Here is a 55097-nt window from a genome sequence, read left to right on the forward strand (position 1 = left end):
CCTGATTTGGCAAGGGGGCAAGGACAAGCCCCACGTTCGCCTCTATTACACCGACTCGGGCACCATCAAGGCCAATGCCGATGGGGTGTTCGATTTCCCCTATATCAGCCTGACCGCGACCAGCCTGACTGCCGAGCAGCAGGCCAAATATCCGCACCTCAAGGATGCGGCCGCCTTTGCCCTGCCTGCCGGGAAAGATCTCAAGCCCCTGCTCAAGGGTGAGCTGGTGGCTATCGGCACCGATGCCGACGGTATCCTGCAAGGAGCCACCCTGGTGCAGAGCGCCGGCGCCCTCGATGCGCTCTATGCTCCCGAGGCGACCAAGCTGAGCTATGGCGCCGTGGTAGAGGGCAATCGGGTGACCTTCCGTCTCTGGGCGCCGACCGCCAAGTCGGTCAAGCTGGCCCTCTACAACGCCAGCCACCAGAAGAGTGGCGAGGTAGCGATGACCTTTGACAGCGCCAGCGGCAGCTGGAGTTATGAAGGGGGCAGCGAGCTGATCGGCCAGTTCTATCGCTACGATATGGAGGTCTACCATCCGCTGAGCCGCAAGGTTGAGCACTACGAGGTGACCGATCCCTACTCCCTGAGCCTCGCGATGAACTCCGAGTTCAGTCAGGTAGTGGATCTCGAGGACCCGGCCCTGAAACCGGAAGGGTGGGACAGCCTCAAGGCGCCCCACAGCCAGCAGAACCCCGCCGACATCACTATTTATGAGGCCCATGTTCGTGACCTGACCGGCAACGATGCCTCCACCGATGAAGAGAAGCGCGGCAAGTTTGTCGGTCTGACCCAGCCCGACTCTGTACCGGTCAACCATCTGAAAGCGCTGGCAAAGAGCGGCGTCAGCCACTTGCACCTGCTGCCGGTGTTCGATATCGCCACCGTCAACGAGGATCCGGCCAAGGTGGCCAATCTCGGCGATGACTTCAGCAAGCTCTGTCAGGTCAATCCGGATGTGAAAACATCCAAATTTGGTGGCTATTGCGGTGGCGGCCAGACCGTGGGAGATGTGCTGGCCGACCTGCAAGGGGGCGACAGCAAGGATAATCCGCAGGTGCAGGAGCTATCCGGTTACCTGCGCGGCGTCGACTCCTTCAACTGGGGTTATGATCCCTACCACTACACCACGCCGGAAGGCTCCTACGCCACCAACGCCGAGGGGACCAAACGTATTCTGGAGTTCCGCGAGATGGTCAAGGCCATCAAGCAGAACATCGGCATGAACGTGGTGATGGATGTGGTCTACAACCATACCAACGAATCCGGGCTCGGCCCCAAGTCGGTGCTCGACAAGATAGTGCCTTGGTACTATCAGCGCCTCAATCCGGAGACCGGCTCGGTGGAGAACTCCACTTGCTGCTCCAACACGGCGCCGGAACACGCCATGTTTGCCAAGCTGATGGATGACTCCCTGGTCACCTGGGCGCGCGACTACAAGATCGACGCCTTCCGCTTCGACCTGATGGGCCACCATCCGAAAGATCAGATGGTGCAGGCGCTGGCCGCGGTGAAGAAGGTCAATCCCGAGATGTACTTCTACGGCGAGGGGTGGAACTTCGGCGAAGTGCAGGATGACAAGCGCTTCGTGCAGGCTACCCAGAAGCATCTGGGCGGTACCGGTATCGGCTCCTTCTCCGATCGCTTGCGCGATGCGGTGCGCGGCGGCAGTCCGTTCGACGGTGGCGATACCATTCGCAAGACCCAGGGCTTTGGCAACGGTGCCTTCGTCGCTCCTAACGAAATGAGCAAGGTGGATCTGGCGACGGCCTTGCACCAGTCCGATCTGGTGCGGCTCGGCATGGCGGGCAACCTCAAGGAGTTCGTGCTGACCGACAAGGATGGCATGCCGAAGAAAGGCGCCGAGATCGACTACAACGGTCAGCCTGCCGGTTATGCCCAGGATCCGCTGGAAGTGCAGAACTATGTCGACAAGCACGACAACCAGACCCTGTTCGACAACCTGATCTACAAGGCGCCTGCCGGAGCCGATCTGGTGCGGATGCAGGGGGTCTCGCTAGCGACTGCCATGCTGGGTCAGGGCATTCCCTTCACCCACGCCGGTGTCGAGCTGCTGCGTTCCAAATCCATGGAGCGGGACAGCTATGACTCGGGCGACTGGTACAACAAGGTCGACTACACCCTGGGCGACAACAACTTCGACAAGGGATTGCCGCGCAAGGACAAGGATGGCGACAACTATCCACTGATCGAGCAGGTGCTCGGCAAGCATGCCAAGCCGGGCTCGGCCGAGATGGCGCAGATGGTGAGCTTCTATCAGGAGCTGGCGGAGCTGCGCAACTCATCCCGCCTGCTGCGTCTGGGCAGTGGCGCCGAGGTGATCAAGCGGGTCGACTTCCGCAATACCGGCCCGGATCAGGTGCCGGGCCTTATCGTCATGACTGTGGATGATGGCGTCAGTGCCGGAGCGGATCTGGATCCGGCCATCGACGGTCTGGTGGTGATGATCAACGCCAGCAACCAGAGCCAGAGCATCGGCGACTTCCGTGACGGTAACGATCAGCCGATCGATCTGAGCGGTATGGTGCTAAGCAGCAAGCATCGCGCAGTCGACAGCATCGCCAGCGGCGCCGCCTATGATAACGGCCAGCTGACGCTGGGGGCCTGGTCTGCCGCTGTGTTCGTCAAGCCGCAGTCTGGTGCACAGGGTGCGGGCCTGCCGGTCAGCAAGAAGACCGACCTGAGCACCCTGCCACCGTTTGGCAACACCGATGTTTATCTGAAGGGGTTCCTCGATGAGTGGGGCAACACCAACCAGATGACCTTCAGCGGCAACTTTATGTACGAGTTCACTACCGAGGTGAGCACCGACAAGCTGGGTACCACCAACGTCAAGATCGCTGACGCCAGCTGGGGGCCGGTCAACTACGGCAGCTGTAACGCCGGTGACAAGCTGGTGGTTGGCACTCCGCTGACCCTTTGCAAGGGGGGAAAAACCGGCAATATCGGTGTCGATCTGGCCAAGGCAGGCAGCTACAAGTTTGTCTTTACCGCCATGAACAAGGACAAACCGACCCTGAGCGTCAGCTTCACCGAGCCTGTGCAGAGCTGCAAGGTGCTGGATACGGTGGCGGGCAATCCGCTTGGCTACAACCTCTTCGTCAAGGGTGAGCTCTCCGGCTGGGGAGCCCAACCTCAGTACCAGCTGAGCTACAAGGGGATGGACGGCGATCTCGCCATCTATCAGGCGGCGTTCAACTACGCTGGCAGCACCGAGTTCAAGGTCGCCAACGAGGACTGGAGCAAGGAGTACCTGCTCAACGGTGGCGGCGCGGTGAACGCTGAAACCGGCTATTCGTTCGCCTTCTCCAAGGGGGGCAGTGCCAATAACAGCATCACCCTGCCGCAGGGGCTGTGGAGTGTGCTGGTGAAGGTTGACCCGGCTGGCGTCAAGGCGGGCACAGCCGTCATTCAGGAGTGCAGCGTCAAGTAAGCAAGCCATTGAGTCCGGGGGATGGCTCGGCGCCCCCGGGTTGAATTCCACCTTGCCAAGGGTGGGATAACTCCGAGAGAGTAAGCAAAGCGCGACTGCCGACCGGCAGGCGCGCTTTTTCTTTTACGGGGTGCCGTGAGAGAAATGAGAGGAAAAAGAAAAGCCGTCCCGGTTGGGGGACGGCTTTTGGCTGGGATGCTATCGGCTGGCTTAACGCTTGCGCAGCAGCCGCAAGGCGTTGGCGGTCACCAGCGCGGTGGCGCCGGTATCGGCCAGCACCGCAATCCACAGACCGGTGATGCCGAGCAGGCTGGTGACCAGGAAGATGGCCTTCAGCCCCAGCGCCAGCGCGATATTCTGGTGAATATTGGCCAGTGCCGCCCGCGACAGCCGGATCATCGCGGCAATACCGCCGAGCTGGTTGTGGGTCAGCGCCGCATCTGCCGTCTCCAGCGCCACATCGGTGCCGCCCCCCATGGCTATGCCGATACTGGCCCGCTTCATGGCGGGGGCATCGTTGATGCCATCGCCGATCATCGCGACTTTCTGCGAGCTGGCGAGCTTGGCAATTTCATTGACCTTGCCCTCCGGCAGCAGACCGGCGCGCCAGCCCATGCCCAGCTCGGTGGCGATCGCCTCGGCGGCACGGGGGTTATCCCCGGTTAACATGATGCTGTTGAGCCCGAGTCGGTTGAGCTCTTGCAGCGCGGCCGCTGCCTCCGGCCGGATCTGATCCCGCAGCGCCAGCAGGGCAATCGGCAGCGCTTGGTCGCCACTGCTCTGGCAGAGCACCACGACGGTCTTGCCCTGCCGCTCCAGCGAACCAATCCGTGTCTGCTGTTCCACATTCAGGGTCGCCACCCGGTTCGGTGCCAGCAGTTGCCACAGTTCACCGTTGATGCGTCCCTCAACGCCCATGCCCGGCAGGGCACGCAAGTCTCGGGCCTCCGCCAGCGTCAGCCCCTGTTCGGTCGCGTTGGCGACCACGGCGCGGGCCAGCGGGTGGTGAGAGCCCTGCTCGATGGCAGCCGCCAGCGCCAGCAACTCGGCCTCCGGCTGGCCATTGAGGCTGACCAGCTCGGTCAGCTGCGGCTTGCCCAGGGTCAGGGTACCGGTCTTGTCAAACGCCACGGTATCGATATGGGCCAGTCGCTCCAGCGCGGCCCCCCCTTTGATCAGCGCTCCCTGACGGGTGGCGGCGGCCAGCGCCGAGGTGACCGCTGCCGGGGTGGAGATGACCAGCGCGCAGGGGCAGCCGATCAGCAGCAGCGCCAGTCCGCGATAGATCCATTCGTCCCAGCTCTGGCTGAAGGCAAGGGGCGGCACCAGCACCACCAGCAGAGCAACCAGCATCATGGCCGGGGTATACCAGCGGCTGAAGCGGTCGATAAAGCGCTCGATGGGGGCGCGCTGGCTTTCGGCCTCCTCGATGAGGTGCAGAATGCGGTCGATGGCGTTGTTGCCGGGCTCGGAGACGACTTCAAGACGCAGTACCCGATCGGCCGCCAGACTACCGGCCGGCACCTTGTCACCCTGACGGCGTTCCACCGGAATAGACTCACCTGTCAGGGCGCTTTCGTCAAACGCACCGAGTTCATCGAGCAGGCGGGCGTCGGCAGGTAGACGGGCACCTGGGGCGATTTCGATGATATCGCCGGGACGCAGCTCATCGGCAGCTACCTCTTCCCGCACCTCGCCCTCGGCAGTGGTACGGATGCGCAGCGCCTTGTCGGGTACCAGCGCCATCAGGGCGGTCACTCCGGCCCGGGCGCGTCCGGCGGCGTAGGCCTCCAGATGTTCACCCAGTATAAAGAGCAGCAGCACCATGGCCGCTTCGGCGGTTTCGCCGAGAAACAGGGCGCCCAGGGCGGCGACCGTCATCAGGGTCTCGATGGCGAAGGGGGAGCCGCTTTTGGTCAGCGCCCACGCCTTGCGGGAGATGGGCCACAGCCCCCAGAGGGTCGCCAGGGTAAAGAGTGGCTGACCGAGATCTTTCGGCAGCAGGGCAGCGACCAGCATCAGACTGGCCAGTGACAGGGGCTGCCAATATTTGCCCAGGGTGTTCAGCAGCGGGCTTTGGCGTGTTGCTCCCTTTGTGATTGTGTGGGCTCTGGTGGCTTGAGCACCCTTGAGCTGGAAACCGGCAGCCAGCACAGCGGCGGTGACGGGATCCGGGGAGAGGCCTGGGGCCAGATCCACTACCAGCTTCTCGGTGGCAAACAGCACGCGTGCCTGCTGCACGCCGCTCACCCGGCAGACGGCTGTCTCGATCTTGCGGGCGCAGCTGGGGCAATCCATCCCCAACACCTGCCAGCTATGGCGACTGTTACCTTGCTCCGGCGCAACCAGCGGGTCGGCAGGGGGCATATCGTGCTCATGCTTATGATCGTGAGCTGGCGATAAGGGGGGGCTGCAGCACGCTTGATCGTGACAGCCCCCTCGGGGAGGCTCTTCATCCCCGGGGGATTCATTGCCGTCACGGGATGCGTGCTCATGAGGTGTCTGGGTTGAACAGCAACTGACGGGCGTGGTGTTGTCGCAGCAGTGGCTATCGTGGTGATGCTCACTCTGGCCGGAGGTCGCCTTGCTGACGGCCTTGATGGGGGCAGTGTGCTGATGATTGCAGCAGGATTTGCTCATGATGAGTCCCTCTTGATGGATCCCGCCCCTGCGAGATCCCTGATTACCGAGAAGGAGTCTAAACCTTGGTGTTAAGTCCAAGGTCAACCCCTTTATATCCCTTGTCTTCGCGGGTGTTTGTCTGGTCCCGCCGCCCCTATACTGATCACCCGGATTTTTACTACACCAATAAAGGACATAACACATGAGCAACTCAGTCACTCTGCAAGGCAACCCGGTCTCCGTCGCTGGTCACTTCCCGGTCGCCGGTGAGCAAGCCAAGCCCTTCTCCCTGGTGGCCAAGGATCTCTCCGACGTGACCCTGGCAAGCTTTGCCGGTCAGCGCAAAATCCTGAACATCTTCCCGAGCGTCGATACCCCGACCTGCGCGACCTCTGTGCGCAAGTTCAACGAGCAGGCCAGCGCGCTGGAGAACACTGTCGTGCTGTGCATCTCCGCCGATCTGCCGTTCGCCCAGTCCCGCTTCTGCGGCGCCGAAGGTCTGGACAAGGTAGTAACCCTCTCTACCCTGCGCGGTGCCGCCTTCATGGAAGATTACGGCGTGGCCTTCTCTTCCGGTCCGCTGGTCGGTCTGACCGCTCGCGCCATCGTGGTGCTGGATGGTGACAACAAGGTGCTGCACAGCGAGCTGGTCGCCGAAGTGGCCGACGAGCCGAACTACGCTGCGGCGCTGGCCGTGCTGTAAGGCCGCAAGCCATAAAAAATCCCGCTTCGGCGGGATTTTTTATGCGGGAATTGTCTGTTCAGGGGGTTGCGGGCGGGGTGGTCGCCGGTTCAGCCTTGGCGGGTGGGGAGGGTTGCCACTCCACATAGGGGCGGTGGATCTTCTCGTAGATCTCGGCCAGTTTGCCGGTGGCGGCGAGTTGCTCAATGGAACGACTTAAAAATTCGTCTATTTCATCCCCGCTCCCCCCTTTCTGGATGATGAAGACATCCTCGAAATCACCAAAGAATTCACGGCGAATATTGGTCAGCTTCAGATTTTTCAGCATCAGGTCCGCCTCTTCTTGTGCCCAGACAAAGGCGTCTATGCGACCCCGAGACAGTTTGCGCAGTGACTGCTCGATACTCATCGAGCGCTGTACCGAGAAGGGCATATAGTCGGGAACGGCTTCAATCAGCAGATCCCGTTTGGTGGGCACTATGCCATAGGCCATATCTGTGGTGACCGGATGGGCAGTATTGCTGTAAATCACATGGGCCACCTTGCCAAAGCTGCGGGTACTGAAACGGTAGGGGAGCATATCGACCTCCCTGAGATTGCGGATGGCGGGCAGACCGAGATCTGCCTTGCCAGCGATCACTCCGGCCATGGCCCGGGCGATGGGATAGATGGTGATCCTGATGGTCACATCGGGATGAAGATCGTCGATGGCGCGCACTAAATCAACGAAAGGTCCTGTCTTGTCGGCATTGATCAGTCCCGGCAGCTCACCGAGATGCGCGTTAAGAGTACGCACCGGTTTGGCCTGTTCGGCCGCACTGTCGCTCGCCGTGCTGCCGGACAGGCCGAGCGAGATGCTGCCAAGGAGCGCACTGGTCAGCAGCAGGGTGGGGATGTGTCTGGTCATGACAGTTTTCTCTGTGATGGGTCAGCTCAAGTGTAGTCAGCCCGTTGCAATCCCCCCCTTGGCCTTGCCATCATGGATAGGGTTTTACTTCTCGGCCCCCGCTCACTAGACTTCGCCTCCCACTTCTCTTTGTTAACGTAGCGCCATGACCTTTCGCGAACTTGCCCTCCATCCCGCTCTGCAGGCCTCTTTGCCCGCCACCTTGCAGACGCCGACCCGCATCCAGCAGCTGGCGATTCCGGCAGCGTTGGCGGGGCAGGATCTGCTGGCACTGGCCCAGACCGGCAGCGGCAAGACGCTGGCGTTTGGTTTGCCGCTGCTGCAACGGCTGGATCCTGCCTCCAGCCAGGTGCAGGGTCTGGTGCTGGTGCCAACCCGCGAGCTGGCGATTCAGGTATCTGCCGCGCTTAAAGAGGGAGCCGAGGCGCTGGGATTGTGCATCGTGACGTTGTGTGGGGGCGTTGCGCAGGAGCGGCAACAGGCCGAACTGGCGCAGGGGCCACAGCTGCTGGTGGCTACACCCGGGCGGTTGCGGGATCTGCTGACCCAACAGTTGCTGGGGCTGGATGGTCTGCAGCTGCTGGTGCTGGATGAGGCGGATCGCCTGCTGGAGATGGGCTTTGCTCCCGACATCAAGGCGCTGCTCGGCTTTATTCCGGCGGATCGCCAGACCCTGTTCTTCTCCGCCACTTTGCCTGCCGAGCTGGAGGCGCTGGCCAACGGCCTGCTGCGTGAGCCAACCCGTATCGAGGCCACACCCCTCAACAGCGTGGTGAACGAGATCGAAGAGCGACTCTATCTGGTCAACAAGAGCAGCAAGGTGCCGGCGCTCATCAGCCTGCTCAAGGAGCAGGCGTGGCCGCAGGTGCTGGTCTTTATCAGTGCGCGGGATGATGCCGACGGGGTCGCCAGAAAGCTGGCCAAGGCGGGCATTGCTGTGGCTGCTCTCCATGGCGAGAAGGAGCAGGCGGTGCGCGAGCAGGCGCTCAATGATTTCAAGGAGGGTCGGGTGCGGGTGCTGGTGGCCACTGACCTGATGGCGCGCGGCATCCATGTGGAGGCGCTGCCGCTGGTGATCAATCTGGACTTGCCCGCCAGTGCCCCTGTCTACGTTCACCGCATCGGGCGTACCGCCAGGGCTGGCCGCGAGGGATTGGCCATCTCGCTGGTCTGTCATGGCGAGAGTGACATGCTGCAAGCCATCCGCACCCTGACCGGCCGCGAGCTGCCGCTGGGAGATCTGGCGGGATTCCCGGTCACCGACCAGCCTGCCAGCGGGGAGGGCAAACGCCCCCCTCGTGACAAGCAGGCCAATCGCCGTACTCAGGCCAAACGCAGCGTCAAGCAGTTCAAGGGCAAGACGCCGCGCAGTTGACCGTCAGGCTCTGGCCAGCGGGTAGGTGAAGAGCACCAGATGGGCGAAGTTGAAGGCGAAGTGGATCAGGATGGCCACGGAGAGTCGCCCGCTGAGCTGGAATACCAAGCCGTAGCAGCAGCCTGCCAGGGTCGCAAACAGCGCCAGCAGTGGGCCACCGGGCAGGTGGATGGCTCCGAACAGTAGCGCGGCCACGATGATGCCAATCTAGGGGCGGTAACGCTCGGTCAGCCCCTGCTGAATAGCGCCTCGAAACAGCGCCTCTTCCGCCACGCAGGTGAACAGCAGGTTGTTGAGTGCAAACAGCCACCACCAGTGGGGCAGATCCACTTCCGGTTTCAGTGCCCCCAACTGCCAGGCGATGACCAGCAGGGCACCCAGCGGCAGCAGTAACAGAGCCAGCGGACGCCAGCGGATAGCGCCTCCCTTACCAAGCAGCGTCGGACAGGCCAGCAGCAGCCCAAAGAAGAGCAGTGGCTTGTCGAGGTTCAGATACATGTTGAATGGCACACTGGCGGGGCCTGCCAGTACCTGATCCAGCACCTTGAGATTGCTGAAACCGGGGATCAGGTGCAGGGTCAGTGCCACCGCCCATGCCAGCAGGGCTGACCATGCGAGGGGGCGGCTATGGCCGGAGAAGGTGGGCAGACGCCAGGCCAGCAGCAGGGCTGCCAGCGTCACCAGCAGTGCGGTCGTGGTGATGCGATCCAGCCAGAGCGCCAGCAGCAGAGCCACAGCAAGCAGCAGGAAACCTGGCAGGCGTTGGCGTGCCATACAGAGCAGGGTGGCCAGTGCCAGTGCTGCCCAGATCAGTATGTCAGGTAGGGGTAACATCGGAACTCCTCTGTAACAAAAGCGCAGCACCTTAGCAGGGGCGTTGGCGCAAAGGCAACCAGACCGGGTTATTTGGGTCAGCCTCCTATACTGAACTGGAGAGTAAAGAGAGGGATGGCGATGAAGCACTATGGCTGGTTGTTCTGTTGTTGGTGTGGATGGTTGTCATGCGCCCCCCTGTCGCTGGTAACCGGAGATTTTTCGCCCTATTCCGGGGCCGGGCTGCCTGATGGTGGGCAGAGCACCCGGCTGGTGACGACCCTGCTGCGCGAGGCTGGCTATGACGAGCTGAAGGTGGATTACCTGCCATGGAACCGGGGCTACGAGCTGGTTCGCAACGGCCTGGCATCCGCCACCTTCCCTTATGCCTGGACGCGTGAGCGAGCCAAGCTGTTCTATTACAGCGCCCCCATTCATATCGATCACCTCTCCTGGTTCACCTATCGTGGCAGTGATGCGGTACTCGATGGCAAGTGGCAGGGGTTGAGAGTCTGTATTCCTGCCAGCTGGAGCACCAGTCACGCAGATGAGGTGATTGCCCGTTTTTCATTGCGGCTCACTCGCCCCAAGAGTTTGGTGCAATGTCTGCAACTGCTTGAGCGGAAACGGGTTGATCTGATGCCGATGAATGATGCGGTGACGGCGGACGCCAGCATGCAGGTGTTCGGCGACCCGAACTATCTGCAACCGCTCCCCTATTTTCGCCAGCGGGATACCTTCTATTTGCTGGTGTCGCGCAAGATGCAAAATGGACGCGAACTGATAGAACGCTTCAACGAAGCCTTGGCTGCGGCACGTGCCAGTGGCCATTACGACCAACTGGTTCCCTGGGGACAGCCACGTCTGCTGCGCTGTGAGCAACCCTGAGTCAGAGCAGATTGGCACCAATTAAAAAGCCGGAGCAGTGGCTCCGGCTTTCTTTATGCCTTCAGGGGCGATTAGCGGCCTGATTCTGCGATCACGCGGGCGATGATATCGGCGCGCTTGCCGGCTTCCAGTTCGCCCAGGGCGATCAGGCCAGCCTTGAAGATGACGTTCTTCGGCAGGCTGACGTCGTCCAGCGTGGCGATCGCTTCAACGTGCATGCCGTTCAGACGGCTGGCATCGCGCGGGCTCAGGTTGACCTGAGTGTTCATCACCTGCTTGCCTTTCTTCTTGGCAGGTGCAGCCGCTTTCTTGGTGGATTCCTGTTCTTCGTCTTCCGGCAGTTCGTCATCAAAATCGTAAATAGACATAGTCAATCCTGTTGAGTTAGGCAAAAGGGCACATTTGCCCGACATTGGGTCAATCAGCCCATATCCTCGTTACGGATAAAGGCGCGCCAGGAGCCGAGCACCTGGGCAAAATCTTCCAGCCCGCACATGGCCAGCTGTTCATCATCGTAGTAGGCGAGATCGTCAAGATCCTCACCCAGCTCGATATTGAGGGCGTTGGCTTTCACCTCCGCCTCTTCATGGGTCAGCAGCAGGGAGTAGTCACCGCCGTTGAGCCGGTATTCGACTCGGGTGCGGTTGGAGAGCTGATCAATGATGGAGAAGAGCTCGTCGAGCTTCTCCTCATCCTTGCCAACCTCGTCGATCAGCCACTGACCGATGGCTTCATGGCCCATGGAGAACCGGGCGCGATAGCCACCAAACGGGTCGCGGCGAAATTCATAATCCATAGCACAGTCCAGATCGGAGGGATGGGCCAGCACGGGCAGGCGGGTGCAAGCACGCAATTCCTGCTCCATGGCGGGGCACACATCGGGTAAAGTGACCTATTCTAGCGATCCCCCTCTCGCTTGTCTTGATGATGTGGCATCTTTGCGCCCATGTGCCCTGAATCGCCTCGTGGTGACGTAGCCAGATCAGCCCCTTGTCCGGAGATGTTATGCAGCTAAACGATAACCTTGCCCGCCAGATCGTCGCGCGGGCGATGAAGATCCTCTCCTTTTCGGTCAACGTGATGGACGAACACGGCCTCATCATTGCGTCCGGCAATCCGGAGCGGATCCATCAGCGTCACGAAGGGGCCGTGCTGGCGCTCACTGAAAACCGGGTGGTGGAGATTAGCGAAGCGACAGCCCTGCAGCTCAAAGGGGTGCGACCAGGCATCAATTTGCCCATCTCCTATCAGGGGGAGCTGATCGGGGTGATCGGCATCTCCGGCGATCCGGAGGAAGTGCGTGCTTACGCTGAGCTGGTGCGAATGACCGCCGAGCTGATCCTGGAGCAGGCGGCGCTCACCGAGCAGCTGCAGTGGGACAAGCGCCACAAGGAGGAGCTGGTGTTGCAGCTCATTCGTGGTGAGGGGCGAGTCGATCAATTGCAGCAGGCGGCCCGTTTTCTCGGACTGGAGTTGGCCCAGCCTCGGGTGGTGGCCGTGCTGGCGCTGGAGGAGGCGGATCCGGCTCGTCTGCGAGAGCTGGTCCATCAGCTGGAAAATCCGGAGCGGGACAATCTGGTCGCCATCAACGGGCTCGACGAGATAGTGGTGCTCAAACCGGCGCAGTTGAGTGAGGGCGTCTGGCAATCGGCGCAGGAGCGCAGCCGGATCAAGCAGTTGCTGGCCCGCATTCCCCACTTCAAGGTGCATATCGCGGTGGGCGATTACTTCGCCGGGATCGACGGGCTGGCGCGCTCTTACCAGACGGCGCGGGATACCCTGCGCCGTGGCATGCGGCAGGCGCCGCGCAAACAGGTCTACTTCTTTGAGGACTACCGTTTGCCGGTGCTGCTGGGGAGTCTGGCGGACTCCTGGCAGGCGGATCAGCTGCGCGCACCGCTGCAGAAACTGGCCCGGGAAGATGGCAAGGGGGCGCTGCAGAAGACCCTGCGCCACTATTTCTTGCAGGATTGTGATCTGCATCGCTGTGCCGAAGCGCTGTTCATTCACCCCAATACCCTGCGCTATCGGCTGGGGCGGATAGAGCAGATAACCGGGTTGAATTTCAACAAGTTAGACGACAAATTTTTGCTCTATCTCGGCCTTAATCTCGACTTGTGATTGTGAATTTAGACAAAAAAATACATTTATATGATGTGATTTTTGGTTAATCAGCCAAAGCATTCTGATTGCAGATCTCCATAATGGCGGCCATTCACTCCCATTGAAGGTGTCCGTCATGATCCCGGTTACAGCCCTTGGCGCCATCGCGGCGCTCTCCATCGCCATCATCCTCATTTTGAAGAAGGTGCCGCCCGCTTACGGCATGATCGTGGGTGCCCTGGCCGGTGGCCTGATTGGCGGTGCCGATCTGACCCAGACCGTCGCCCTGATGATCGGCGGCGCCCAGGGGATCACCACTGCGGTGATGCGGATCCTGGCGGCCGGTGTGCTGGCGGGTGTACTGATCGAATCGGGCGCGGCCACCACCATCGCCGAGACCATCGTCAAGAAACTTGGTGAAACCCGCGCCCTGCTGGCGCTGGCGCTGGCAACCCTGATCCTGACTGCGGTCGGCGTATTCGTGGATGTGGCCGTTATCACGGTCGCCCCCATCGCGCTGGCCATCGCCCGCCGTGCCGACCTCTCCAAGGCGGCCATCCTGCTGGCGATGATCGGCGGCGGCAAGGCGGGTAACGTCATGTCCCCCAACCCTAACGCTATTGCCGCGGCTGATGCCTTCCATCTGCCCCTCACCTCTGTGATGGCGGCGGGCATCATTCCGGGTCTGTTCGGTCTGGTGATGGCCTACTGGCTGGCCAAGCGTCTGAACAACAAGGGCAGCAAGGTTGCTGCTGATGAGGTGGTGAGCTTTGCCGGTGCCAAGTTGCCAGGCTTTGCCGCCGCCATCAGTGCACCGCTGGTCGCCATCCTGCTGCTGGCTCTGCGTCCTGTTGCCGGTATCGTGGTGGATCCGCTGATTGCGCTGCCCCTCGGTGGTCTGGTCGGCGCCCTGATGATGGGTAAATTCAGCAAGGTGAACCAGTTTGCGGTCTCCGGCCTCGCTCGTATGGCGCCGGTCGCCATCATGCTGCTGGGTACCGGTACCCTGGCGGGCATCATCGCCAACTCCGGCCTGAAAGATGTGCTGATCAGCGGCCTGACCGCCTCCGGTCTGCCTTCTTACCTGCTGGCGCCCATCTCCGGTGCCCTGATGTCGCTGGCGACTGCCTCGACCACCGCCGGTACCGTGGTGGCCTCCAACGTATTCAGCTCCACCCTGATTGAACTGGGGATCAGCGGTCTGGCCGGGGCGGCCATGATCCATGCCGGTGCCACCGTGTTTGACCACATGCCCCACGGCTCTTTTTTCCATGCCACCGGTGGCAGCGTCCACATGGGGGTAGGTGAGCGCCTGAAACTTATCCCTTACGAAACTGCAGTCGGTCTGACCATTGCCACTGTCTCCACCCTGATGTTTGGCGTGTTTGCCCTCGCCTAAGGAATTGATATGAAAATTGTTATTGCCCCCGATTCATTCAAGGAGAGTCTGAGCGCCATGGCGGTGGCTGATGCCATCGAGGCCGGTTTCAAGCAGGTACTGCCGAATGCCACCTACGTCAAATTGCCGATGGCCGATGGCGGTGAGGGCACGGTGCAATCGCTGGTCGATGCCACCGGTGGCCGCATCCTGCCGGTCGAAGTGACCGCGCCTCTTGGCAACAAGGTGCAGGGCTTCGTCGGCCTGCTGGGCGATGGCGAGCGCGCCGTCATCGAGATGGCCGCCGCCTCCGGCATCCATCTGGTGGCGCCCGAGCAGCGCAATCCACTGCTCACCTCCAGCTTCGGTACCGGCGAGCTGATCCTGGCCGCGCTGGAGATGGGGGTGAAGCATCTGATCCTCGGTATCGGCGGCAGCGCCACCAATGACGGCGGAGCCGGTATGATCCAGGCGCTCGGCGGCAAGTTGCTCAAAGCCGATGGCTCTGCCATCGAGCTGGGTGGCGCGGGTCTCAGTGAGCTCGAGACCATCGACCTGAGCGGTCTGGATCCGCGTCTGAGCGAGCTGGTTATCGAGGTGGCGTGTGATGTGAACAACCCGCTCTGCGGCCCGAAAGGCGCCTCTGCGGTGTTTGGCCCGCAGAAGGGGGCAACGCCTGAAATGGTTGTCGAACTTGATGCCAACCTCTCCCGTTATGCCGACTGCATTGAGCAGGCCCTTGGCAAGCAGGTGAAGGATATTCCGGGGGCGGGCGCTGCCGGTGGCATGGGGGCCGCACTGGTCGGTCTGCTTGGTGCCGAGCTCAAGCCCGGCATCCAGATCGTCATCGAAGCACTGAAACTGGCCGAGGAAGTGGCCGATGCGGATCTGGTCATCACCGGCGAAGGGCGCATCGACAGCCAGACCATCCACGGCAAGACGCCAATCGGTGTCGCACGTTGCGCCAAGCAGTTCGGCAAGCCGGTGATCGGCATCTCCGGTTGCCTGACCGACGATTGCGGTGTGGTACACGATCACGGGCTGGACGCGGTATTCGCCGTAGTCAACCGCGCCATGTCTCTGCCGGAGGCGCTGGAGAGCGCCAGCACCAACATTCAACTCACTGCGCGCAACGTAGCAGCGCTCTATCAGCTCAAGGGCTGATCCGGTTCGGCCGATGCGCCCCATCGGCCACTCAATATCCCCGTTTGGGGCATCTCCCATCTCGCGAGATGTCTGACTGCCCTGGCACTTATTTGCCGATCCATCGTGATCGGCTCTTTTCTTTCTGCTCCTTTGTCTTGCCACACTTTTGACTCCATGGGTCAGCGCGGTTTTGATAGGCGCACATCTCCCTTTACGGCATAGTGGTCGTACCAAGTACAAGGAGAGACTCATGTTCCTGCTGACCCTGGGGGTTGCGCTGTTTACCCTGATCCATCTCTACCCCTGTTTTGCGGTGGCCCATCGGGCGCGGCTGCGCGAGCGGCTGGGGGAGAATCGCTACAAGGGGCTCTTCTCCCTGCTGGTGTTTGTCGCCATCGCCTGCATCATTGCCGGTTGGCGGTCGGCCAGCTCGCTGCCGCTCTATTTCCTGCCGGAGTGGGGGCCGATGACCATGACGGTGATGATGCCCTTTGCGCTGATCCTCTTTTTCTCCGGCCAGGGGCCCAACCATCTGCGCCGCTGGCTGGTGCATCCCCAACTGCTCGGTACCCTGCTCTGGGCGGTGGCCCATCTGCTGGTCAACAGCGAGGCGCGCTCTCTGGTGTTGTTTGGCGGCATCGGGCTGTGGGCGCTGGTGAGCATGGTCTGGATTTCGGTGCGGGACTGGCAGCGATATCCCCGTCCGGCGGCCAACTGGACGGGCACCGGCATCAGCGTCGGGGCGGGCCTGGCTGCCACCGCGCTGCTGGTGTTCTGGGGCCACGGCTGGCTGACCGGCATTCCCCTGCATTGAGAGTGAACTGCGGCTCTGCTAACCGCGTATGATGGACAAAACAAAAGGAGTCTTGGCGATGAAATGGTTCACTCTGTTGCTGTTATTGGGGGCCGGCGCGGCCTCTGCGGCGTGCCCAGATTATTTCAATGTGGAGATGCGGGAGCTAAACAACTCTCAGCGGCATAACCTCTGTCAGCTGACCGAGGGCAAGGTGGTGCTGGTGGTCAATACCGCCTCCTACTGCGGCTACAGCGGCCAGTTTCGCGATCTGGAGCAGCTCTACCAAAGCTACAAGGATAAGGGATTGATTATTCTCGGTTTCCCCTCCAACGATTTCTGGCAGGAGGCGGGCAACGAGACCAAGACCGCCGAGGTGTGTCGCCGCGACTATGGCGTCACCTTCCCGATGTTCAATCGGGTAGCGGTGCGGGGCTCCGATGCTGTGCCACTGTTCAAGGGGCTGGCGGCGGCCGCTGATGGGGATGAGCCGAACTGGAACTTCCACAAGTATCTGGTGGGGCGCGATGGCAAGCTGATCGCCAGCTACGGCGCCAACCAGAATCCGGCTGACGACCCCCTCAAACTGCAGATCACCCGGGCGCTGGGGCTCTGACCCTACCCCTTGGCGGGCGGCTCTGGAATAATGGGCTCCCGCCACTCAACCCGGTTATCCTGTGCTGCAACGTCTTCCTCAAATGGTGATCTTCGATGCGCTGGTGCGCGAGCAGGGGATCTCTGCCGCCGCCCGTCGTCTCGGGGTTTCCAAATCCCATATCAGCAAGCAGCTGGCGCTGCTGGAGACCACCCTTGGCGCCCAGCTGGTACAGCGCACCACCCGCCGCTTCGTCCTGACCGAGCTGGGTCAGGAGTATGCCCGTCACTGCCATGCGCTGGTGGCGGTGGCGCAGGAGGCGGACTCGATGATCGCCGAGCGGCGTGGCAAGGTGAGCGGTGTGCTCCATCTCGGGGTTGGCCAATCTTTTGGCCGCTTGCACGTCATTCCCCATCTCAAGGCGTTTCAGGATCGCTATCCCGAGCTGGAGCTGGAGGTCTCGCTGTTCGACCACAGAACCAATCTGGTGGATGAGGGGCTGGATCTCTGGCTCACCACCTATGAGGACAAGCCGGAAGGGCTGGTGGGACAACGGCTGGCCGACATCGGCTTCGTGGTGGCGGCGTCGCCGGATTACCTGCTGAGCCACGGCACGCCGCTTCATCCCAAGGATCTGGCCCAGCACAACTGCATCACTTACCAGAGTCGGGAGCGGCGCTATCACCAGTGGTCGTTTCGCCAGGGCAAGGAGCGCCAGACGGTGCAGGTGGCGGGCAACTATCGGGTGGATATGGCGGAGGCGGTGCGGGATGCGGCATTGGCCGGGCTCGGCATCGCCTATATCGCCAACTACTTGCTGGACAAGGAGTTACAGAGCGGCAAGCTAATCCCGGTGTTGCCAGGGTGGCGACCGAACCAGCAGATGGCGGTACACGCCGTTTATGCCCGGCGCGAACATCTGGATCCCAAGATCCGTCTCTTCATCGATTTCCTCAAGGCCCGCTTTGGCCCCGAACCCTATTGGGAGCAGCGACTGGCCCCCTGGCTCGGGGGTAAATTGTCCGGCGGTGAGGAATGATTGTTTCCATTTAAGAACTCTCGATTTCTCCTGATACTAAAACCGAACCAAATCAGCCAGTTGGCGCAACCGATATCGTGCAAACGTTTTTTCTAACAGGGTTGTAACCAAGCGGACTTGCAGTGACGGGGTGAGAGGCGCAGAATCCGCGCCCATCTTTTGCCCCACCTGATGGAGTCCCTATGATTGCCCTGCTCGGCATCCTGAGTATCCTGGCGCTTGCCGTCATCTGCTCTGATAATCGTCGTCGTATCCCGTTGCGAACGGTTGGCCTTGCCCTCTGCCTGCAAATCATGTTTGCCGGTCTGGTACTCTGGCTGCCTGCCGGTCAGCACGTGCTGAACGGGGTCAGCGAGAGCGTAAGCAGCGTGATCGGTTATGGTCAGGAAGGGATCGCCTTCCTGTTCGGCGATCTGGCCAAGTTCAAGCTGGGCTTCATCTTTGCCTTCAACGTGTTGCCGGTCATCATCTTCTTCTCCGCGGTGATCGCCATCCTCTACCACATCGGCATCATGCCGCGGGTGATCGCCCTGCTGGGTGGTGGCTTGCAGAAATTGCTGGGCACCGGCCGTGCCGAGAGCCTCTCCGCGACCGCCAACATCTTCGTCGGCATGGTGGAAGCGCCGCTGGTGGTCAAACCCTACCTCTCCAAGATGTCCGATTCCCAGTTCTTCGCTGTGATGAGCTGTGGTCTCGCCTCCGTCGCCGGTGGCACCCTGGTGGGCTATGCCAGCCTCGGGGTTGAGCTGAAATACCTGATCGCTGCCGCCTTCATGTCGGCCCCTGCCGGTCTGGCGATGGCCAAAATCCTGGTGCCGCCGGGAGCTGAAGAGGTCGATCACCATCAGGATGTGGAGATCCCCCGCGCCACCAACGTGATTGAAGCGGCGGCCGATGGCGCCATGTCTGGCCTCAATATTGCGGTGGCGGTCGGTGCCACCCTGCTGGCCTTCGTTGGCGTGATCGCCATGCTCAATGGTCTGCTCGGCTGGGCTGGCGGTCTGGTAGGGCTGGATCTGAGCTTCCAGATCATTCTGGGCTGGCTGTTTGCCCCCGTCTCCTGGCTGATCGGTGTGCCCTGGGATCAGGCGCAAGCCGCTGGCGCCCTGATCGGCACCAAGATCGTGGTCAACGAGTTTGTCGCCTTTATCGGTCTGGTGCAGGATCAGACCCTGAGCGAGTCGAGCAAGGCCATCGTGACCTTCGCCCTGTGCGGCTTTGCCAACATCTCCTCCATGGCGATCCTGATCGGCGGTCTGGGCTCCATGGTGCCGGAGCGCAAATCCTTCATCGCCCGTTACGGCATGCGCGCCATTCTCTCCGGCGTGCTGGCGAACCTGATGAGCGCCTGTCTGGCCGGTCTGTTCCTCGCCCTTTAATCGCTGCGGTACGGAATAGATGTAACAAGGGCGCTGCGATGGCGCCCTTGTCATATGGATAAAATGAAGCCCCGACCTTGGTCGGGGCTTCATTTTGGTACTTAGTCGACGTAGAAGGTCTGCTGGAAGCTGAGGTTCTGTTGCTGCCCGCCGCCCATGATCTTCAGGGTGAACTGATAGGTGTCTTCGTTGCGGTAGGGGAGGGTCGCCAGATAGTAGATGGCATCCCCCTCTTTTACCTCCTGAAAGCTCAGGGTGCGGATGGTGCCGGTCAAGTTCTTGGCCTCACCGGTGATCCCCACGGCTTGCGCCACTTTCTGCTTGTCCTGTACCGCGATATTGATGATGGCGTTGTAGCGACTGCGCTCCAGTCCATACGCCTTGGCGACCTCGGGGGTGAGGAAGCTGGAGTTGAAGGCGCTGTAGTGCACCAGCCAGGGCCCCAGCTCCTTCATCTGTTCTGCCTTGAGCGGCAGTGTCATCAGTAGTGCCAGCAGGCCACTCATCCAGGCTGTTTTCATCTGTCATCCCTCTCATATCTACGGTTGGCGCAGGCCGATTCATTCAGCCTTGCGTGTCATTCAGCAGTGCACTCACTTCTTGCGGCAACTGTTTGGGGCTGTCGATGGCGACGGTTTTGTGCCGCCCCAGCTCGCCCCGCACTATGGTGATCTGTCCCTTGGCCACCTTGAACTGCTTGGCCAGAAACTTGATCAGATGGTTGTTGGCTTGGCCATCGACGGGCGGCGCCGTGATGGCCACTTTCAGCTCTTCGCCATGCAATCCGATGATCTGATCCCGACTCGCCTTGGGCTGGATCACCAGATGCAGTACCAGTTCATCCCCTTGTTGCAGTACGGCTGGCATCAAATCATCCACCACAGCTGGCCGAACAGGTCACCCAGCAGGTAGTTGATGGCTTGCAGGCCGATAAAGGCGACCAGCACCGAGAGATCCAGTCCGCCCAGTGCCGGCAGTACGCGGCGGATAGGAGCGAGGAACGGTTCGGTCAACTGATGCATCACGTATTCGATGGGGTTGCGGCCCTGGCTGACCCAGCTCAGGATGGCGCGGATCAGCAGTACCCAGAAGATCATTGAGCCCGCTTTCTTCAGCACAGTCAGCGCGGCAAACAGGCTGATGCTGAGCCAGTCCGCCAGCAGAACGTTCATGCTCTTGAGCAGGGCCAGCTTGGCGAAGGCGATGGCCAGCGCCAGCACCACGGAAGCGAGATCGATGCCGCCCAAGCCCGGGATAACGCGGCGCAGCGGGATCACCAGCGGATTGGTCAGCTTGACCACCATCTGGCTCATCGGGTTGTAGAAGTCAGCGCGGGCCCACTGCAGCCAGACGCGCAGCAGGATCACCATCAGGTAGAGATCGAAAACGGTGTTAATCAGAAAGTAAGCAGTGTTCATCTGGGCTCCTGTTAGAAGAGGGTTTCCATTTCGGTGGCACGAGCAACGGCCGCCTGCATGGCTTGCGCAGTCAGCGGCATCAGCCCCTGCTGCTGGAATGTCTTGATGGCTTCGGCTGTGGTGCCGCCCTTGCTGGTGACCTGCTCACGCAGGGTTTGCAGCGACAGCTCAGGGTTCTGCTCCACCATGGCGGCTGCGCCCAGCGCGGTCTGCTGCACCAGCAGGCGTGCCTGATCGGGCGAGAAACCCATCGCTTCGGCCTCTTCGGCGATGGCCTGCATAAAGAGGAAGAAGTAGGCCGGAGCACTGCCCGCCGCGGCGATGACGCCGTTGATGCCAGACTCCTGCTCCACCCAGAGGGTCTTGCCGACCGCCTGCATCATCTGCTCGGCAAACGCGCGATCACTGGCTCCAATATGCTCGGGGGCGTAGAGGCCGGTCATGCCCAGACCCAGCAGGGCAGGGGTATTGGGCATGGTGCGGATGATGCGGTCGTGGCCACCGGCCATCTCGCCAAGGCGCGCCACCTTGATACCGGCCGCGATGGAGATGAGCAGCTTGCCTTCAAGGGAGCCCAGCTCTTCAACCAGTGCTGCCAGCATGCCGGCCATCAGCTGCGGCTTGACTGCCAGCACGATCACTTCGGCGTCGCGGGCCGCCTCGGCATTACTCTGGGTGATGCGAATGCCATGTTCGCTCGCCAGCGTCTCCAGCTTGGGCAGACTGGGGTTGGCGGCCGTGATCTGCCCGGCGGGATAACCCGCCTTGACCAGTCCGGCGATGATGCTGCGGCTCATGTTGCCCGCGCCGATAAAGGCCAGCGTTCTATGCTGCATCAGATGCTCCTGTAGCACATGGGGTCGCGGCGGGGTTGGCGCTGCCTGCACCACCTGACGCCAGAATTCGGTGTTCCATCAAACGCTCCTGTTGATGAAGTCGGGCAAGAGGCGGACGTATGGGTTATCCACTGGCCTTGCCTATGAGTAGTCACGGGCGCCGAAGATGGCGGTGCCGACCCGCACCATGGTGCTGCCGTGGGCGATCGCCAGTTCAAGATCCTCGGTCATGCCCATCGAGAGGGTATCCACCGTGGGGTATTGTCGCGCAAGCTCGGTGAACAGAGTCTGCATGCGGGTCATTTGGGCGGCCAGTACGCGCTCGTCACTGGTGTGCTCTGGAATGGCCATCAGTCCCCGCAGCACCAGTCGCTCACTTTGAGAGACCTGCTCGGCAAGGCGGAAAATCTCTTGTTCCGACGTTCCGGATTTGCTGCTCTCTCCGCTAATATTGATTTGCAGACAAACATTTAGCGGTGCCATTGTAGTTGGGCGCTGGTTGTTGAGGCGGTCGATCAGCTTGTCCCGATCCACGCTCTGCACCCAGTCGAACCGTTCGGCGACCAGTTTGGATTTGTTCGATTGCAAAGGGCCGATAAAGTGCCACTCTATGTCGCTATATTCCGGCTGCTGGCGCAAGGTATCGATCTTGGCCGCTGCTTCCTGAGCGTAGGATTCGCCAAAGCAGCGCTGACCTGCGGCATGGGCGGCCATGATGGCCTCGACCGGCTTGGTCTTGCTCACGGCCAGCAGGCGGATCTGCTGCAGGTTGCGGCTAGCCCGTTCGGCGGCCTGGGCAATACGTTCCTTTACCTGAAACAGGTGCTGGGCAATCTGGTTCATATTTCGTTAGTGATCTTGTGATGGGAGAATGACAAGTCTATGGATATCACAGAGTTATTGGCTTTCAGTGTAAAGCATAAAGCCTCGGATCTACACCTCTCGGCCGGGGTTCCCCCGATGATCAGGGTTGATGGTGAGGTTCGCAAGATCAATTTGCCCGCCCTGGAACACAGGGAAGTGCATGCCCTCATTTACGACATCATGAACGACCATCAGCGCAAGGAGCTGGAGGAGAACTTCGAGGTCGATTTCTCGTTCGAGGTGCCCAATCTGGCCCGTTTCCGGGTCAACGCCTTCCAGCAGGCGCGCGGTTCGGGCGCGGTATTTCGTACCATCCCCAGCACTGTGCTGAGCCTCGAAGATCTCGATGCGCCGGAGATCTTCCGCAAGATTGCCGAGTTCCCGCGGGGTCTGGTGTTGGTGACCGGCCCGACCGGTTCCGGTAAGTCGACCACCCTGGCGGCCATGGTCAACTACATCAACGAGAACTTCCATCACCACATCCTCACCATCGAGGACCCCATCGAATTCGTCCACGAGAACAAGCGCTGCCTGGTGAACCAGCGGGAAGTACACCGTGATACCAAGAGCTTCAGCAACGCCCTGCGCTCGGCCCTGCGGGAAGACCCGGACATCATTCTGGTCGGCGAGATGCGCGACCTTGAGACCATTCGTCTGGCCATGACTGCCGCCGAAACCGGCCACTTGGTGTTTGGCACTCTGCACACCTCGTCGGCGGCCAAGACCATCGACCGTATCATCGACGTCTTCCCAGGTGCGGAGAAGGACATGGTGCGCTCCATGCTCTCCGAATCCCTGCGGGCGGTCATCTCCCAGACCCTGCTCAAGCGCATTGGCGGCGGCCGGGTGGCGGCCCACGAGATCATGATGGGCATTCCGGCGGTCCGTAACTTGATCCGGGAGGACAAGATTGCCCAGCTCTATTCGGTGATCCAGACCGGGATGACCCACGGCATGCAGACCATGGATCAGAGTCTCAAGCAGCTGGTGAGTCGCGGCGTGGTGGCATCCCTCGATGCCAAGGCCAAGGCTGTCGATCCCAACAGCATTTAAGCGACTCGCACCCAGGGAGGGATAGATGATGAATCTGGATGATCTGCTGAGCGAGCTGGTCGAGCGAAAGGGATCGGATCTGTTTGTGACGGTGGGCTCGCCGCCCACCCTCAAGGTAAATGGCCATCTGGTGTCGCTGGGGGGGGGGAGCGCTCGACAAGAAGGGGGCGCTAACGCTGGTCAGGGATACCCTCAGCAGCGATCACTTCGAGCGCTATATCCGCACCAAGGAGGCCAACTACGCGATTCACCGTGAAACCTTGGGCCGGTTTCGGGTCAGCGCCTTCTGGCAGCAGGAGCTGCCCGGCATGGTGGTGCGGCGTATTGAGACCCGCATTCCCACCTTTGAAGATCTGCAGCTCCCCAGGATCCTGCAGGAGGTGGCGATGGCCAAGCGCGGGCTGGTGCTGTTTGTCGGTGCCACCGGGGCGGGTAAATCGACCACTCAGGCGGCGATGATCGGCTATCGCAACCAGCATGCCGATGGTCATATCCTGACGGTGGAAGACCCGGTGGAGTTCGTCCATCAGCATGGCCGTAGCCTGGTGACCCAGCGGGAGGTGGGGATCGACACCGAGTCGTTCGATGTGGCGCTGAAAAGTTCGTTGCGTCAGGCGCCGGATGTGATCCTGATCGGCGAGATCCGAAGTCAGGAGACCATGGAATTTGCCCTGCAGTTCGCCGAGACGGGACACCTTTGTCTCGCCACTTTGCATGCCAACAATGCCAACCAGGCGCTGGATCGCATCCTCCATCTGGTGCCGCAGGAGAAACATCGCCAGTTTCTGTTCGATCTCTCCTTCAACCTCAGAGCTATTGTCGCCCAGCAACTGGTGCCGAGTGTCGATGGTTTGCGGCGCAGTGCGGCATTCGAGATCCTGCTCAATACCCCGCTCATCACCGACATAATCCGCAAGGGAGAGATGCACCGTCTCAAGGAGGTGATGACCAAATCTGCCGAACTGGGCATGCAGACCTTCGATCAGGCGCTTTTCAGCCTGTTCTGCGCCGGCCAGATTGGCTACAGTGAGGCCCTCGCCCATGCCGACTCGGCCAACGACCTGCGGCTGCTGATCAAGCTCTCCGGTCGCGAGCAGCTGGGGTCCGGCACACTGGAAAATGTGACGCTGGATGAATGAAACATGGGGCCGATCCGCTGTTCGGCCCCTAGCCAGAAAGGAACGTTATGCTGATTGTGGTTTCCCCGGCCAAGACGCTGGATTACGAGTCACCGCTGGTGACACCCCGTTTCACCCAACCCGAGCTGCTGGATCACTCCGCCGAACTGATTAGCCGGGCCCGCCAACTGAGCCCTGACCAGATCGCCACTCTGATGAAGATCAGCGACAAGCTGGCCGGTCTCAATGCCGCCCGTTTTGCCGAGTGGCAGCCAGATTTCACCCCCGCCAACGCCCGTCAGGCGCTGCTGGCCTTCAAGGGGGATGTCTACACCGGTTTGGCGGTGGAGGATTTCAGCGAGGCCGATTTTGACTTCGCTCAGGCACACCTGCGGATGCTCTCAGGCCTCTACGGCGTGTTGCGTCCCCTCGACCTGATGATGCCCTACCGGCTGGAGATGGGGACCAAGCTCGACAATGATCGCGGCAAGGATCTCTACCAGTTCTGGGGCGAGGTGATCACTCACCATCTCAACGACGCGCTGGCAGCCCAGGGGGATGAGGTGCTGATCAATCTGGCCTCCGACGAGTATTTCAAGTCGGTACGGCCCAAGAGCCTGAAAGGGCGGATTGTCACACCGGTGTTCAAGGATGAGAAGAACGGCCAGTTCAAGATCATCAGCTTCTACGCCAAGAAGGCGCGCGGCATGATGGCTCGCCACATCATCAAGCACCGTCTGACCGAGGTGGAGCAGCTGACCGGTTTCAACGCCGAGGGCTACTACTTCGTACCGGAAGAGTCGGACGCCAATACCCTGATGTTTAAACGCGCCGAAAATTAATTACAAAAAGAGGGAACCAATCTTTCGACCCGCGGGTCTGAATATGTGAATCCTCTGTTGTAAGCACTTTTTATTCGCCGACGTTTGATACGTCGGCTTTTTTATTGCCGTTTTTAGTGTCCATCGATTGCCTTCGCCGGGACTATGTGGTTCAGATAGACTCAAGACAGGGAGCGAGTCGTCGTGAGGTGAATATGGAACAGAAAAATGCCATTCGGCAGGTTGCCGTCCCTTGGGCTCCGTCCCGCCAGCTACCGCCCGGTCTGGTTGTGGCCGAGCTGCATCAGGATCTCTGGAGCGACTCCCTGACCATCATGCTGGGTCGGGCGCGCAGCATCGATCTGCCTCCGCAAATCCTCTGCCGGGTCTATTTTCGCCATATCTACGCCCTGCGGGTCATCGAAGATTGCGATCTGGCCGAGGGGAAGGATAGTCACGCTATCGAAGAGCAGATCCAGCTCATCACCCCATCCCGTTTTGCCAGCTGGTTCCATCAGGAGTCAGACGGCCTGCATCTGGATGAAGATCTGCAGCACTATCGCATCTCGACCTGGGATTATTGCGCTGATGTGCTGACCTCTTCGGCGCCGGAGCTGCAGTTCCTGCCCCAGAGCGAGTAGCCAGCTGTTACGTCAGAGGCGAAGGATGATCCTTCGCCTCTTGGTTTTTGGGCTGGTGCAGATTTTGTGGCGCTCAGCCCACTCAACCCGGGTGGTGCCCTGCTGTGTTGGCACAAAAAAAGCGCCTCAGAGGAGGCGCGGGGAAAAAGACAGATTGGAAGCGTCACATGGGTGCTACTTGAATCAGCGAATGAGCCGTGCCATTCAAGTATGGAGCCATCATGCCAAGCTCAATCTGAAGTAGTTCTGAGGCGATTCTTCATTTTCTGTTCATCTTGTCAGCAAAGCGTGGCCACTGGCTGAAAGCCTTTTCATTCTGGTCACGATATTGTCCCGTCCCTCTCCGGGGTGGTCATCGTGTCATGGGGCCAGCTCGAATGTTGTGCCTGTCTGTTCCAGTGCCAGCAACCAGCGCTTGATGGGAATGCCGCCTGCGTAGCCGGTCAGCTCGCCGCTGCGTCCGATCACCCGATGGCAGGGCACTATGATGCTCAGCGGATTGCGCCCATTGGCAGCGCCCACCGCCCGCACTGCCTTGGGATTGCCTATCGCCTGGGCAATCTCGAGATAGCTCACGGTCTCGCCATAGGGGATATCGCACAAAGCATTCCACACCGTTTGCTGGAACGGGGTGCCCATCGCTGCCATGGGCAGATCGAACTGCTGCAATTTTCCGGCGAAATAGGCGTTGAACTGGGCAAGATAGGGGGCCAGTGCCTTGTCATCCCGTTGCCAGTCAGCCTGCGGCATGACGGGACGCTCCCCGTGCATAAACTCGACGTGGCGCAGTCCATCCTGATCGATGGCGACCAGCAGGGGGCCGCGGGCGCTGTCGCAAAAACTGTATCTCATCGGCTGACATCCTTTGGAGGCTGGGGGGGGCTCAGTCCAGCACCGGCTTGCCGCGGGTGGACTTGATATCACCCTTGCGCTTTTTGGCATCGACCCGTTTGCGCTGGGAGCTGCGGGTCGGCTTGGTGGCATGACGAGCCTTGGGGCGCCAGGCTGCTTTCTTCAGCAACTCCACCAGACGGCTCATCGCCTCCTTGCGGTTCATGTCCTGGCTGCGATGGCTCTCGACCCGGATCAGGATAAAGCCGTCGTGTACCCGGCTGTCGCTCAGCTTGTCGAGACCCTCCTTGTAGAGGGGCGTCAGGCTGGGAGAGTTGCGGTAATCGAAGCGCAGCCAGACGGCGGAGTCGGTCTTGTTGACGTGCTGTCCACCGTTGCCCTGTGCCCGCATGGTCTGAAATTGCAGCTCATGCCAGGGAATAGTGACGCTGTTGGAGATAACTAACATGCTGTGTTGCTCTTGTTTGGTGCATACCCGCTGACCGCTGCAGCATGGTGCCTCATTATGGGGCGTGCTGGCCGGTTATGGGGATGTGCCTGACGAATGGCGCAGGCATTAAACTCTATCTATATGAAATAAAACAATAAAAATACTTGGCATAAGAATTGAAACCCGATTCATGACACACCATGGATTGGGAGCAACCAGATGAAGCTGATTAGTGCGATTATCAAACCGTTCAAGTTGGACGATGTCCGCGAGGCTATTGCCAACCTGGGGGTGGAAGGGCTGACCGTGTCCGAGGTCAAGGGATTTGGCCGCCAGAAGGGACACACCGAATTATACCGGGGAGCCGAGTATCAGGTCGACTTCCTGCCCAAGGTGAAGCTGGAGATTGCTACCGCCGATGATAACGTGGAAGGGGTGATCGAGGCGATCTGCAAGGCGGCCTATACCGGCAAGATCGGCGACGGCAAGATCTTTGTCTATGACTTGCTGCAGGCGGTGCGCATCCGCACCGGCGAAAGTGACGACGAGGCGCTGTGATGAACCGCATCCGTGACGTACAGATCTGTTGACCTCCCGATCTCGGGGAATCCCGATGGAGTGAGCGCTTATTGAAGCCTGATCAACATAACGTTTTGCTCAGAAGAGGCCGAATGGGATTCCATCCGGCCCTTTTCAATTATGGGCGATTAAATATGTGATGTGGCGACGGCGAGCTTTCTTGATCCGCTTATAAGATGTATGCAGAATGCAAACGGAAATCGTTATCACTCTGTATAGCTAATCAAGGAATGGATGATGAAAATGAAGATGTTGGCACTGGCTTTCTCTGCGTTGGCAGCTCAGTCGGCATTGGCGGCCGGGGAAGTGAATGTCTACTCCAACCGGCAGGATGAGCTGATCAAGCCCATCATCCAGCAGTTCGAGAAGGAATCTGGCATCAAGGTGAACGTGGTGTTCGCCAAAGAGGGGTTGAACGAGCGTCTGGAGCGGGAAGGCAAGCTCTCTCCGGCCGACCTGATGCTGACCGTCGATATCAGCCGTCTGACCGATCTGGTGGACAAGGGGCTGGTGCAGCCGGTGGATAGCAAGATCCTGCAGGAGAACATCCCCGCCATCTATCGTGATCCGGAGAATCGCTGGTTCGCCCTGACCACCCGGGTGCGCGCCATCTACTCCAGCAAGGATCGCCTCGGCAAGCTCGACACCATCAGCTACGAAGACTTGGCCAAGCCTGAATTCAAAGGAAAAATCTGCACCCGCAGCGGCAAGCATGAGTACAATGTGGCGCTGGTCTCCTCCATGATTGCCCATCACGGCATGGCCGAGACCAAAACCTGGCTGGAAGGGGTCAAGGCCAACCTGGCGCGCAAGCCGCAGGGCAACGACCGGGATCAGGTCAAGGCGATCAAGGATGGTATCTGTGACGTGTCGCTCGGCAACAGCTACTATCTGGGCGCCATGTTGAAAGATCCGGCGCAGAAGTCCTGGGCGGATGCAGTCTATATCAACTTCCCGAACCAGGCTGACCGCGGTGCCCACGTCAACGTGAGCGGCGTGGCCATGACCAAGTATGCCAAGAACAAGGCCGAGGCCCAGAAGCTGATGGAGTTTCTGGCTGGTGACACCGCCCAGCACATGTATGCGGACGTGAACGCCGAATATCCGGTCAAGGCTGGGGTCGAGCCTTCTGCCATGGTCAAGTCCTGGGGCAGTTTCAAGTCTGACGGACTACCGGTCAGCGATTACGCCAAGCACCGCAAGGACGCCTTGCAGTTGCTGGATGAAGTGAAGTTCGATTTGTAATCAGATGGGGCCAACGGCCCCATCAACATCTGTGGTCTCATGAAAAATTTTGGATGGATGACCGGCAGCTGGGCCATCGCCCTGCTGCTGGGTTTACCGGTTATAGCCCTGCTTTTCTCTGCCTTCTCGGCTGAGGGGGAGCTGTTTCGCCACCTCGCCGATACCGTGCTGCTCGATTATCTCGGTAATACCCTGGGGCTGGTGGTCGGCGTAGTATTGCTAAGCCTGCTGTTTGGCGTACCCACCGCCTGGCTGGTGGCCATGTGTCAGGTGCCGGGGCGCCGTGCCCTGCAGTGGGCCTTGATGCTGCCAATGGCCATGCCCTCCTATATCGTCGCCTACGTCTATACCGACTTGCTCGACTACTCGGGCCCGCTACAGGCCGGGTTGCGAGCACTCTTTGGCTGGAACAGCCCTGCCGATTACTGGTTTCCTGCCATTCGCTCCCTTGGTGGCGCCGCCTGGGTGCTGGCGCTGGTGCTGTTCCCCTATGTCTATCTGCTGACCCGCGCCTCTTTTCTCGAGCAGTCAGTCAGCCTGATCCACTCCAGCCGCCTGCTCGGCTGCACCCCGTGGCAGAGCTTTCGTCGCCTCAGTCTGCCGCTGGCGCGCCCCGCCATCATGGTGGCGGTATCGCTGGTGGCCATGGAGACGCTGGCAGATTTTGCCACCGTCCACTTCTTTGCCATCAACACCCTGACCACGGCGGTCTACGACACCTGGCTCGGCTACGGTAGTCTGGCCACCGCGGCCAAACTCTCCTGCCTGATGCTTCTGGCTGTGGTGCTGCTGATCGCGCTGGAGCGCCGCTCGCGCAGTCGGCAGCAGGTGTTCCAGAAGTCCATGGGCCATGAGCAGCCGCTGCGCTATCCGCTCAAGGGGATTGGCCGTTGGTTGGCCGGTCTCTGGTGCTGGGGGCTGGTGCTTGCCGGTTTCGGCCTGCCGTTCGTCATCCTGCTCGATTACGGGGTGCGCTACTTCGAGTTGTCGTGGACACCGGAGTTTGTCCGCTTCGCCGGCAACAGCTTGGCTATCTCGGCGCTAACCGCCCTGCTGGCGATGGGCATCGCCCTGCTGCTCGGCTTCTTCCGCCGCCTCGATGGCGGTATAAAGAGTCTGTTGCCCCTGCGCATCGCCGCCATGGGTTACGCCATGCCGGGCACCGTGCTCGCCATCGGGGTGCTGGTGCCGCTCACCGCCCTCGACTTTGCCATCAACGATCTGGCCGAGTGGCTCGGGCGTCAGGGGCCGGGCTTGCTGCTGACCGGCACCATTACCGCCATCGTGTTCGGCTATCTGGTTCGCTTCGTGGCCATCGCCATCGGCTCGGTGGAGAGCAGCATGGGCAAGATTTCCCCCAGCCTCGACATGGCGGCCCGCTCTCTTGGGCAAGGGGATGGTGGCATGCTGCGGCGGGTCCATCTGCCGCTGGTGCGCCGCGGTCTGTTTGCCGGTGCCATGCTGGTGTTTATCGAATCCATGAAGGAGCTGCCCGCCGCCCTGCTGCTGCGGCCGTTCAACTTCGATACCCTGGCGACCCACGTCTATCAGTTCGTCTCGGACGAGATGCTGGAGCGCGGCGCGCTGGGGGCCATCGTTATCGTGCTGGTGGGACTGTTGCCGCTGATCTGGGTCAACCGCAGTCTGGATAGTCCGGGCCACTGAGTCGCCGCGTCGGTCAATGAAATTGCATGCGGTGTGCTGAACCGAAAGGCAGCGCGCCGCCAGAAACGAGAGGAAGTCAGCCTTGTCCTGTTTGCAGGTTGAAAATGTCAGCTGCCGTTACAACGGCCGCAATGTGCTGGAGCAGCTCTCCCTGACGGTGGCAGACAACGAGATCGTCTGCCTGCTGGGAGCCAGTGGCTGCGGCAAAACCACGCTGCTCAAGGCTATCGCCGGGCTGCTGCCGTTGGCAGAGGGCACGATTCGCCTCGGCGATACCCTGCTCGACGGGCCGGGTGTCGGCATGCCGCCCGAGGCGCGCAACATCGGGATGATCTTTCAGGATTACGCCCTCTTCCCCCACCTGACGGTAGCTGACAACGTCGGCTTTGGCCTGACCAAACTCGATCGCCGCGCCCGCCAGCAGCAGGTGGACGAGGCGCTGGCGCTGGTCAATCTGCAGGGGCTGGGGGATCGCTATCCGCACCAGCTCTCCGGCGGCCAGCAGCAGCGGGTAGCCATCGCCCGGGCGCTGGTGTGCAAGCCGCGGCTGATGCTGCTGGATGAGCCCTTCTCCAACATCGATACCCAGGTGCGGATGAAGTTGATCCTCGAGATCCGCGCCCTGCTCAAGCAGCAGGGGATCGGCGCCATCTTCGTCAGCCACAGCAAGGAGGAGGCGTTCGCCTTCGCCGATCGGCTGGCGCTGTTTCGCGCCGGTCACATCGAGCAGGTGGGCCAGCCTGAGCAGCTCTATCGCCGCCCGCAAAACCGCTTCGTGGCGGAGTTTCTCGGCGGGGTCAACTATCTGGCTGCCGAGGTGGTGGACAGCCAGTGCGTGCAGACGGCGCTCGGGGTCATTTGTGGCAGCGAGCCTCATGGCCGTGCGGTGGGTGAGCAGTTGCAGCTGATGCTCAGACCCCAGCAACTGCTGCTGGAGAGCGCCGCAGATGGGGAGCTCAAGGTGGTGGAGCAGCAGTTCCTCGGCCACCACTGCCGGGTGCTGTTCGAGTGTGGCGATCTGCAGCTGGAGGCGAGCATTGGCGAGCCCCTTGATGGGATGCGGGCACGGATCAAGGTCGCTCCCCATGGATTGGTGTTGTTTGACCCTTTGCCCTGAACGCGTGATATCGTCGTGAAATCAAAGAACTGGATCCACTCTGGTTTATAATCGCGCAACGCAAATAGCCCGTAACGCTAACGCCTACTCAGGGGAGAGATATATGAAAGCCCAAGCCGGGATCTGCGCAGAGCCGAATCTGCACGCCCTCTATCTGATGTTCAATCGTACCGGCGATGCCGCCGAACTGGTCGGCCGTCTGGCCAAACTGCCCGCCCTGTGGCAGGCGGTCGCCGCCGATTTCCCCGATGCCGGTTTCAGCGGTCTGGTTGCCGTTGGCGCCGATGCCTGGGATGGTCTCTACCCTGCCGCCCGTCCGCCCCAGTTCCGCAGCTTTATGGCGCAATCCGCCAACGGTCAGGAGGCCCCCAACACCCCGTTTGATCTCTTTATTCAGCTGCGCGCCGATCGGGTGGATGTGCTGCACCACGCCGGTCACCGAGTGATGGCACTGCTGGCCGGACTGGTCGAACTGGCCGAAGAGGTGCGCGGTTTCCGCAATCTGGATTGCCGTGACCTGACCGGTTTCGTTGATGGCACCGAGAACCCGCAGGATGAACACCGTGCCGAAGTGGCGTTGCTGGCCGAGGGCGAGTTTGCCGGTGGCTCCTACATTCATGTTCAGCGCTGGGTACACGCCATGAGTGACTGGGAGAAGCTGGCGCAGAGAGAGCAGGAAGACATTATCGGTCGTACCAAGCCCGACAACATCGAGTATGAGTCTGCCGCCAAACCGCTGACCGCCCACATCAAGCGGGTCAACCTCAAGACGCCGAAAGGGGAGTCCATGGAGATCCTGCGCCAGAGCATGCCTTGGGGCACCATGACCGAGCAGGGGCTCTACTTCATCTCCTGCTGCCGCACACCGCAGCACTTCAACGCCATGCTGGCCAGCATGTACAAGGGAGAGGGCAGCCACTTCGATCACCTGCTGCGTTTCACCAAGGCAGTGACCGGCGCGGCTTTCTTCGCCCCATCGGAGGGTTTTCTGATGGCGCAGGGCAAATAAGCCCGCCTGACGAAGCTGCAGAAAACAAAAATCCCGGCCTTGGCCGGGATTTTTCGTTCTGGCGTGACCGCTATGATGCGGTGGCGGCCATTACGGCGTCTGTTCGAACAGCTCGAGGGCGGAGAGATAGAGCTCTTCGATATCGGTGTCGCTGGTCGGGGTGATGAAGATGGTGTCATCACCGGCGATGGTACCGAGGATCCCCTCTGCCTTGCCAAGGGAGTCGAGCAGGCGGGCGATCAGCTGGGCTGCGCCCGGGCTGGTGTGGATCACCACCAGTGCGCCGTTGTGATCGACGTCCAGTACCAGATTCTTGAGCGGGCTGGAGGTGGTGGGCACGCCCAGTTCCACCGGCAGGCAGTAGACCATCTCCATCTTGGCATTGCGAGTGCGAACGGCGCCGAAGCGGCTCAGCATGCGCGATACCTTGGACTGGTTGATGTTCTCGAAGCCCAGCTCTTGCAGGGCGGTGACGATTTCTGCCTGGGAGCCAAAGCGCTCTTCTTTCAGCAAGGCTTTAAAGGCCTTGGCCAGTTTTTCTTGCTTGTCGTTGTGTTTCATCTTGGTCTCACGAATGAGGAGGTGTGGCGGCCTGTGCGATACAGGCGGCAGATACGAACAGCGGGGCCATTTTGCATTCATATGCCGTTTTTTGCAAGGAAGCGGCGCTTGTTCTGCATATTGATTCAAAAATGGCTTGCATCAACCTTTGTTAGGGATAGAATCGGGATGAAATTTTGAAAACTTATTCAATTGGGCTGTATGGGTATTGAATTAATAGGTATCGAGAAGTCCTGGCACAAGGTGCCGGTTCTGCAACAGGTCAGCTTTCGGACATCCCCCGGTGAAACCTTGGTGTTGCTGGGTCCGAGCGGTGCTGGCAAGAGTTCCCTGCTACGGATGATGAACCTGCTGGATACCCCGGATGCGGGTGTTCTGCGGATTGGTGAAAGTGAATTTTCTTTCCCGAACTCCCTCTCTGCTGCCGAATTCAACCGCCAGTCCCAACTGCTGCGCCGCAAGGTGGGCATGGTGTTCCAGCAGTACAATCTCTGGCCACATCTCACTGTGATGGAGAATCTGATTGAAGCGCCGGTCAAGGTGCTCGGCATGAGCAAGGAGGCCGCCATCGAGAAGGGGGCCTACCTGCTGGCCCAGCTGCAACTGGCCGACAAGCGCGATGCCTGGCCTGCCCGTCTCTCCGGCGGTCAGCAGCAGCGGGTGGCCATTGCCCGTACCCTGATGATGGACCCGGAAGTGCTGCTGTTTGACGAACCGACTGCCGCCCTCGATCCCGAGATCACCAAGGAGGTGGCCGAGATCATCCGTAACCTGAGCCAGACCGGCATTACCCAGGTGGTGGTGACCCACGAGGTCGACTTTGCTCGCAAGGTGGCCAGTCAGGTGATTTATCTGGAGAAGGGGCGGATAATCGAATCCGGCACCGCTGCCATTTTCCAATCCCCGCAAACCAGCCGGTTTGCCGAATTCTTGATGCATTGATATTGAATCGATAAGGAAGCTGTCATGAAAAAGAGTCTGTTGTTGGTTGCTGCCATGGGCCTGTTGAGTACCTCCGTCATGGCCAAAGAGATCAAGTTCGCCACCGAGGCCACCTACGCGCCGTTCGAATACCTGGATGACAAGAACGAGTTTCAGGGTTTTGACATCGATCTGGCGCGCGCCATCTGCGAGCAGGCCAAGCTGGAGTGCAGCTTCCACAACCAGGCCTTTGACAGCCTGATCCCCAGCCTCAAATTCCGTCGCTACGATGCCGCCATCGCCGCCATGGACGTAACCCCTGAGCGGGCCGCTCAGGTCGATTTCTCCGACATCTATTACGAGAACTCGGCAGTATTCGTCGCCAAGAAAGATGCCTTCAAGGGGCCGGAAGAGCTGGTGGACAAGACAGTCGGCGTGCAGAACGGCACCTCCCACCAGTCCTATCTGGTGGATAACTGGGTGAGCAAGGGTCTGCTGACCGTGCCGTACGCCAGCTACCAGAGCGCCTTCCTCGACATGATGAATGGCCGTACCGACGGTGTCTTTGCCGATACTGCCGTTGCTGCCGATTGGCTGAAGCAGCACAAGGAGTATGCCGTGGTGGGTACGCCAGTGACCGATGCCAAGTACTTCGGTACCGGCTTTGGCATCGCGGTCGCCAAGGGCAATCAGGAGCTGCTGACCCAGCTGAACAAGGGGCTGGCCGAGATCAAGGCCAACGGCACCTATCAGAAAATCTTCGACAAATACTTCGCGCAGTAAGCCATGTTGAGCCTGTTGTTGGATGCAGCCTGGATGACCCTCGGGCTGGCCTTGGCATCACTGGTCGGGGGCATGGTATTGGCACTGGCGTTCAGTGCCGCCGAGCTCAGCAAGAAGCGTGCGCTGGTGTGGCCGGTGGCCACCCTGACCACGCTGATCCGTGGCCTGCCCGAGTTGCTGGTGGTGCTGTTCATCTACTTCGGCTCGACCCAGGTGTTGTTCCTCATCACTGGCGAGTATGTGGAGTTCAGCCCGTTCGCCTGTGGCGTGCTGGCGCTCTCCTTGCTGTTCGCCAGCTATGCGACCCAGACCCTGCGGGCGGCGCTTAATGCGGTGCCTTCAGGTCAACGGCTGGCGGCGCTAGCGCTGGGTTTGAGCAAGAGCCACATCTTCTTTCGCATCGTGTTGCCGCAGGCGTGGCGTCATGCCTTGCCGGGTCTCGGCAACCAGTGGTTGGTATTGCTGAAAGATACCGCGCTGGTGTCGCTTATCGGGGTCAACGAGATGATGCGTCAGGCCCAGATGGCCTCGGCCAGTACCTATGAGCCGTTCACCTGGTATGCCGCCGCCGCCCTCATCTATCTGGCCATCAGTCTGGTGAGTGAATATGGCCTCGGGCTGGCTGCCCGCTACACCCGCCGCTACGGAGGCTAACTGATGCAAGAGTATCTCGTTACGTTGCTGGGCGGTCTGGTCACCACGCTGGAGCTGACCCTGTTCAGCCTGCTGCTGGGGATTGTGTTGGCAGCCCTGATGACCTGGGTGCTGGAGCTGCGCCTGCCGGTAGCGACCCAGCTGGTGCAGCTGTGGGTGCTGCTCTTTACCGGTACGCCGCTGCTTATCCAGATCTTCCTGATTTACTACGGGCCGGGCCAGTTCGAGTGGCTGAAAGCCAGCCCGCTCTGGCCGCTGCTCAAGCAGCCCTGGTTCTGCGCCGTGCTGGCGCTGGGTCTCAACACGGCGGCCTACTCCACCCGGTTGTTCAAGGGGGCGCTCGATGCCATCCCGGCCGGTGAAGTAGAGGCGTGTCGTGCACTTGGTTTTAACGGCCGCCAGACTTTGTGGATGAAGGTGCGCCACGCCGCCCGTCATCTGGTGCCTGCCTACTCCAACGAGGTGATCCTGGTGCTCAAGGGGAGCTCCCTCGCCAGTACCATCACCATCATGGACATCATGGGGCTGGCGCAGGGGTTGAACGCCCAGACCTACGATACCCTGGCGGTGTTCGGGGTGGCTGGTGGGCTTTATCTGGCGATGAACGGATTGTTAACAATTGGTTTTCGCTGGTGTGAAAAACGGGCGCTGGCATTCCAATCCTGAGACCCTCAGATCTACCTCTTTATGGTAAGGAGAAGTGCAGAAAAACTGTGCTTCTCCTCCAACTTTTTGTATTTCCCTCCAATTTTTGCTCCCGCATGTTTCGTGGCTCACAGAACCCGTGACTGCAACTGTTATCAGATTGTTTTTTATGGGGGGATCCATTAAGGTTGGGCGCACAACAACAAACAACCTTAAACCTACGCTTAAACATGGAGTTGATCATGAAAGTTGCCGTTCTGGGTGCCGCTGGTGGCATCGGTCAAGCCCTCGCTCTGCTGTTGAAAAACCGTCTGCCGGCTGGCTCCGAGCTGAGCCTGTATGACATCGCCCCGGTTACTCCGGGTGTGGCCGTTGACCTCAGTCATATTCCTACCGACGTCGCCATCAAGGGCTTCTGCGGTGAAGATCCGACTCCTGCGCTGGTTGGGGCCGATGTGGTGCTGATCTCCGCCGGTGTGGCACGCAAGCCGGGGATGGATCGCTCCGACCTGTTCAATATCAACGCCGGTATCGTCAAGAATCTGGTCGAGAAGTGCGCGGCCACTTGCCCGAAAGCACTGATCGGCATCATCACCAACCCGGTCAACACCACTGTGGCTATCGCCGCCGAAGTGCTGAAGAAAGCCGGTGTCTATGACAAGCGTCGTCTGTTTGGGGTCACCACTCTGGACGTGATCCGCGCCGAGACCTTCGTGGCCGCCGCCAAAGGGTTGAACATCGACAAGGTTCGCGTCAACGTGATCGGTGGTCACAGTGGCGTCACCATCCTGCCGCTGCTCTCCCAGATTGAAGGCGCTTCCTTCACCGCTGAAGAAGTGGCAGCCATGACCAAGCGCATCCAGAATGCCGGTACCGAAGTGGTAGAAGCCAAGGCCGGTGGCGGTTCCGCAACCCTCTCCATGGGTCAGGCGGCTTGCCGTTTCGGTCTCTCCCTCATCAAGGGTCTGCAGGGCGAAGCCAACGTTGTCGAGTGCGCCTACGTGGAAGGCAACGGCGAGCACGCCACCTTCTTCGCACAGCCGGTACTGCTGGGCAAGAACGGCGTCGAAACCGTACTGGATTACGGCAAGCTGAGCGCCTTCGAGCAGGAAGCGATGGAAGGCATGCTGGCTACCCTGAAAGCCGATATCCAGCTGGGTGTCGATTTCGTCAAGTAAGCGAGTCAACCGTGCCAACAAGGGAGCTTCGGCTCCCTTTTGTATTGATGAGATCCGCCCTGCAGGCTAAGGGGATGGGGCTTGGTGCCGATAACAGAGTGCAGCAGGAGATCCTTATGATGAAACCCCTTACCCTTCTCGTTCTTGTCGGTGCATTCACCGCGCCCCTCTATGGCGCCGAGGCGGTATCGGCTGCCGTATCGAGCGATGCGCCTGCAGCAAGTGCATCGGCACCGACAGCAAGCAGTGCTGCGGTGGCAACGGCCCCTGTCTCTGCTGCTACGCCAGCGCCCTCTGAGGCACTTCCCGTCTTGCTTCCGGCCGAGCCGGTCACACCCGTTGCCAGCAGTGGCGAGGGGGCCGCGCCGCTGCCAAAACCGGCGGAACCTGCCGCTGTGGTGGCGCCTCCCGCACCTCTGGCCGCTGGCGAGTTGCAGGCGGTGCCGCTCTATCGTCAGGACGAGCTGCTCAACTGGATTGAGCAGGGGCGCCACCTCACTCAGGTGAAGCAGGATCGCTGTCAGCTGACTCAGGATATCGAAGCGCGCGCCTCGGTGATGAAGATCCCGGCCTATCAATTCCTCTGGGGGGATATGCTGGCGTGGGGTGTCTGTACCAAACCCAATGCCGAGATCGGGGTGCAATATATGTGGGAGGCGGCCAATCAGGGGTTGGCGCCGGCGCTGGAGCAGTTGGGCCGCTACTACTGGAAAGGAACTTTGGTGCAGAAGGATTTGGTGCGAGCCGAGACCCTGATGCGCGAGGCAGCCAGCCTCGGTTTTCTGCGGGCTCGCATCGAGTGGGTCGAGATGCTGTTGCAGGGGATGGGCAGTCCGCTCGATTATGAGGACGCCTATCGCTGGCTCCATGGCTCCGTCATCGGTGACAAGGCGCTGCACCAGAAGGCGGCGACTCTGCTCAACCGTCTTGGCAACCGGATGCCGGCCAACGTGGTGGCCCGCGCCAAGGCGATGCACTGATCCAAAAAAATGACCCACAGATCTGCACCTGTGGGTCCGGTTCCAGCCGCCGTGCCATGACAGGCCGGAGCCTCCCTCTGTTATATGGCTGCCCGCGCCTTAGAGATCTTGGTGGGGGCCAAAAACTTCGTAATGGAGCTGCCCCGTTGGTACCCCAGCCGCTAGCAGCTGCCGCTTGATCTCCTGCATGAAGCCGACAGGGCCACAGAAGTAGTAGTGGGCCTCTGGCGTGATGCGCTCCTTCACTGCGGCCAGATCCATGGTACCGGACTGATCGTAATCTTGACCCTGCACATCACTGGCCTCCGGTTCCCGATACCAGATCCGGCTCAGCAAGTTGGGATGCTGGCGGGATTTTTGCTGAATATCCTCCCGGAAGGCGTGCACAGCACCCTGTTCGCATGCGTGCAGCCAGGTGATATCAGCCTGATGGCCGCTCGCCAGCAGCTGGTTGAGCATGCTCATCATCGGTGTCACGCCGACACCGGCGGAGAGCAGTACCACCGGGGTCTGGCTGTCGGCTTTCAGGTAGAAATCGCCGGTGGGGGGCATCACTTCGATCTTGTCACCCGCCTGCAGGTGATCGTGCAGCAGGTTGGAGACCTGACCCTGTGGCTCACGCTTGACGCTGATGCGGTAATCCTGTCCATTGGGTGCATCGGAGAGGGAGTATTGGCGGATCTCCTGATATTCCAGCTCGGGGTGAACCAGCTTGATGCTGAGGTATTGGCCCGGTTTGAAGGTCAGTACCGGCTTGCCATCTTCCGGCGCCAGCAGGAAGGAGGTGATGAGGTCGCTCTCGGCTCGCTTCTCCTTGATGATGAAGGTGCGGGTACCTTGCCAGCCGCCATCCTGATTGGCCTTCTCCTGATAGATCTCCTGCTCGCGGCCGATGAAGATGTCGGCCAGCACGCCATACGCCTTGCCCCAAGCCTCCAGCACTTCGTCGGTGACCGCACTTCCACCCAATTCTTTGAGCGTGGCCAAGAGATGACTACCTACAATGTGATATTGTTCCGGCTGGATCAGGAATCCGGTATGTTTGTGCGCAATCCGTTCGACCGCACCGGTGAGTGCTCCCAGATTGTCGATATTCTTGGCATACGCGGCGACTGCATTGAACAGGGCCAGCGGCTGGCCGCCACTGCGTTGGTGGGCCAGGTTGAAGATATCTTTCAGCTCCGGGTTATGGCTGAACATCCGCTGGTAGAAGTGCTGGGTGAGGGCAGGGCCTGCCGATTCGAGCAGCGGAATAGTGCTTTTGATGACGGCAACGGTGGTTTGATCTAGCATAGGGGCCTCGTTCTAATTGAACATATAAAATGTCATTTAATAAGTGGCATCCTAGATGTTTATTTGATTTGAATCAATACTCCACTTTTCGCATCACGCTAATCAGGTTTTATGAGACTAACCAGTTATACAGATTTCGGATTGAGAGCCCTGCTCTATCTTGCCACCCTGCCGGAAGGGGAGTTGTCGAGCGTTGCCAAGGTATCGGCCCTGTATGGCGTTTCCCGCAACCACATGGTGAAGGTGGTCAATCAGCTGGTGAAGCTGGGCTATCTGCAATCCCAGCGTGGCAAGAATGGCGGTATTCGCATGGCTTGCGATCCCGCCACCATCAATATCGGGCAGGTGATCAGGGCGCTGGAAGGCAATCTGGACGGCATTGACTGCGGCTCGCCCGCTTGCCACATCGTCTCTGTCTGTCTGCTCAAGAGTGCGCTGAAAGAGGCGATGGATGCGTTTCTGGCGGTGATGGACAGCTATACGCTGCAAGACCTGCTGGCCAACCGTGACGAGCTGCAACGGGTGTTCGGCGAGTTGATCCCGACGCTGGTGCTGGAGCCGGATGATGAAGATGAGCAATGACGATGAGCAATAAAAAAGGGCTGCTACTGGCAGCCCTTTTTCAATCTTGCGAATCCGACTCCGCTCGGTACGATGCCGGCATAATCCGCGCCATCTTGACCATGTTGTTCTCCACATCGAGGATCTCGATAGGATAACCGGCCAGCCGGATCCCTATGTTGGGCTGGGGGATCTCTTCCAGATATTCGAGGATCAGACCGTTGAGGGTACGCGGGCCGTCGATGGGCAGGTGCCAGTTCATCTCCTTGTTCAGCTCACGAATATTGGCTGAGCCTTCGACCAGATAAGAACCATCTGACTGGGGGTGGATCTCGTCGCTTGGCGCTGGCGTCATGGAGGTGGTGAAGTCGCCCACGATCTCTTCCAGAATGTCGTCCAGAGTGATTAGACCCTGAATATCGCCGTATTCGTCGACGATCAGGCCAATTCGCTCCTTGTTGCGCTGGAATTTGGCCAGCTGCACGTTGAGCGGCGTTCCTTCCGGAATGAAGTAGATCTCGTCTACTTCCCGCAACAGGCTCGATTTATTGAACTGATCCCTGGCTACCAGTCGCAGGGCATCGCGCGCGTGTAAAAATCCGACAACGTCGTCGATATTGTCGCGATAGAGCAGGATCTTGGTGTGAGCGCAGTGGGCCAGCTGGCGCTGGATGCTCTTCCAGTCATCGTTGATGTCGATGGTGTAGATATCGCTGCGTGGCACCATGATGTCCTCGACCAGCATCTTGTCGAGATCCAGAATGCTCAGCAGCATCTCCTGATGACGCTGGGGGATCAGGTTACCCGCTTCATTGACGATGGTGCGCAGCTCCTCGGTGTTGAGGGAGTCATCCTTGTTGGGATTGATCTTCAGCATCTTGAGCAGGCCGCTGGTGATGCCGTTGATCAGCCAGACCAGCGGTGAGAGCGGCACCATCAGCCCCTTGAGGATCCAGGAGGCGGGATAGGCGATCTTCTCCGGAAACATGGCGGCCAGGGTCTTGGGGGTCACTTCACCGAATACCAGTACCACCAGCGTCAGCCCGAAGGTGGCGATGGCGACCCCGAGATCACCAAACAGTCGGATACAGACGATGGTGGCGATGGCGGAGGCGAGGATATTGACCAGATTGTTGCCGATCAGGATCAGCCCCAGCAGGCGATCGGGGCGGGCGAGCAGTTGCTCGACGCGACGTGCGGCTTTGTGTTTGGTCTGTGCCAGATGCCGCAGTTTGTAGCGGTTGATGGACATCAGGCCGGTTTCGGCACTGGAGAAAAAGGCGGAAAGAAGGATCAAGATAACGAGAACAATCAGTAATGTACTCGTTGAGATGCTGTCCAAAAAGGGCTCCTGTTGGATGGTATGGCTAAAAGAGTATAGGTGTCAGCTCAACAGCACTTCTTTGACGAAGCGGCTGCCAAAGTAGGCAAGAGTCAGGATGAAGCTGCCAATCAGACTGAGTGTGATGACTCTACGGCCGCGCCAGCCATAGGTGTGATGACCCCACAGCAGCAACACGTAAACACACCATGCCAGGATGGAGAGCACGGCCTTGTGAGACTTGCCCTGGGCGAACATATCTTCGAGGAAGAAGAGGCCGGAGGCGATGGAGAGTGTCAGCAGTAGCACCCCTGCAGAGATCAACTGAAACAGTCGTTTCTCCACCGTCATCAGTGGCGGCATGGCTGGCAGGTTGCTGATTTTTCGAGATTTAAGCTGCTTGTCCAAACAGGCGAGCTGCAGCGCAAACAGACAGGCGATCATCAATACCGAGTAGGCCATCAGGGCGAGGCCGATGTGCAGCAACAGCTGGGGATGGGCCTCCAGATGGGTTATGTAGCGACCCGGGATCAAGGCGCTGGCAGCCAGCAACAGGGCCGAGAAGCTGTAGACCACCGGCAGCAGGATCCAGCCGTTGAAGCGGCGGGTCACGCAGGTCATGAAGCAACTGATGATGAGGCTGACCAGCGAGGCAACGTTGAGCATGCTCAGGTTCTGGCCGTAACTCTGCAATACCTCTGAACCGAGGGCGCTGGCGTGGGCGATCAGGGCCAATCCGATACAGGCAAACAGGGAGCGCTGTCCCACCGGCTTGGCGCTCAGTAACAGATGCAGGGAGGCGATGATGGCCAGCAGATAAAACGCCAGGGCCAGAACAGAGATTACGATCATAACCAGGTCGTTGTTGCACAAGCTTTTGAGGGTAAGAGGGGCAGTATACCTTGCACGAGAAGTGCTCGCCAGTTGTGCAACGGCTGATCTGCCCATATATAGGGAGAAGGTCCCTGCTGCTGCGGTGCGGTGAATAATCGTCCTCGCGCCCGCTCTGGGTTATAATGCCCCCAATTTATTACGCCAAGAACCGGAATCCGTCATGTTTGAGAATTTGACTGAACGACTCTCGCGCACCTTGCGCAATGTCAGTGGCCGTGGTCGCCTGACCGAAGACAATATCAAGGAAACCCTGCGCGAAGTCCGCATGGCGCTGCTCGAGGCGGATGTCGCCCTGCCGGTCGTGCGTGATTTCGTGGCGCGTGTCAAAGAGCGCGCAGTCGGGCAGGAAGTGGCCAAATCCCTTAGCCCGGGCCAGGCATTCATCAAGATTGTGCACGGTGAACTGGTCACCGTGATGGGGGAGGCCAACGAACAGCTCAACCTGGCTGCCCAGCCGCCCGCCATCATCCTGATGGCTGGTCTGCAGGGTGCCGGTAAGACAACCACGGTTGGCAAACTGGCCAAGCTGCTCAAAGAGCGCAGCAAGAAGAAGGTGCTGGTAGTCAGTGCCGACGTCTATCGTCCGGCGGCGATCAAACAGCTGGAAACCCTGGCCAATGACATCGGTGTCGACTTCTTCCCGAGCGATGCCAGCCAGAAGCCGGTCGATATCGCCACCGCAGCCATCGATCAGGCGCGCAAGAAATTCTATGACGTGGTGATCGTCGATACCGCCGGTCGTCTGCACGTCGATAGCGAGATGATGGCCGAGATCCAGGATCTGCATGCCACCATCAAGCCGGTCGAGACTCTGTTCGTGGTGGATGCCATGACCGGTCAGGATGCCGCCAACACCGCCAAGGCGTTCAACGAAGCGCTGCCGCTTACCGGTGTCATCCTTACCAAGGCGGACGGCGATGCCCGTGGTGGTGCTGCACTGTCGGTGCGCCACATCACCGGCAAGCCGGTCAAGTTTATCGGTATGGGTGAAAAGACCGATGCGCTGGAGCCGTTCCACCCGGATCGTCTCGCCTCCCGCATCCTCGGTATGGGCGATGTGCTCTCTCTTATCGAAGAGGTCGAGCGCAACGTCGATAAAGAGAAAGCAGCCAAGCTGGCCAGCAAGGTCAAGAGTGGCAAAGGCTTCGATCTGGAAGATTTCCGCGAGCAGTTGGCCCAGATGCGCAACATGGGCGGCATGATGGGGATGCTCGACAAGCTGCCCGGCATGTCCGGGCTGCCGGATAACGTTAAAGATCAGATGGATGACAAGCTCACTGTGCGAATGGAGGCGATCATCAGTTCCATGACGCCCAAGGAGCGTGCCCATCCCGACCTGATCAAAGGCTCTCGCAAGCGCCGTATCGCCGCAGGCTCCGGCATGCAGGTGCAGGACGTGAACAAGCTGCTCAAGCAGTTCACCGAGATGCAGCGCATGATGAAGAAAATGTCCGGCAAGGGCGGCATGCGCAAGATGATGAGCCAGATGAAGAACATGATGCCCCCCGGTTTCGGTGGCGGTCGCGGCCCGTTCTGATCCGGCCTGCGTGTTGATGGGGGTCTGCAGTGGCAGGCCCCTTTTCATTGCCGCTCTGCGCAAAAAATGGCTGGCTTGGTTGCAATTATTACGAATCCAAGTAGAATTACGCGGCTTATTTTAAGCTAGGGTCCGCGTGTTTGCGGGCCTTGTTCATTAGATGTTAATGAGGACGATATGGTAACCATTCGTTTACAACGTGGTGGCGCGAAAAAGCGTCCGTTCTACCAGGTAGTAGTTTCTGACAGCCGTTGCGCCCGTGACGGTCGCTTCATCGAGCGCGTTGGTTTCTTCAACCCGGTTGCTGCTGGTCAAGCTGAAAAGCTGAACCTGGACCTGGCTCGTATCGAGCATTGGGTTGCTACTGGTGCCGCTGTTTCTGACCGCGTTGCCAAGCTGATCAAAGACGCTAAAAAAGCTGCTTAATCAGCCCAACGGTAAGGAGTTAAGGTGGAAAAACCTGTAGTTCTGGGCACCCTGGGTACCGTTTATGGCATCAAGGGCTGGCTTAAAGTGAACTCCTTCACCGATGTTGCCGAAGCGATTTTCGATTACAACCCCTGGCTGATTAATCAGAACGGGGCGTGGCGTGAAATTCGGGTTTCATCCTGGAAACGTCACAACAAGGGTCTGATCTGCAAACTCGATGGTATCGATGTGCGCGAAGATGCCCTGGCATTGACCAATGTCGAGATTGGCGTACCCGCCGATCTGTTGCCTGCGTTGCCTGAAGGTGAGTTCTACTGGCGTGACCTGATTGGTTGCTCCGTGGTGACCACCAAGGGATACGACCTGGGCAAGGTGACCGAATTGATGGAAACCGGCTCCAACGATGTGTTGGTGGTTGAGGCCAATGTAAAAGATGCCTTTGGTGCAAAGGAGCGGTTGATTCCGTTCCTGGAAGAGCAGGTGATCAAGAATATTGATCTGACTGCTCGAACAATCGAAGTTGATTGGGATCCTGGTTTCTAGTTTCCCGCGCTAACACGGGTGCCGGAGGTTTCTTATGTGGATTGGGGTTATTAGCCTCTTCCCTGAAATGTTCCGAGCCATTACCGAGCACGGGGTAACGGGTCGGGCCGTCAAGAGTGGCCTGCTGCAGATTGAGTGCTGGAACCCTCGGGAGTTTACCCACGACAAACACCGTACGGTCGATGATCGTCCTTATGGTGGTGGGCCCGGCATGTTAATGATGGTTCAGCCGCTGCGTGACGCGATTCATGCAGCCAAGCAAGCAGCGGGAAACGGGGCGAAAGTCATCTATCTCTCTCCTCAGGGACGCAAGCTGACTCAAGCGGGCGTAACCGAGTTGGCGACGAATCAGAAACTGATTCTGGTAGCCGGTCGATACGAAGGTATCGATGAACGCGTGATACAAACCGAAGTCGACGAAGAGTGGTCTATCGGGGATTACGTGTTAAGTGGTGGCGAGTTGCCTGCCATGACCCTGATCGATGCGGTTTCGCGTCTGGTCCCCGGGGTTTTGGGCGATCAGGCCAGTGCCGAGCAAGACTCCTTTACGGATGGCTTGCTGGATCATCCCCACTACACTCGGCCGGAGGTGTTGGATGGATTGGCGGTGCCCGAGGCGCTGACAAGCGGCAATCACGAAGTGATTCGACGCTGGCGTCTCAAGCAGTCGCTCGGACGAACCTGGCAAAGAAGGCCGGAACTTATTAACAACCTAGCTCTGACTGACGAGCAAGAATCACTTCTTGCCGAGTATGTCCGCGAAGTGCGTGACAGCGTTAAGTAGAGTTTTCAGTTTATCCTAGGTAAGGAAAGACAATGAGCAAGATTATTCAGCAGCTTGAACAAGAGCAACTGCGTACCGACATCCCGGCTTTTGCCCAGGGCGACACTGTACGTGTTCAAGTTCGTGTTAAAGAAGGTGGTAAAGAGCGTCTGCAGGCTTTCGAAGGCATCGTTATTGCCAAGCGTAACCGCGGTCTGCACTCTGCTTTCACCGTTCGCAAGATCTCCAACGGCGAAGGTGTTGAGCGTGTATTCCAGACTCACTCTCCGCTGATCCACAGTGTAGAACTGAAGCGTCGTGGTGATGTTCGCCGCGCCAAACTGTACTACCTGCGCAACCTGTCCGGTAAAGCTGCTCGTATCAAAGAGAAGCTCAACTAATTCGATTCGAATTGGTGTCGGTATGTCGGCAAATAGCTCGACAGGTAGTGAAAAGGCTCGCCAATGGCGAGCCTTTTTTGTATCCGCCTATTGGCTATCTGGGGGCCGTTACTGGATGACCCGAACTACCGAGTTGTCGCGCCCGAAGGGGCCTGGCACATAGTCGTCTGCTGCCCAGTCATTCTCGTAGAGGGTTTTCCCTGCCGGAGTGATGAGCTGGTAGCAATATTCAAAGTACCCCGGGCCGTCGGTCGGCAGATTGAGGGTGGCTTTGAATTCGCCGCTCTTCATGCGTTTCAGCTCGACCGGTTGCCACTGGGTGAACTCGCCGATCAGCATCACCTGTTCCGCCCCTGCAGCCGCCTCTTTCTCTACGGCAAAGGTCACCTTGACCTCGGGCTTGGACTTCAAAAACTGTTTGATCAGTGGCATGACGCCTCCTTGTCTGTGAGTTAAAAATGGCTCCTGTCTATTTTTATACCACCATATGACAAAGATGTTGATAAGGCAGATCAAGTCGGCAAGGCAAAATAGCGTTGCAGCAAACTGTGGGTAAAGTCGATCTTGAGATAGAAGCCGCGGGGCAGGGTCATGATGGGTTGACCATCGCGGCCGATGGCGCGAGTCAGCGCCTTGTTGTTGGCCGCCTTGGGCCGCAGTTGCATCACCTGGCCGTGGCGTGCGCTGATCTGCTCCACTTCTCCCAGAACTATCATGTCCATGAGCTCCTCCCAGTCCTGACGCAGTAGCCGATCTTCCTCTTCATTCGGGCTCCACATCAGCGGCATGCCGACCCGCCGCTCGCCAACCGGGATCTCCCGACTGCCTTCCACCGGGATCCAGAGCACCCGGGAGAGCTTGTTGCGTACGTTGGACTCCTCCCAGCGCTGGCCGCTGACGCCGATCAGCGGGGCAACGCAGACGAAGGTGGTCTCCAGCGGTTTGCCTTGAGGATCCACGGGGATCGTCTTGAGTTCGATCCCCAGCTCCGGGAAGTCCTGCTCCGGCTTGCTCCCTGCGCTGGCTCCCAGTTGCAGCTCGATCAACTGACCGACCCACCCCTTGTCCCGGCGAAGGTCTTTGGGCACAGCGACGCCAGCCTCGGCGGCCAACTGCGCCAGCGTGAAGCCGGCCATGGCATAGGCGCGGCTCAATAACTCCTGCTCGGATTGGGGATTGCTTGGCATAGTTGGCTCCATCTTGCTCACCATATTCTAACAGGGGAGGATCCCGAGAAGGATCGCTGTTTTTATAACCGATCCTGAGTGGATAAGATTAAATGCAGAAAATTTGGTGACTACCAGTTCATCGTTATGATTTTAAAGGTTTTTGTCTGTTCTATCGAGCAGTAATCCAGGTCTGGTTTGACCTCTAAATAGTTGTCCAAGGGTTTGTGCATGATGTTACACACAGTTATCCACAGAAATCTTGGATAAGTGGATGAAAGTGGGAGGAGTCGCTGATATGTTACAAAAAATTGTGAATTCCACCCCATTTTTACAGGGCAAACGGGGTAGATATTGTGCCAGACCTGTGGATAATTTCGCCACGGTGGATCTTTGAGCAGTGGAACTTGTTCACAATCCGGATCATGGATCTGGCTCTTGGGGTGACATGGATTTAGATCCAGTTATTTTGTCTCAAGCATATAAAAAATAATGATTTTTTATATTGAATGTCGCGTGAGGATCCGGAGGGGCACTTTTCGCGCACAGTTAAAAAGTACTGTATATACCCGTTTGCTAACAGCTTTATGCACAGCCTGGGTGGGCAACTTGGGGGGATCGGATCCTTGGATTTGTTTATAAGTATGTTTGAAATCGAAAGTTATTCATGAAACAGGGGATTCACTCCTTGTTTGCTGCCACGGAGTGAATGTGGAACAATCTCCTTATAGATTCAGCCTTTATAAGGTGATCACGTGATTGATGGTGACGGATTTCGTCCCAATGTCGGTATCGTGATCTGTAACCGTGAAGGACAAGTGTTGTGGGCTAAACGCTATGGGCAGCACTCCTGGCAGTTTCCGCAGGGGGGGGTTGATGATGGTGAAACGCCAGAGCAGGCCATGTATCGCGAGCTGTATGAGGAGATTGGCCTCAAGCCCGAAGATGTGACCATCATGGCCACCAGTCGTAACTGGCTAAAGTACCGTTTACCCAAACGTCTTGTCCGCTGGGACAGTTCACCGGTCTGTATTGGCCAAAAACAAAAATGGTTCCTGTTACAGCTGAATTCGGGCAAGGAGTCGCGGATCCAGTTCGGCTGTCATGGCCATCCCGAATTTGACGACTGGCGTTGGGTCAGCTTCTGGTACCCGGTGCGTCAGGTCGTTTCGTTCAAGCGGGAGGTTTACCGCCGGGTCATGAAAGAGTTTGCCCCGCTGGCGATGCCAGTGCCGGCAGTGCAGGTCAACAAGAAGGATGGGCGGCGCAACCGCGCCCGTTAAGGAGCACAGATTAGTTGTTAACGGAATTGAGACGTATCGTCGAGAGCATGGCTGAGGCCAACACCCTCGAGCAGGCCTTGCAAGCATTGGTGAGCCAGACCCGGCACGCCATGGCAGTGGACTGCTGCTCCGTCTATGTCTCGGAACCCGAGGTGCGCCGCTATCGCCTGGCGGCTACCGACGGCTTGGCCCCGTCCGCGGTCGGCAAGGTGACTCTGCCCTACGAGCAGGGCATCGTCGGTCTGGTGGGTCAGCGAGAAGAACTGATCAACCTGGCTGATGCCCCCACGCATCCCAGTTTCAAATTCCTGCCCGATGTCGCCGAAGAGGCGTTCCGCTCCTTCCTCGGCGCCCCCATCATGCACCAGCGTCAGGTGGTCGGCATTCTGGTGGTGCAGCAGAAGGAGAGCCGCCGCTTCGATGAGGGGGAGGAGTCCTTCATGGTCACCCTGGCGGCCCAACTGGCGGGGCGTATCGCCCAGGCACAGGCCAAGGGGTGGCTGCAGAAGACCGACTGGAGCAAGCCGCTGCGCGGTATTGCCGGTGCCAGCGGTATCGCCATGGCCAAGGCCTGGGTGTGGCGGCCCCGCAAGGCACTGTCGTCCATTACCCCGCGCAAGGATGAAGACCATGCCAGCCAGCTCGAACGGCTGGAGCTGGCGGTGGAGGAGGTGCGTCACGACCTGGAGAGCCTGGCGCTGCGTTTTCGCGAGAGCTACAGCCAGGATTCGGTGGCGATCTTCGATATCTACCTGCATCTGCTGAGCGATCCTGGCTACATCAAGCCCATTCGCAACAAGGTGAGCAAGGAGCACTGGACTGCGGTCTCGGCGGTCAAGCTCATCAGCGATCGCCTCATCGAGCAGTTCAAGGGGATGAAGGACCCGTACCTGCAGGAGCGCTCCACCGATGTGAAGGATATTGCCCAGCGACTCATCAGTCGACTGGTGCAGAACGAACCGGAACATATCGCCATCGGCGAGCCAGTGGTGCTGGTTGCCGACGAGGTGACCGCCACCATTCTGGCAGAAGTACCCCGTGAATATCTGACCGGGGTGGTGTCGCTCAAGGGGGGGACCAACTCCCACGCGGCCATTCTGGCCCGTGCCATGGGGGTCGCCGCCATCATGGGGGTGGATCTGCCCCTTGGTGACATCGGCGGTCGCATGCTGGTGGTCGATGGCTACAGCGGCGATCTCTTCATCGAACCCAATCAGGTGATCCTGACCGAGTATCGTCAGCTGCTAAGCGAAGAGCGGGCACTCGATACCCTGGTGCGCAGCGTTGACAACCTGCCATCCGAGACCGCTGATGGCACCAAGGTCTCCCTGCTGCTCAACGCCGGTCTCAGTGCCGATACCGAAATCTCGCTTAATCAGCTGGCGGACGGGGTGGGTCTCTATCGCACCGAGATCCCCTTTATGCTGCAGGAGAGCTTCCCCTCCGAGTGGGAACAGACTGCCCGCTATCGCGGCATTCTGGAGACCTACCGCAACCGGCCGGTCTGCATGCGGACGCTGGATGTGGGCGGCGACAAGCCGTTACCCTATTTCCCCATCGTCGAGGAAAACCCCTTCCTTGGCTGGCGGGGGATCCGGATCACCCTGGATCACCCCGAACTGTTTCTGGTGCAGCTCAAGGCGATGCTGCGGGCCAGTGAAGGGCTGGACAATCTGGCCATCATGCTGCCGATGATCAGCAGCGTCAGCGAAATCAAGGCCTCCCGTCGTCTGCTGGATCAGGCGTGGCGAGAGGTGTCGGAAGAGGCGGCGAGCCGCGATGCGGTGATCCGCTACCCCAGCCTCGGGGTGATGATCGAGGTGCCCTCAGCCCTCTTTATCTTGCCGGAGATGGCGCCGCTTATCGACTTCTGGTCGGTGGGTAGTAACGACCTGACCCAGTACCTGCTGGCGGTGGATCGCAACAACTCCCGAGTTGCCAACATCTACGATGCCTTTCATCCTGCGGTGATCCGCGCCTTGCAACAGCTGGTTGATGCCTCCCATCGCTATCAGAAGCCGGTGTCGGTGTGTGGTGAACTGGCCGGTGATCCGGTCGGTGTGCTGCTGTTGCTTGCCATGGGCTATCGCCGCTTCAGTATGAACACTCACAACATCGCCCGGATCAAGTACGTGCTGCGTCAATCCACCCTGAGCGAGTTGACCGAACTGATGGCCGATGGCCTCAAACATGACAACCCCCACGTACTGCGCGGCCTGTTTGCCCGCTATCTGGAGGAGCATGGTTTGGGCGGTTTGCTGCGAGCCGGTCATAAATCGAAACAGAGTGATTGATAATCATGCCTTGTCCCTGCTGACGAATGATCGGAAAATGCGGCTTTTATTTTGACTGGGGCCGCATATGCAGCACGATGGATATTGGGTTTTCTCGCAGATTGATCCCGTAGCATTCAGTTTGGGACCACTATCAGTACGCTGGTATGGTCTCATGTACCTGTTCGGTTTTGCGTTTGCCATGTGGCTTGCCGGCCGTCGCGCCGATGCACCGAACAGCGGCTGGACCCGCAACGAGGTGTCGGATCTGCTTTTCTACGGTTTCCTCGGGGTGATCCTCGGTGGCCGTGTCGGTTACGTGCTGTTCTACAACTTCGATCTCTTCCTCGCGGATCCCACCTACCTGTTCAAAATCTGGACCGGTGGTATGTCGTTCCACGGTGGTCTGATCGGGGTGATCACCGCGATGATCTGGTTTGCTCACAAGACCAAGCGCCACTTCTTCACCGTGGCCGACTTTGTGGCACCACTCATTCCGTTCGGTCTCGGCGTTGGCCGCATCGGCAACTTCCTCAACGGCGAGCTGTGGGGCCGGGTCACCGATGTGCCTTGGGCCATCATCTTCCCGGAGGCCGGCCCCGAGCCGCGTCATCCCTCCCAGCTCTACCAGTTCGCACTGGAAGGGGTGGTGCTGTTCATCATCCTCAACCTGTTCTGGCGCAAGAACCCACCGCGCGGCGCCATCTCCGGGATGTTCCTGCTGTTCTACGGCCTGTTCCGCTTCCTGGTGGAGTTTGTGCGCCAGCCGGACAGCCAGCTCGGTCTCTACTTCCAGGAGATCAGCATGGGCCAGATCCTCTCCACCCCGATGATTATCGCCGGTGCCCTGATGATTTGGGCCGCCTACAAGCGTCCACAGTTGTTCGGTAATGCCGTGAAGGAGGCGAAATAATGCGAGCTTATCTCGACCTGATGCAGAAAATCCTCGATGAGGGCACCGTCAAGTCAGACCGTACCGGCACCGGTACTGTCTCCCTGTTCGGCCATCAGATGCGCTTCAATCTGGCGGAGGGGTTCCCGCTGGTGACCACCAAGAAGTGCCACCTGCGCTCCATCATTCACGAGCTGCTCTGGTTCCTCAATGGCGATACCAATACCGCTTATCTAAAGGAAAATGGCGTCAGCATCTGGGATGAGTGGGCCGACGAGAATGGCGATCTGGGGCCGGTTTACGGCGCGCAGTGGCGCTCCTGGCCTGCCGCTGACGGGTCTGTCATCGACCAGATCCAGAAGGCGGTGGATGACATCAAGCACAACCCGGATTCGCGCCGCATCATCGTCTCCGCCTGGAACGTGGGCGAGCTGGACAAGATGGCGCTGGCTCCCTGCCACGCCTTCTTCCAGTTCTATGTGGCGGACGGTAAGCTCTCCTGCCAGCTTTACCAGCGCAGCTGTGATGTGTTCCTCGGCCTGCCGTTCAACATCGCCAGCTATGCCCTGCTGACCCACATGATGGCCCAGCAGTGCGATCTGGAAGTGGGTGACTTCGTCTGGACCGGTGGTGATGTGCACCTCTACTCCAACCACATGGAGCAGACTGCGCTGCAGCTATCCCGCGAGCCGCGCCCGCTGCCGACCCTGATGATCAAGCGCAAACCTGACTCCATCTTCGACTATAAGTTCGAGGATTTCGAGATCGAGGGTTATGACCCCCATCCCGGCATCAAGGCGCCCGTCGCCATCTGATAGCAAGGCGCCTCAGGGCGCCTTTTTTATGCAGTTAAATAATTGAAAATTCATTTTACTGACTAATAAGACGGTAGCCAGAGACGAGGAAAAACCCGCTTATAGCAGGTATGTTCTATTTTGCTTTCGGTTTTTTCGTTGTATTGAGCAGCAAGAAACGATTTTCCATTGGTTGTTGCAAGGGATAGACTCAAACCAAAGCAATACGGTGGAAAATTTAACCATGAGTGACGTAATCAAAAAGTTCCTGAAGCTGGAGGCCGCCTCCGGAATTATTCTGATCATGGCTGCCATGCTGGCAATGATTTTAGCCAATACCGCGCTGGCTGGCGGGTATCAGGCGTTTCTCGATACGCCGGTGCAGGTGCGCATCGCGGCCCTCGACATCAACAAGCCGCTGCTGCTCTGGATCAACGATGGCTTTATGGCGATCTTCTTCCTGCTGGTTGGCCTGGAAGTGAAACGAGAAATGCTGGAAGGGGCGCTCTCTACCAGGGTTCAGGCGACCTTCCCGGCTATTGCGGCGGTGGGCGGCATGCTAGCTCCGGCCTTGATCTACGCCTTTTTCAACTACTCGGACGAAGTGGCGCGTGCTGGCTGGGCGATTCCGGCTGCGACCGACATCGCCTTTGCCCTCGGGGTGATGGCGCTGCTCGGCAAGCGGGTGCCGGTGAGCCTCAAGGTATTCCTGTTGGCGCTGGCCATCATGGATGACCTGGGTGTTATCATCATCATCGCACTCTTCTATACCCAGCAGTTGTCGCTTGAGGCGCTGGCGATCGGCCTTCTGGCTACCTTTACCCTGTTCTGGATGAACCGTCGTGGCGAGGACAGGATCAGCCTCTACATGCTGGTTGGTCTGGTGCTCTGGGTTGCGGTGCTGAAGTCTGGCGTCCATGCGACCTTGGCAGGCGTGGTAGTGGGCTTTATGGTTCCGCTTAACGGCAAGCGTTACGCCTCGCCGCTCAAGTATCTGGAGCACAAGTTGCACCCCTGGAGTGCCTATCTGATCCTGCCGCTGTTTGCCTTTGCCAACGCCGGGGTATCGCTGGAAGGGATTGGTCTCTCCTCCCTGCTGAGTCCGGTACCTATGGGGATCATGCTGGGGCTGTTTATCGGCAAGCCGCTCGGGGTGTTCACCATCAGCTGGCTGTCGGTCAAGCTGGGCATCGCCCAGTTGCCGCCCGGGGTCAACTTCAAGCAGATTTTTGCGGTCAGCATCCTCTGTGGCATCGGGTTCACCATGTCGATGTTTATCGCGTCTCTCGCCTTCGAGCACGGTGGGCTGGATTACGGCAGCTACTCTCGCCTCGGGATCCTGGTGGGCTCCACCATGGCGGCGGTAGTCGGCTATCTGGCCTTGCGCATGGCCCTTCCCAAGGGTGAAGGGGAACAGAGTACGGAGGGACTATGAAGCTGCATACAGGGTTGTTGATGCTGTTGTTGAGCCCCGCGGCATGGGCCGGCGGGCTGGAGGATTGCAAGCAGGACGCCACTTCGGCGAACTGCTCTGCCTATCTGAACGGGGTGGTAGACAGCGCCCTGCTGCTGGGGGAAAAGCAGGCCAAGGCGCGCTTTGGCGAGACCTTCTCCGAACGGGCGCTGAGCAGCCGGGCTGGCGAGATGGTCAAGCGTTCCAACAAGCGTTATTGCGCTGACCGGATGCCTGACAAGGCACGCCTCAAGGCCAGTCTGATGGAGCAGTTTGGCGCGAACAAGGTTGACTCGGTCAGCGACATGTATGACATTCTGGCGGTTGAACTCAGCTGCTACCGGAGTCCGCGTCAAGCGGGAACCCCATCGGATGTCACACCTTAACTACAACCATCTCTACTATTTCTGGATGACTCAGAAGAAGGGCTCCGTTACCCAGGCAGCGGAAGCCCTTTTTTTGACCCCGCAAACTGTCACCGGTCAGATCAAGCTGCTGGAGCAGCGCCTCGGGGGCAAGCTGCTCAAACGCAAGGGGCGCTCTCTTGAGGCGACCGAGCTGGGCCAGCTGGTGTTTCGCTATGCCGACAAGATGTTCAGCCTCTCCTACGAGATGCTCGATATCGTCAACTACCGCAAGGAGAGCCAGATCCTGTTCGACGTCGGTATCGCCGATGCCCTCTCCAAGCGCCTTGCCAGCCGCGTGCTGCTCTCTGTCATCCCCAATGATGGCTCCATCCATCTGCGCTGTTTCGAATCAACCCACGAACTGCTGCTGGAGCAGCTGAGCGAGCACAAGCTCGATATGATCCTCTCCGACTGTCCGGTGGACTCCAGCCAGCATGCGGGGCTGCTCTCCAAGCGGTTGGGCGGCTGTGGCGTCAGCTTCTTCTGCAAGGCGCCATTGCCCGAAAAGCCCTTTCCCGCTTGTCTGGAAGAGCGCAAGCTGTT

General features: G+C 59.4%; 55 protein-coding genes and 2 pseudogenes (2 of these 57 cut by a window edge). 39 read left to right on the plus strand and 18 right to left on the minus strand.

Features of this window, described 5'->3' with window-relative positions:
- On the plus strand, positions 1-3454 hold the 3' portion of the coding sequence (gene pulA, locus ACTG2G_RS13780; protein ID WP_439985538.1) for a pullulanase-type alpha-1,6-glucosidase. The gene continues 611 nt to the left of window position 1, outside the view; the window shows 3454 of its 4065 coding nt (coding positions 612-4065); the start codon falls outside the window, past its left edge; the stop codon is at positions 3452-3454.
- A 210-nt stretch (positions 3455-3664) separates the two neighbouring features.
- Here the strand turns inward: pulA and ACTG2G_RS13785 are convergent, their stop codons facing one another.
- Positions 3665-6094 carry a zinc/cadmium/mercury/lead-transporting ATPase gene (locus tag ACTG2G_RS13785; RefSeq protein WP_439985539.1) on the minus strand — a complete coding sequence of 810 codons (2430 nt, stop codon included), beginning with the start codon at positions 6092-6094 and terminating at the stop codon, positions 3665-3667.
- A gap of 184 nt (positions 6095-6278) precedes the next feature.
- Here ACTG2G_RS13785 and tpx point away from each other — a divergent pair, with 184 nt between their 5' ends.
- Complete coding sequence (gene tpx, locus ACTG2G_RS13790) at positions 6279-6779, plus strand: thiol peroxidase (protein ID WP_005341463.1); 501 nt, start codon at positions 6279-6281, stop codon at positions 6777-6779.
- 58 nt (positions 6780-6837) lie between these two features.
- Here tpx and ACTG2G_RS13795 read toward each other — a convergent pair whose 3' ends face one another.
- Positions 6838-7665, minus strand: coding sequence for an ABC transporter substrate-binding protein (locus ACTG2G_RS13795; RefSeq protein ID WP_421386650.1), 828 nt, complete (start codon positions 7663-7665; stop codon positions 6838-6840).
- 145 nt (positions 7666-7810) lie between these two features.
- On the opposite strand from ACTG2G_RS13795, the gene ACTG2G_RS13800 reads away from it, so the two are divergent.
- On the plus strand, positions 7811-9040 hold the full coding sequence (locus tag ACTG2G_RS13800; RefSeq protein ID WP_421386651.1) for a DEAD/DEAH box helicase: 1230 nt from the start codon (positions 7811-7813) through the stop codon (positions 9038-9040).
- A 3-nt stretch (positions 9041-9043) separates the two neighbouring features.
- Here ACTG2G_RS13800 and ACTG2G_RS13805 read toward each other — a convergent pair.
- A pseudogene (locus ACTG2G_RS13805) lies at positions 9044-9874 on the minus strand (lysostaphin resistance A-like protein).
- A gap of 162 nt (positions 9875-10036) precedes the next feature.
- Here ACTG2G_RS13805 and ACTG2G_RS13810 point away from each other — a divergent pair.
- Positions 10037-10741 carry a substrate-binding periplasmic protein gene (locus ACTG2G_RS13810; RefSeq protein ID WP_254204244.1) on the plus strand — a complete coding sequence of 235 codons (705 nt, stop codon included), beginning with the start codon at positions 10037-10039 and terminating at the stop codon, positions 10739-10741.
- Positions 10742-10812: 71 nt separating this feature from the next.
- On the opposite strand, the gene ACTG2G_RS13815 is transcribed toward ACTG2G_RS13810, so the two are convergent.
- Positions 10813-11109, minus strand: coding sequence for a hypothetical protein (locus ACTG2G_RS13815; protein ID WP_005348860.1), 297 nt, complete (start codon positions 11107-11109; stop codon positions 10813-10815).
- A gap of 53 nt (positions 11110-11162) precedes the next feature.
- Positions 11163-11537 (minus strand): YacL family protein, encoded by a 375-nt coding sequence (locus ACTG2G_RS13820; protein ID WP_031227767.1) that lies wholly within the window; start codon positions 11535-11537, stop codon positions 11163-11165.
- 209 nt (positions 11538-11746) lie between these two features.
- Here ACTG2G_RS13820 and ACTG2G_RS13825 point away from each other — a divergent pair, with 209 nt between their 5' ends.
- The 7 genes from ACTG2G_RS13825 (at position 11747) to ACTG2G_RS13855 (ending at position 19174) form a co-directional block, all read left to right on the plus strand.
- Positions 11747-12862 (plus strand): sugar diacid recognition domain-containing protein, encoded by a 1116-nt coding sequence (locus tag ACTG2G_RS13825; protein ID WP_043820514.1) that lies wholly within the window; start codon positions 11747-11749, stop codon positions 12860-12862.
- Between the two features lie 118 nt (positions 12863-12980).
- The gene (locus ACTG2G_RS13830; protein WP_429204232.1) at positions 12981-14243 is read left to right on the plus strand and encodes a GntP family permease; all 1263 of its coding nucleotides are present in this window, start codon (positions 12981-12983) and stop codon (positions 14241-14243) included.
- A gap of 9 nt (positions 14244-14252) precedes the next feature.
- Positions 14253-15386, plus strand: a complete 1134-nt coding sequence (locus tag ACTG2G_RS13835) for a glycerate kinase (RefSeq protein ID WP_429204231.1) — start codon at positions 14253-14255, stop codon at positions 15384-15386.
- A 232-nt stretch (positions 15387-15618) separates the two neighbouring features.
- Positions 15619-16182 carry an NnrU family protein gene (locus tag ACTG2G_RS13840; RefSeq protein ID WP_042084306.1) on the plus strand — a complete coding sequence of 188 codons (564 nt, stop codon included), beginning with the start codon at positions 15619-15621 and terminating at the stop codon, positions 16180-16182.
- 58 nt (positions 16183-16240) lie between these two features.
- Positions 16241-16777 carry a glutathione peroxidase gene (locus ACTG2G_RS13845; RefSeq protein ID WP_076495785.1) on the plus strand — a complete coding sequence of 179 codons (537 nt, stop codon included), beginning with the start codon at positions 16241-16243 and terminating at the stop codon, positions 16775-16777.
- A gap of 82 nt (positions 16778-16859) precedes the next feature.
- Entirely contained in the window at positions 16860-17795 is a 936-nt protein-coding gene (locus ACTG2G_RS13850; RefSeq protein WP_005340335.1) for a LysR family transcriptional regulator, read from the plus strand.
- A gap of 182 nt (positions 17796-17977) precedes the next feature.
- On the plus strand, positions 17978-19174 hold the full coding sequence (locus ACTG2G_RS13855) for a NupC/NupG family nucleoside CNT transporter (RefSeq protein ID WP_005348874.1): 1197 nt from the start codon (positions 17978-17980) through the stop codon (positions 19172-19174).
- Between the two features lie 101 nt (positions 19175-19275).
- Here the strand turns inward: ACTG2G_RS13855 and ACTG2G_RS13860 are convergent, their stop codons facing one another.
- The 5 genes from ACTG2G_RS13860 to ACTG2G_RS13880 all read right to left on the minus strand — a co-directional run bounded on the left by ACTG2G_RS13860 (position 19276) and on the right by ACTG2G_RS13880 (position 22271).
- Positions 19276-19695 (minus strand): DUF4426 domain-containing protein, encoded by a 420-nt coding sequence (locus ACTG2G_RS13860; RefSeq protein WP_111901074.1) that lies wholly within the window; start codon positions 19693-19695, stop codon positions 19276-19278.
- A 43-nt stretch (positions 19696-19738) separates the two neighbouring features.
- A complete protein-coding gene (yggU, locus tag ACTG2G_RS13865; protein ID WP_439985540.1) occupies positions 19739-20041 on the minus strand; it encodes a DUF167 family protein YggU in 303 nt (100 codons plus the stop codon).
- The gene (locus ACTG2G_RS13870; RefSeq protein ID WP_047436998.1) at positions 20041-20592 is read right to left on the minus strand and encodes a YggT family protein; all 552 of its coding nucleotides are present in this window, start codon (positions 20590-20592) and stop codon (positions 20041-20043) included. The genes yggU and ACTG2G_RS13870 overlap by 1 nt, the downstream gene beginning before the upstream one ends.
- Before the next feature lie 11 nt (positions 20593-20603).
- Positions 20604-21428, minus strand: a complete 825-nt coding sequence (gene proC, locus ACTG2G_RS13875) for a pyrroline-5-carboxylate reductase (protein WP_201990756.1) — start codon at positions 21426-21428, stop codon at positions 20604-20606.
- Positions 21429-21569: 141 nt separating this feature from the next.
- Positions 21570-22271 carry a YggS family pyridoxal phosphate-dependent enzyme gene (locus ACTG2G_RS13880; RefSeq protein ID WP_100654584.1) on the minus strand — a complete coding sequence of 234 codons (702 nt, stop codon included), beginning with the start codon at positions 22269-22271 and terminating at the stop codon, positions 21570-21572.
- Positions 22272-22310: 39 nt separating this feature from the next.
- Here ACTG2G_RS13880 and tapT point away from each other — a divergent pair, with 39 nt between their 5' ends.
- The 4 genes and pseudogenes from tapT (at position 22311) to ACTG2G_RS13900 (ending at position 25925) form a co-directional block, all read left to right on the plus strand.
- Complete coding sequence (gene tapT / locus ACTG2G_RS13885; RefSeq protein ID WP_005340354.1) at positions 22311-23345, plus strand: type IVa pilus ATPase TapT; 1035 nt, start codon at positions 22311-22313, stop codon at positions 23343-23345.
- Between the two features lie 28 nt (positions 23346-23373).
- Positions 23374-24484, plus strand: a pseudogene (gene tapU / locus ACTG2G_RS13890) (type IVa pilus ATPase TapU).
- A 47-nt stretch (positions 24485-24531) separates the two neighbouring features.
- Positions 24532-25305: a peroxide stress protein YaaA gene (yaaA, locus tag ACTG2G_RS13895; protein WP_040067414.1), complete on the plus strand. Its 774-nt coding sequence runs from the start codon at positions 24532-24534 to the stop codon at positions 25303-25305.
- Between the two features lie 194 nt (positions 25306-25499).
- Positions 25500-25925 carry a hypothetical protein gene (locus tag ACTG2G_RS13900; RefSeq protein WP_005340360.1) on the plus strand — a complete coding sequence of 142 codons (426 nt, stop codon included), beginning with the start codon at positions 25500-25502 and terminating at the stop codon, positions 25923-25925.
- 360 nt (positions 25926-26285) lie between these two features.
- On the opposite strand, the gene ACTG2G_RS13905 is transcribed toward ACTG2G_RS13900, so the two are convergent.
- The gene (locus ACTG2G_RS13905) at positions 26286-26777 is read right to left on the minus strand and encodes a methylated-DNA--[protein]-cysteine S-methyltransferase (RefSeq protein ID WP_042053319.1); all 492 of its coding nucleotides are present in this window, start codon (positions 26775-26777) and stop codon (positions 26286-26288) included.
- A gap of 31 nt (positions 26778-26808) precedes the next feature.
- Positions 26809-27225, minus strand: a complete 417-nt coding sequence (arfB, locus tag ACTG2G_RS13910; RefSeq protein ID WP_042053320.1) for an alternative ribosome rescue aminoacyl-tRNA hydrolase ArfB — start codon at positions 27223-27225, stop codon at positions 26809-26811.
- A gap of 201 nt (positions 27226-27426) precedes the next feature.
- Here arfB and glnK point away from each other — a divergent pair, with 201 nt between their 5' ends.
- From glnK to ACTG2G_RS13935, 5 genes are all read left to right on the plus strand, one after another.
- Positions 27427-27765 (plus strand): P-II family nitrogen regulator, encoded by a 339-nt coding sequence (gene glnK / locus ACTG2G_RS13915; RefSeq protein ID WP_005341406.1) that lies wholly within the window; start codon positions 27427-27429, stop codon positions 27763-27765.
- Positions 27766-28023: 258 nt separating this feature from the next.
- Positions 28024-29031 carry a Fe(3+) ABC transporter substrate-binding protein gene (locus ACTG2G_RS13920; RefSeq protein WP_216954527.1) on the plus strand — a complete coding sequence of 336 codons (1008 nt, stop codon included), beginning with the start codon at positions 28024-28026 and terminating at the stop codon, positions 29029-29031.
- Positions 29032-29070: 39 nt separating this feature from the next.
- On the plus strand, positions 29071-30696 hold the full coding sequence (locus tag ACTG2G_RS13925; RefSeq protein ID WP_139442977.1) for an ABC transporter permease: 1626 nt from the start codon (positions 29071-29073) through the stop codon (positions 30694-30696).
- A gap of 82 nt (positions 30697-30778) precedes the next feature.
- Positions 30779-31813, plus strand: coding sequence for an ABC transporter ATP-binding protein (locus ACTG2G_RS13930; protein WP_429204227.1), 1035 nt, complete (start codon positions 30779-30781; stop codon positions 31811-31813).
- A 103-nt stretch (positions 31814-31916) separates the two neighbouring features.
- Positions 31917-32822, plus strand: a complete 906-nt coding sequence (locus ACTG2G_RS13935) for a Dyp-type peroxidase (RefSeq protein WP_216959471.1) — start codon at positions 31917-31919, stop codon at positions 32820-32822.
- A 90-nt stretch (positions 32823-32912) separates the two neighbouring features.
- Here ACTG2G_RS13935 and argR read toward each other — a convergent pair whose 3' ends face one another.
- Entirely contained in the window at positions 32913-33383 is a 471-nt protein-coding gene (gene argR / locus ACTG2G_RS13940; RefSeq protein WP_005340378.1) for a transcriptional regulator ArgR, read from the minus strand.
- A 201-nt stretch (positions 33384-33584) separates the two neighbouring features.
- On the opposite strand from argR, the gene ACTG2G_RS13945 reads away from it, so the two are divergent.
- The 6 genes from ACTG2G_RS13945 to ACTG2G_RS13970 all read left to right on the plus strand — a co-directional run bounded on the left by ACTG2G_RS13945 (position 33585) and on the right by ACTG2G_RS13970 (position 38544).
- Complete coding sequence (locus ACTG2G_RS13945; protein ID WP_005357971.1) at positions 33585-34325, plus strand: ATP-binding cassette domain-containing protein; 741 nt, start codon at positions 33585-33587, stop codon at positions 34323-34325.
- A 24-nt stretch (positions 34326-34349) separates the two neighbouring features.
- On the plus strand, positions 34350-35087 hold the full coding sequence (locus ACTG2G_RS13950; protein WP_335863521.1) for a transporter substrate-binding domain-containing protein: 738 nt from the start codon (positions 34350-34352) through the stop codon (positions 35085-35087).
- A gap of 3 nt (positions 35088-35090) precedes the next feature.
- Positions 35091-35741, plus strand: a complete 651-nt coding sequence (artQ, locus tag ACTG2G_RS13955) for an arginine ABC transporter permease ArtQ (RefSeq protein WP_123173800.1) — start codon at positions 35091-35093, stop codon at positions 35739-35741.
- A gap of 3 nt (positions 35742-35744) precedes the next feature.
- Positions 35745-36407, plus strand: coding sequence for an arginine ABC transporter permease ArtM (artM, locus tag ACTG2G_RS13960; RefSeq protein WP_005348902.1), 663 nt, complete (start codon positions 35745-35747; stop codon positions 36405-36407).
- Between the two features lie 221 nt (positions 36408-36628).
- Positions 36629-37564, plus strand: a complete 936-nt coding sequence (gene mdh / locus ACTG2G_RS13965; RefSeq protein WP_005340384.1) for a malate dehydrogenase — start codon at positions 36629-36631, stop codon at positions 37562-37564.
- Positions 37565-37959: 395 nt separating this feature from the next.
- On the plus strand, positions 37960-38544 hold the full coding sequence (locus tag ACTG2G_RS13970) for a tetratricopeptide repeat protein (protein WP_123174217.1): 585 nt from the start codon (positions 37960-37962) through the stop codon (positions 38542-38544).
- A 99-nt stretch (positions 38545-38643) separates the two neighbouring features.
- Here ACTG2G_RS13970 and hmpA read toward each other — a convergent pair whose 3' ends face one another.
- A complete protein-coding gene (hmpA, locus tag ACTG2G_RS13975; RefSeq protein WP_421386662.1) occupies positions 38644-39837 on the minus strand; it encodes an NO-inducible flavohemoprotein in 1194 nt (397 codons plus the stop codon).
- Positions 39838-39948: 111 nt separating this feature from the next.
- On the opposite strand from hmpA, the gene ACTG2G_RS13980 reads away from it, so the two are divergent.
- Entirely contained in the window at positions 39949-40419 is a 471-nt protein-coding gene (locus tag ACTG2G_RS13980) for an Rrf2 family transcriptional regulator (protein ID WP_005340388.1), read from the plus strand.
- 40 nt (positions 40420-40459) lie between these two features.
- On the opposite strand, the gene ACTG2G_RS13985 is transcribed toward ACTG2G_RS13980, so the two are convergent.
- Both ACTG2G_RS13985 and ACTG2G_RS13990 read right to left on the minus strand, forming a co-directional pair.
- Positions 40460-41740, minus strand: a complete 1281-nt coding sequence (locus ACTG2G_RS13985; RefSeq protein ID WP_439985541.1) for an HlyC/CorC family transporter — start codon at positions 41738-41740, stop codon at positions 40460-40462.
- A gap of 42 nt (positions 41741-41782) precedes the next feature.
- On the minus strand, positions 41783-42571 hold the full coding sequence (locus ACTG2G_RS13990; RefSeq protein WP_123174216.1) for a cytochrome C assembly family protein: 789 nt from the start codon (positions 42569-42571) through the stop codon (positions 41783-41785).
- A 202-nt stretch (positions 42572-42773) separates the two neighbouring features.
- On the opposite strand from ACTG2G_RS13990, the gene ffh reads away from it, so the two are divergent.
- The 5 genes from ffh to rplS all read left to right on the plus strand — a co-directional run bounded on the left by ffh (position 42774) and on the right by rplS (position 46286).
- Positions 42774-44150, plus strand: coding sequence for a signal recognition particle protein (ffh, locus tag ACTG2G_RS13995; RefSeq protein ID WP_005357987.1), 1377 nt, complete (start codon positions 42774-42776; stop codon positions 44148-44150).
- A gap of 177 nt (positions 44151-44327) precedes the next feature.
- A complete protein-coding gene (gene rpsP, locus ACTG2G_RS14000) occupies positions 44328-44576 on the plus strand; it encodes a 30S ribosomal protein S16 (protein WP_005340392.1) in 249 nt (82 codons plus the stop codon).
- Between the two features lie 24 nt (positions 44577-44600).
- Positions 44601-45122: a ribosome maturation factor RimM gene (rimM, locus tag ACTG2G_RS14005; protein WP_005340394.1), complete on the plus strand. Its 522-nt coding sequence runs from the start codon at positions 44601-44603 to the stop codon at positions 45120-45122.
- Positions 45123-45156: 34 nt separating this feature from the next.
- Positions 45157-45906, plus strand: coding sequence for a tRNA (guanosine(37)-N1)-methyltransferase TrmD (gene trmD, locus ACTG2G_RS14010; RefSeq protein ID WP_429204221.1), 750 nt, complete (start codon positions 45157-45159; stop codon positions 45904-45906).
- A 32-nt stretch (positions 45907-45938) separates the two neighbouring features.
- Positions 45939-46286, plus strand: coding sequence for a 50S ribosomal protein L19 (gene rplS / locus ACTG2G_RS14015; RefSeq protein WP_005313505.1), 348 nt, complete (start codon positions 45939-45941; stop codon positions 46284-46286).
- Between the two features lie 108 nt (positions 46287-46394).
- Here the strand turns inward: rplS and ACTG2G_RS14020 are convergent, their stop codons facing one another.
- Entirely contained in the window at positions 46395-46718 is a 324-nt protein-coding gene (locus ACTG2G_RS14020; protein WP_439985542.1) for an isoamylase early set domain-containing protein, read from the minus strand.
- An 80-nt stretch (positions 46719-46798) separates the two neighbouring features.
- Entirely contained in the window at positions 46799-47473 is a 675-nt protein-coding gene (gene mutH, locus ACTG2G_RS14025) for a DNA mismatch repair endonuclease MutH (RefSeq protein WP_042084339.1), read from the minus strand.
- A 734-nt stretch (positions 47474-48207) separates the two neighbouring features.
- Between mutH and rppH the strand changes: the two genes are divergently transcribed.
- The 7 genes from rppH to nhaR all read left to right on the plus strand — a co-directional run.
- Positions 48208-48735: an RNA pyrophosphohydrolase gene (gene rppH, locus ACTG2G_RS14030; RefSeq protein ID WP_005340421.1), complete on the plus strand. Its 528-nt coding sequence runs from the start codon at positions 48208-48210 to the stop codon at positions 48733-48735.
- A 14-nt stretch (positions 48736-48749) separates the two neighbouring features.
- Entirely contained in the window at positions 48750-51029 is a 2280-nt protein-coding gene (gene ptsP / locus ACTG2G_RS14035) for a phosphoenolpyruvate--protein phosphotransferase (protein WP_439985543.1), read from the plus strand.
- A 67-nt stretch (positions 51030-51096) separates the two neighbouring features.
- Positions 51097-51921: a prolipoprotein diacylglyceryl transferase gene (lgt, locus tag ACTG2G_RS14040; protein WP_031227775.1), complete on the plus strand. Its 825-nt coding sequence runs from the start codon at positions 51097-51099 to the stop codon at positions 51919-51921.
- The gene (gene thyA / locus ACTG2G_RS14045; protein WP_201958648.1) at positions 51921-52715 is read left to right on the plus strand and encodes a thymidylate synthase; all 795 of its coding nucleotides are present in this window, start codon (positions 51921-51923) and stop codon (positions 52713-52715) included. The genes lgt and thyA overlap by 1 nt, the downstream gene beginning before the upstream one ends.
- 223 nt (positions 52716-52938) lie before the next feature.
- Complete coding sequence (gene nhaA / locus ACTG2G_RS14050) at positions 52939-54129, plus strand: Na+/H+ antiporter NhaA (RefSeq protein ID WP_439985544.1); 1191 nt, start codon at positions 52939-52941, stop codon at positions 54127-54129.
- The gene (locus ACTG2G_RS14055) at positions 54126-54533 is read left to right on the plus strand and encodes a hypothetical protein (RefSeq protein WP_439985545.1); all 408 of its coding nucleotides are present in this window, start codon (positions 54126-54128) and stop codon (positions 54531-54533) included. Before nhaA ends, ACTG2G_RS14055 begins: the two co-directional genes overlap by 4 nt.
- Positions 54520-55097, plus strand: the 5' portion of a protein-coding gene (nhaR, locus tag ACTG2G_RS14060) for a transcriptional activator NhaR (protein WP_005340434.1). The gene runs 355 nt beyond the window's last position; only the first 578 of its 933 coding nucleotides appear in the window; its start codon is at positions 54520-54522; its stop codon lies off the right edge, out of view. The genes ACTG2G_RS14055 and nhaR overlap by 14 nt, the downstream gene beginning before the upstream one ends.

This window comes from Aeromonas sp. 55A (genome assembly GCF_051919665.1).
Lineage (GTDB): Bacteria > Pseudomonadota > Gammaproteobacteria > Enterobacterales > Aeromonadaceae > Aeromonas > Aeromonas veronii.

What these genes read in the sequence shown, in the direction of transcription:
- ACTG2G_RS13785 (WP_439985539.1), bottom strand. Translation starts at nt 6,094, where the DNA reads ATGAGCAAATCCTGCTGCAATCATCAGCACACTGCCCCCATCAAGGCC.
- ACTG2G_RS13820 (WP_031227767.1), bottom strand. Translation starts at nt 11,537, where the DNA reads ATGGATTATGAATTTCGCCGCGACCCGTTTGGTGGCTATCGCGCCCGG.
- yaaA (WP_040067414.1), top strand. Translation starts at nt 24,532, where the DNA reads ATGCTGATTGTGGTTTCCCCGGCCAAGACGCTGGATTACGAGTCACCG.
- ACTG2G_RS13925 (WP_139442977.1), top strand. Translation starts at nt 29,071, where the DNA reads ATGAAAAATTTTGGATGGATGACCGGCAGCTGGGCCATCGCCCTGCTG.
- proC (WP_201990756.1), bottom strand. Translation starts at nt 21,428, where the DNA reads ATGCAGCATAGAACGCTGGCCTTTATCGGCGCGGGCAACATGAGCCGC.
- ACTG2G_RS13990 (WP_123174216.1), bottom strand. Translation starts at nt 42,571, where the DNA reads ATGATCGTAATCTCTGTTCTGGCCCTGGCGTTTTATCTGCTGGCCATC.
- argR (WP_005340378.1), bottom strand. Translation starts at nt 33,383, where the DNA reads ATGAAACACAACGACAAGCAAGAAAAACTGGCCAAGGCCTTTAAAGCC.
- nhaA (WP_439985544.1), top strand. Translation starts at nt 52,939, where the DNA reads ATGAGTGACGTAATCAAAAAGTTCCTGAAGCTGGAGGCCGCCTCCGGA.
- ACTG2G_RS13800 (WP_421386651.1), top strand. Translation starts at nt 7,811, where the DNA reads ATGACCTTTCGCGAACTTGCCCTCCATCCCGCTCTGCAGGCCTCTTTG.
- hmpA (WP_421386662.1), bottom strand. Translation starts at nt 39,837, where the DNA reads ATGCTAGATCAAACCACCGTTGCCGTCATCAAAAGCACTATTCCGCTG.
- ACTG2G_RS13920 (WP_216954527.1), top strand. Translation starts at nt 28,024, where the DNA reads ATGAAAATGAAGATGTTGGCACTGGCTTTCTCTGCGTTGGCAGCTCAG.
- ACTG2G_RS13905 (WP_042053319.1), bottom strand. Translation starts at nt 26,777, where the DNA reads ATGAGATACAGTTTTTGCGACAGCGCCCGCGGCCCCCTGCTGGTCGCC.
- ACTG2G_RS13900 (WP_005340360.1), top strand. Translation starts at nt 25,500, where the DNA reads ATGGAACAGAAAAATGCCATTCGGCAGGTTGCCGTCCCTTGGGCTCCG.
- yggU (WP_439985540.1), bottom strand. Translation starts at nt 20,041, where the DNA reads ATGCCAGCCGTACTGCAACAAGGGGATGAACTGGTACTGCATCTGGTG.
- ACTG2G_RS13825 (WP_043820514.1), top strand. Translation starts at nt 11,747, where the DNA reads ATGCAGCTAAACGATAACCTTGCCCGCCAGATCGTCGCGCGGGCGATG.
- lgt (WP_031227775.1), top strand. Translation starts at nt 51,097, where the DNA reads ATGCAGCACGATGGATATTGGGTTTTCTCGCAGATTGATCCCGTAGCA.
- artQ (WP_123173800.1), top strand. Translation starts at nt 35,091, where the DNA reads ATGTTGAGCCTGTTGTTGGATGCAGCCTGGATGACCCTCGGGCTGGCC.
- ACTG2G_RS13870 (WP_047436998.1), bottom strand. Translation starts at nt 20,592, where the DNA reads ATGAACACTGCTTACTTTCTGATTAACACCGTTTTCGATCTCTACCTG.
- thyA (WP_201958648.1), top strand. Translation starts at nt 51,921, where the DNA reads ATGCGAGCTTATCTCGACCTGATGCAGAAAATCCTCGATGAGGGCACC.
- ACTG2G_RS13855 (WP_005348874.1), top strand. Translation starts at nt 17,978, where the DNA reads ATGATTGCCCTGCTCGGCATCCTGAGTATCCTGGCGCTTGCCGTCATC.
- ACTG2G_RS13815 (WP_005348860.1), bottom strand. Translation starts at nt 11,109, where the DNA reads ATGTCTATTTACGATTTTGATGACGAACTGCCGGAAGACGAAGAACAG.
- ACTG2G_RS13945 (WP_005357971.1), top strand. Translation starts at nt 33,585, where the DNA reads ATGGGTATTGAATTAATAGGTATCGAGAAGTCCTGGCACAAGGTGCCG.
- trmD (WP_429204221.1), top strand. Translation starts at nt 45,157, where the DNA reads ATGTGGATTGGGGTTATTAGCCTCTTCCCTGAAATGTTCCGAGCCATT.
- glnK (WP_005341406.1), top strand. Translation starts at nt 27,427, where the DNA reads ATGAAGCTGATTAGTGCGATTATCAAACCGTTCAAGTTGGACGATGTC.
- ACTG2G_RS13880 (WP_100654584.1), bottom strand. Translation starts at nt 22,271, where the DNA reads ATGAACCAGATTGCCCAGCACCTGTTTCAGGTAAAGGAACGTATTGCC.
- tapT (WP_005340354.1), top strand. Translation starts at nt 22,311, where the DNA reads ATGGATATCACAGAGTTATTGGCTTTCAGTGTAAAGCATAAAGCCTCG.
- ACTG2G_RS13840 (WP_042084306.1), top strand. Translation starts at nt 15,619, where the DNA reads ATGTTCCTGCTGACCCTGGGGGTTGCGCTGTTTACCCTGATCCATCTC.
- ACTG2G_RS13830 (WP_429204232.1), top strand. Translation starts at nt 12,981, where the DNA reads ATGATCCCGGTTACAGCCCTTGGCGCCATCGCGGCGCTCTCCATCGCC.
- rplS (WP_005313505.1), top strand. Translation starts at nt 45,939, where the DNA reads ATGAGCAAGATTATTCAGCAGCTTGAACAAGAGCAACTGCGTACCGAC.
- ACTG2G_RS14055 (WP_439985545.1), top strand. Translation starts at nt 54,126, where the DNA reads ATGAAGCTGCATACAGGGTTGTTGATGCTGTTGTTGAGCCCCGCGGCA.
- ACTG2G_RS13935 (WP_216959471.1), top strand. Translation starts at nt 31,917, where the DNA reads ATGAAAGCCCAAGCCGGGATCTGCGCAGAGCCGAATCTGCACGCCCTC.
- mutH (WP_042084339.1), bottom strand. Translation starts at nt 47,473, where the DNA reads ATGCCAAGCAATCCCCAATCCGAGCAGGAGTTATTGAGCCGCGCCTAT.
- ACTG2G_RS13980 (WP_005340388.1), top strand. Translation starts at nt 39,949, where the DNA reads ATGAGACTAACCAGTTATACAGATTTCGGATTGAGAGCCCTGCTCTAT.
- ACTG2G_RS13845 (WP_076495785.1), top strand. Translation starts at nt 16,241, where the DNA reads ATGAAATGGTTCACTCTGTTGCTGTTATTGGGGGCCGGCGCGGCCTCT.
- ACTG2G_RS13860 (WP_111901074.1), bottom strand. Translation starts at nt 19,695, where the DNA reads ATGAAAACAGCCTGGATGAGTGGCCTGCTGGCACTACTGATGACACTG.
- ffh (WP_005357987.1), top strand. Translation starts at nt 42,774, where the DNA reads ATGTTTGAGAATTTGACTGAACGACTCTCGCGCACCTTGCGCAATGTC.
- mdh (WP_005340384.1), top strand. Translation starts at nt 36,629, where the DNA reads ATGAAAGTTGCCGTTCTGGGTGCCGCTGGTGGCATCGGTCAAGCCCTC.
- artM (WP_005348902.1), top strand. Translation starts at nt 35,745, where the DNA reads ATGCAAGAGTATCTCGTTACGTTGCTGGGCGGTCTGGTCACCACGCTG.
- ACTG2G_RS14020 (WP_439985542.1), bottom strand. Translation starts at nt 46,718, where the DNA reads ATGCCACTGATCAAACAGTTTTTGAAGTCCAAGCCCGAGGTCAAGGTG.
- ACTG2G_RS13795 (WP_421386650.1), bottom strand. Translation starts at nt 7,665, where the DNA reads ATGACCAGACACATCCCCACCCTGCTGCTGACCAGTGCGCTCCTTGGC.
- ACTG2G_RS13950 (WP_335863521.1), top strand. Translation starts at nt 34,350, where the DNA reads ATGAAAAAGAGTCTGTTGTTGGTTGCTGCCATGGGCCTGTTGAGTACC.
- rpsP (WP_005340392.1), top strand. Translation starts at nt 44,328, where the DNA reads ATGGTAACCATTCGTTTACAACGTGGTGGCGCGAAAAAGCGTCCGTTC.
- ACTG2G_RS13850 (WP_005340335.1), top strand. Translation starts at nt 16,860, where the DNA reads ATGGTGATCTTCGATGCGCTGGTGCGCGAGCAGGGGATCTCTGCCGCC.
- tpx (WP_005341463.1), top strand. Translation starts at nt 6,279, where the DNA reads ATGAGCAACTCAGTCACTCTGCAAGGCAACCCGGTCTCCGTCGCTGGT.
- arfB (WP_042053320.1), bottom strand. Translation starts at nt 27,225, where the DNA reads ATGTTAGTTATCTCCAACAGCGTCACTATTCCCTGGCATGAGCTGCAA.
- ACTG2G_RS13835 (WP_429204231.1), top strand. Translation starts at nt 14,253, where the DNA reads ATGAAAATTGTTATTGCCCCCGATTCATTCAAGGAGAGTCTGAGCGCC.